General features: G+C 54.9%; 46 protein-coding genes (2 of these 46 cut by a window edge). 28 read left to right on the forward strand and 18 right to left on the reverse strand.

Annotation, left to right across the window (positions count from 1 at the left end):
* On the reverse strand, positions 1-1,529 hold the 5' portion of the coding sequence (locus tag NQZ67_RS11755; protein ID WP_257445652.1) for a histidine kinase N-terminal 7TM domain-containing diguanylate cyclase. Its footprint begins 46 nt before the window's first position; only the first 1,529 of its 1,575 coding nucleotides appear in the window; the start codon lies at positions 1,527-1,529; the stop codon falls past the left edge of the window.
* A gap of 375 nt (positions 1,530-1,904) precedes the next feature.
* On the opposite strand from NQZ67_RS11755, the gene NQZ67_RS11760 reads away from it, so the two are divergent.
* The 4 genes from NQZ67_RS11760 (at position 1,905) to htpG (ending at position 8,278) form a co-directional block, all read left to right on the forward strand.
* The gene (locus NQZ67_RS11760; RefSeq protein WP_257445654.1) at positions 1,905-4,124 is read left to right on the forward strand and encodes a putative bifunctional diguanylate cyclase/phosphodiesterase; all 2,220 of its coding nucleotides are present in this window, start codon (positions 1,905-1,907) and stop codon (positions 4,122-4,124) included.
* Between the two features lie 28 nt (positions 4,125-4,152).
* Positions 4,153-5,796, forward strand: coding sequence for a thiamine pyrophosphate-binding protein (locus NQZ67_RS11765; protein WP_257445656.1), 1,644 nt, complete (start codon positions 4,153-4,155; stop codon positions 5,794-5,796).
* Between the two features lie 25 nt (positions 5,797-5,821).
* A complete protein-coding gene (locus tag NQZ67_RS11770) occupies positions 5,822-6,205 on the forward strand; it encodes a carboxymuconolactone decarboxylase family protein (RefSeq protein ID WP_257445658.1) in 384 nt (127 codons plus the stop codon).
* A 195-nt stretch (positions 6,206-6,400) separates the two neighbouring features.
* Complete coding sequence (gene htpG / locus NQZ67_RS11775) at positions 6,401-8,278, forward strand: molecular chaperone HtpG (protein WP_257445660.1); 1,878 nt, start codon at positions 6,401-6,403, stop codon at positions 8,276-8,278.
* A gap of 71 nt (positions 8,279-8,349) precedes the next feature.
* Here htpG and NQZ67_RS11780 read toward each other — a convergent pair whose 3' ends face one another.
* The 3 genes from NQZ67_RS11780 to clpP all read right to left on the reverse strand — a co-directional run bounded on the left by NQZ67_RS11780 (position 8,350) and on the right by clpP (position 10,130).
* Entirely contained in the window at positions 8,350-8,793 is a 444-nt protein-coding gene (locus NQZ67_RS11780) for a CBS domain-containing protein (RefSeq protein WP_257445662.1), read from the reverse strand.
* Positions 8,794-8,964: 171 nt separating this feature from the next.
* The gene (locus NQZ67_RS11785; protein WP_257445664.1) at positions 8,965-9,435 is read right to left on the reverse strand and encodes a hypothetical protein; all 471 of its coding nucleotides are present in this window, start codon (positions 9,433-9,435) and stop codon (positions 8,965-8,967) included.
* 104 nt (positions 9,436-9,539) lie between these two features.
* On the reverse strand, positions 9,540-10,130 hold the full coding sequence (gene clpP / locus NQZ67_RS11790) for an ATP-dependent Clp endopeptidase proteolytic subunit ClpP (protein ID WP_257445666.1): 591 nt from the start codon (positions 10,128-10,130) through the stop codon (positions 9,540-9,542).
* Positions 10,131-10,307: 177 nt separating this feature from the next.
* Between clpP and NQZ67_RS11795 the strand changes: the two genes are divergently transcribed.
* Positions 10,308-11,021, forward strand: a complete 714-nt coding sequence (locus tag NQZ67_RS11795; protein WP_257445668.1) for an RNA polymerase sigma factor — start codon at positions 10,308-10,310, stop codon at positions 11,019-11,021.
* Positions 11,022-11,153: 132 nt separating this feature from the next.
* Here the strand turns inward: NQZ67_RS11795 and NQZ67_RS11800 are convergent, their stop codons facing one another.
* From NQZ67_RS11800 to NQZ67_RS11810, 3 genes are all read right to left on the reverse strand, one after another.
* A complete protein-coding gene (locus NQZ67_RS11800) occupies positions 11,154-11,816 on the reverse strand; it encodes a YwrJ family protein (RefSeq protein WP_257445670.1) in 663 nt (220 codons plus the stop codon).
* Between the two features lie 40 nt (positions 11,817-11,856).
* The gene (locus NQZ67_RS11805) at positions 11,857-13,203 is read right to left on the reverse strand and encodes an arsenic transporter (RefSeq protein WP_257445672.1); all 1,347 of its coding nucleotides are present in this window, start codon (positions 13,201-13,203) and stop codon (positions 11,857-11,859) included.
* Positions 13,204-13,392: 189 nt separating this feature from the next.
* On the reverse strand, positions 13,393-14,571 hold the full coding sequence (locus NQZ67_RS11810; RefSeq protein ID WP_257445674.1) for a hypothetical protein: 1,179 nt from the start codon (positions 14,569-14,571) through the stop codon (positions 13,393-13,395).
* 298 nt (positions 14,572-14,869) lie between these two features.
* Between NQZ67_RS11810 and NQZ67_RS11815 the strand changes: the two genes are divergently transcribed.
* Both NQZ67_RS11815 and NQZ67_RS11820 read left to right on the forward strand, forming a co-directional pair.
* Complete coding sequence (locus NQZ67_RS11815; protein WP_257445676.1) at positions 14,870-16,132, forward strand: S-adenosylmethionine decarboxylase related protein; 1,263 nt, start codon at positions 14,870-14,872, stop codon at positions 16,130-16,132.
* 154 nt (positions 16,133-16,286) lie between these two features.
* Positions 16,287-17,045, forward strand: a complete 759-nt coding sequence (locus tag NQZ67_RS11820; protein WP_257445678.1) for an HAD family hydrolase — start codon at positions 16,287-16,289, stop codon at positions 17,043-17,045.
* A gap of 87 nt (positions 17,046-17,132) precedes the next feature.
* Here NQZ67_RS11820 and NQZ67_RS11825 read toward each other — a convergent pair whose 3' ends face one another.
* From NQZ67_RS11825 to NQZ67_RS11840, 4 genes are all read right to left on the reverse strand, one after another.
* Positions 17,133-19,736, reverse strand: a complete 2,604-nt coding sequence (locus NQZ67_RS11825) for a winged helix-turn-helix domain-containing protein (protein WP_257445679.1) — start codon at positions 19,734-19,736, stop codon at positions 17,133-17,135.
* Between the two features lie 130 nt (positions 19,737-19,866).
* Complete coding sequence (locus NQZ67_RS11830) at positions 19,867-20,784, reverse strand: helix-turn-helix transcriptional regulator (RefSeq protein ID WP_257445680.1); 918 nt, start codon at positions 20,782-20,784, stop codon at positions 19,867-19,869.
* A gap of 6 nt (positions 20,785-20,790) precedes the next feature.
* Positions 20,791-22,353, reverse strand: coding sequence for a gluconokinase (gene gntK / locus NQZ67_RS11835; protein WP_257445681.1), 1,563 nt, complete (start codon positions 22,351-22,353; stop codon positions 20,791-20,793).
* Positions 22,354-22,365: 12 nt separating this feature from the next.
* Positions 22,366-25,716, reverse strand: coding sequence for a DEAD/DEAH box helicase (locus tag NQZ67_RS11840; protein ID WP_257445682.1), 3,351 nt, complete (start codon positions 25,714-25,716; stop codon positions 22,366-22,368).
* A gap of 178 nt (positions 25,717-25,894) precedes the next feature.
* Here NQZ67_RS11840 and NQZ67_RS11845 point away from each other — a divergent pair, with 178 nt between their 5' ends.
* From NQZ67_RS11845 to NQZ67_RS11860, 4 genes are all read left to right on the forward strand, one after another.
* Entirely contained in the window at positions 25,895-26,659 is a 765-nt protein-coding gene (locus tag NQZ67_RS11845) for an RNA polymerase sigma factor (RefSeq protein WP_257445683.1), read from the forward strand.
* Positions 26,660-26,682: 23 nt separating this feature from the next.
* The gene (locus tag NQZ67_RS11850; RefSeq protein WP_257445685.1) at positions 26,683-27,687 is read left to right on the forward strand and encodes a hypothetical protein; all 1,005 of its coding nucleotides are present in this window, start codon (positions 26,683-26,685) and stop codon (positions 27,685-27,687) included.
* Positions 27,688-27,702: 15 nt separating this feature from the next.
* Positions 27,703-29,124, forward strand: a complete 1,422-nt coding sequence (locus tag NQZ67_RS11855) for a DinB family protein (RefSeq protein ID WP_257445687.1) — start codon at positions 27,703-27,705, stop codon at positions 29,122-29,124.
* A gap of 218 nt (positions 29,125-29,342) precedes the next feature.
* Positions 29,343-30,320, forward strand: coding sequence for an LLM class flavin-dependent oxidoreductase (locus tag NQZ67_RS11860; RefSeq protein WP_257445927.1), 978 nt, complete (start codon positions 29,343-29,345; stop codon positions 30,318-30,320).
* 54 nt (positions 30,321-30,374) lie between these two features.
* Here NQZ67_RS11860 and NQZ67_RS11865 read toward each other — a convergent pair whose 3' ends face one another.
* On the reverse strand, positions 30,375-31,031 hold the full coding sequence (locus NQZ67_RS11865; RefSeq protein ID WP_257445689.1) for a M15 family metallopeptidase: 657 nt from the start codon (positions 31,029-31,031) through the stop codon (positions 30,375-30,377).
* A 122-nt stretch (positions 31,032-31,153) separates the two neighbouring features.
* On the opposite strand from NQZ67_RS11865, the gene NQZ67_RS11870 reads away from it, so the two are divergent.
* Positions 31,154-32,131, forward strand: a complete 978-nt coding sequence (locus NQZ67_RS11870; protein WP_257445691.1) for a ring-cleaving dioxygenase — start codon at positions 31,154-31,156, stop codon at positions 32,129-32,131.
* On the opposite strand, the gene NQZ67_RS11875 is transcribed toward NQZ67_RS11870, so the two are convergent.
* Entirely contained in the window at positions 32,128-32,439 is a 312-nt protein-coding gene (locus tag NQZ67_RS11875) for a thioredoxin family protein (protein WP_257445693.1), read from the reverse strand. The two genes, NQZ67_RS11870 and NQZ67_RS11875, sit on opposite strands and share 4 nt — an antisense overlap.
* 376 nt (positions 32,440-32,815) lie before the next feature.
* Between NQZ67_RS11875 and NQZ67_RS11880 the strand changes: the two genes are divergently transcribed.
* From NQZ67_RS11880 to NQZ67_RS11890, 3 genes are all read left to right on the forward strand, one after another.
* A complete protein-coding gene (locus NQZ67_RS11880; protein WP_257445695.1) occupies positions 32,816-33,628 on the forward strand; it encodes a TerC family protein in 813 nt (270 codons plus the stop codon).
* A 33-nt stretch (positions 33,629-33,661) separates the two neighbouring features.
* Positions 33,662-34,252, forward strand: a complete 591-nt coding sequence (locus NQZ67_RS11885) for a thymidine kinase (protein WP_257445696.1) — start codon at positions 33,662-33,664, stop codon at positions 34,250-34,252.
* Positions 34,253-34,498: 246 nt separating this feature from the next.
* Positions 34,499-36,121 carry a DUF6138 family protein gene (locus tag NQZ67_RS11890; protein WP_257445698.1) on the forward strand — a complete coding sequence of 541 codons (1,623 nt, stop codon included), beginning with the start codon at positions 34,499-34,501 and terminating at the stop codon, positions 36,119-36,121.
* Between the two features lie 90 nt (positions 36,122-36,211).
* On the opposite strand, the gene fabI is transcribed toward NQZ67_RS11890, so the two are convergent.
* A complete protein-coding gene (fabI, locus tag NQZ67_RS11895) occupies positions 36,212-36,988 on the reverse strand; it encodes an enoyl-ACP reductase FabI (RefSeq protein ID WP_257445700.1) in 777 nt (258 codons plus the stop codon).
* A gap of 225 nt (positions 36,989-37,213) precedes the next feature.
* Between fabI and NQZ67_RS11900 the strand changes: the two genes are divergently transcribed.
* The 9 genes from NQZ67_RS11900 to NQZ67_RS11940 all read left to right on the forward strand — a co-directional run bounded on the left by NQZ67_RS11900 (position 37,214) and on the right by NQZ67_RS11940 (position 48,290).
* Entirely contained in the window at positions 37,214-37,831 is a 618-nt protein-coding gene (locus NQZ67_RS11900) for a ribonuclease H-like YkuK family protein (protein ID WP_257445701.1), read from the forward strand.
* A gap of 320 nt (positions 37,832-38,151) precedes the next feature.
* Positions 38,152-39,036 carry an ABC transporter permease gene (locus NQZ67_RS11905; protein WP_257445930.1) on the forward strand — a complete coding sequence of 295 codons (885 nt, stop codon included), beginning with the start codon at positions 38,152-38,154 and terminating at the stop codon, positions 39,034-39,036.
* A gap of 37 nt (positions 39,037-39,073) precedes the next feature.
* Positions 39,074-39,976: a carbohydrate ABC transporter permease gene (locus NQZ67_RS11910; protein ID WP_257445703.1), complete on the forward strand. Its 903-nt coding sequence runs from the start codon at positions 39,074-39,076 to the stop codon at positions 39,974-39,976.
* Between the two features lie 90 nt (positions 39,977-40,066).
* The gene (locus NQZ67_RS11915; protein ID WP_257445704.1) at positions 40,067-41,740 is read left to right on the forward strand and encodes an extracellular solute-binding protein; all 1,674 of its coding nucleotides are present in this window, start codon (positions 40,067-40,069) and stop codon (positions 41,738-41,740) included.
* 107 nt (positions 41,741-41,847) lie between these two features.
* Positions 41,848-43,419 (forward strand): response regulator, encoded by a 1,572-nt coding sequence (locus NQZ67_RS11920; RefSeq protein WP_257445706.1) that lies wholly within the window; start codon positions 41,848-41,850, stop codon positions 43,417-43,419.
* Positions 43,420-43,452: 33 nt separating this feature from the next.
* Positions 43,453-45,210, forward strand: coding sequence for a sensor histidine kinase (locus tag NQZ67_RS30620; protein ID WP_257445707.1), 1,758 nt, complete (start codon positions 43,453-43,455; stop codon positions 45,208-45,210).
* 60 nt (positions 45,211-45,270) lie between these two features.
* The gene (locus NQZ67_RS11930; RefSeq protein ID WP_257445709.1) at positions 45,271-45,750 is read left to right on the forward strand and encodes an MEKHLA domain-containing protein; all 480 of its coding nucleotides are present in this window, start codon (positions 45,271-45,273) and stop codon (positions 45,748-45,750) included.
* A gap of 67 nt (positions 45,751-45,817) precedes the next feature.
* On the forward strand, positions 45,818-46,705 hold the full coding sequence (locus NQZ67_RS11935; protein ID WP_257445711.1) for a DUF72 domain-containing protein: 888 nt from the start codon (positions 45,818-45,820) through the stop codon (positions 46,703-46,705).
* Positions 46,706-47,315: 610 nt separating this feature from the next.
* The gene (locus NQZ67_RS11940; protein ID WP_257445713.1) at positions 47,316-48,290 is read left to right on the forward strand and encodes a transposase; all 975 of its coding nucleotides are present in this window, start codon (positions 47,316-47,318) and stop codon (positions 48,288-48,290) included.
* 637 nt (positions 48,291-48,927) lie between these two features.
* On the opposite strand, the gene NQZ67_RS11945 is transcribed toward NQZ67_RS11940, so the two are convergent.
* The 3 genes from NQZ67_RS11945 to NQZ67_RS11955 are packed head-to-tail and all read right to left on the reverse strand — an operon-like array spanning position 48,928 to position 52,132.
* On the reverse strand, positions 48,928-50,073 hold the full coding sequence (locus NQZ67_RS11945; protein WP_257445715.1) for a DHHW family protein: 1,146 nt from the start codon (positions 50,071-50,073) through the stop codon (positions 48,928-48,930).
* Between the two features lie 18 nt (positions 50,074-50,091).
* The gene (locus NQZ67_RS11950; RefSeq protein ID WP_257445717.1) at positions 50,092-51,480 is read right to left on the reverse strand and encodes an MBOAT family O-acyltransferase; all 1,389 of its coding nucleotides are present in this window, start codon (positions 51,478-51,480) and stop codon (positions 50,092-50,094) included.
* Between the two features lie 13 nt (positions 51,481-51,493).
* Entirely contained in the window at positions 51,494-52,132 is a 639-nt protein-coding gene (locus tag NQZ67_RS11955; protein WP_257445719.1) for a DUF4358 domain-containing protein, read from the reverse strand.
* A gap of 229 nt (positions 52,133-52,361) precedes the next feature.
* Here NQZ67_RS11955 and thrC point away from each other — a divergent pair, with 229 nt between their 5' ends.
* The gene (gene thrC, locus NQZ67_RS11960) at positions 52,362-53,762 is read left to right on the forward strand and encodes a threonine synthase (RefSeq protein WP_257445721.1); all 1,401 of its coding nucleotides are present in this window, start codon (positions 52,362-52,364) and stop codon (positions 53,760-53,762) included.
* A gap of 246 nt (positions 53,763-54,008) precedes the next feature.
* On the opposite strand, the gene NQZ67_RS11965 is transcribed toward thrC, so the two are convergent.
* Positions 54,009-54,884: an AraC family transcriptional regulator gene (locus NQZ67_RS11965; protein ID WP_257445722.1), complete on the reverse strand. Its 876-nt coding sequence runs from the start codon at positions 54,882-54,884 to the stop codon at positions 54,009-54,011.
* A gap of 157 nt (positions 54,885-55,041) precedes the next feature.
* Here NQZ67_RS11965 and NQZ67_RS11970 point away from each other — a divergent pair, with 157 nt between their 5' ends.
* The 3 genes in view from NQZ67_RS11970 to NQZ67_RS11980 are tightly spaced (at most 26 nt apart) and all read left to right on the forward strand, a layout consistent with a single transcriptional unit that may run on beyond the window.
* Positions 55,042-56,100 carry a Gfo/Idh/MocA family protein gene (locus tag NQZ67_RS11970; RefSeq protein ID WP_257445723.1) on the forward strand — a complete coding sequence of 353 codons (1,059 nt, stop codon included), beginning with the start codon at positions 55,042-55,044 and terminating at the stop codon, positions 56,098-56,100.
* On the forward strand, positions 56,097-56,954 hold the full coding sequence (locus tag NQZ67_RS11975; RefSeq protein WP_257445724.1) for a sugar phosphate isomerase/epimerase family protein: 858 nt from the start codon (positions 56,097-56,099) through the stop codon (positions 56,952-56,954). The genes NQZ67_RS11970 and NQZ67_RS11975 overlap by 4 nt, the downstream gene beginning before the upstream one ends.
* Positions 56,955-56,980: 26 nt before the next feature.
* Positions 56,981-57,671 carry the 5' portion of a sugar phosphate isomerase/epimerase family protein gene (locus NQZ67_RS11980; protein ID WP_257445725.1) on the forward strand. It continues 200 nt past the right edge of the window, so only the first 691 of its 891 coding nucleotides appear in the window; the start codon lies at positions 56,981-56,983; the stop codon falls past the right edge of the window.

The following is a 57,671-nucleotide window of genomic DNA, read 5'->3' on the forward strand; positions in this document are numbered from 1 at the left end:
TGGTCGCGTCCGCGCCGCTTCGCTTCGTACAGCCCTTCGTCGGCCTGGCGCAAGAGCTCGTCCAGACTGTCCGCGCCGTCGCGAGAGGCTGTTACGCCGAAGCTGGCGGTGACACTCAAGCTCCCGGCCTTCGATAGGAGCGGCTCCTCCGCGAGCGCGTCTCGCAGCCGGCCGGCGAATTCGCACGCCTCCTCAAGCGTCGCATCCGGCATCGCGATGACGAATTCTTCTCCGCCATACCTTGCGAACAGATGCCCTTCCTCGATGACTTCACGGCAGACGGCGGCGACATGGACGAGCACGGCGTCGCCGGTTTCATGACCGTACGTATCGTTGAACCGTTTGAAATGGTCGATATCGAACAGAATGAGGGAGACGGGCATTCGGCTCGGTGCTTTTTCCTGGAGGAGCGCTCTTGCCTGCATGACGAACCGGGCGCGGTTCAGCGCTCCGGTCAAGGAATCGTAATAGGCCTGCCGCTTCAGCTGTTCTTGCAGCATGCGCTGCTCCGTAAAGTCGATGAGCATAAGCAGACTGCCGAACGTATCCCCCGCGCGTTTCTTGATGAGCGAGGAACGCACCTCGTATTCGGATGTTTTCCCTCCGGATGTCCACCGCAGGTGGCCGTTAATGCCGCCCAGTCCCCTCTCGATCGGGAATTCCGTTCCGGCCATGCGCTTCCATACGGAATCAAGCGTCAGACCGACGAGCGGAGCGCCCAGCTCGGGCAGCATTCTCCCTGCCGCGGGATTGTAATCGATCAGCCTCTCGGACAAATCCAGCACGAGAACGCCTTCGCGCATGCTTTCGAATAAGCTTTCCTTCGCGATGGGGGAGATTCGCAGCATTTGGGTCGACAATAAGGCCCACAAGTACATAGCGGACGTGATGCAGAGCACGAACGGGACGACATCCATGCCGTCGGGCGTAATACCCATCAGATAAAGGAACGAAGCGGTCATCGGAATGAACTGGCCGCAGATTAGCGTGAAGAGCTGCTTTCGGTAGGCTTTGTTCGTTTTCTTCCATTGCAGGATTAACAGAATGCCGCCGGCGAGCAGACAGCCGAACGTATATGCGCCGTGCACGATGTACCACTCTCCCACCACGATGTCAGCCATTGGAGAAGGTGTATTTTCCCTTAAATAGATATCTTTATAAAATAATCCGTGGACGTCGTTAGTCGAGACCAGCGCGATTGTAGTGAGCGGTATGGCGTACATCGCCAATGCCCAGGGCCGCGGAACGGCCTTGCCCATGTAACGAAGGACGAGCATCAGCCCAACGACGGGCGCGAACGCGATCCCCAGATACTCGACGATAATCCAGCGTTTGATTTCCGCCAAGCTGTCGCTGGCAAGCTCGAACGCGAAGCCGAAGATATAGATGGACTGCAGCGCCGTCAGCAGAATAAGATTGCGGGCGTCGGGCACGTCTTTTCTTTTATAAATGGCGTACATGCATAGGAATGCGCTCATCACGCCGGAAGTGACCACAAGCGTGATGTACATCGTTAACCGAGTTTCCATATGTATCAAGCTCCAAAGACTATTTTTTTATCGAATGAATGTCGATATATGTAGCATGGTGTCGATATTCCCATGGTACCATATTCTTCATGCACAGTGTTATGACAATCGAAGGTATATAGATGTACCGAATGTAAGGCAGGACAGGGGATTTTATCCAATTCATCACTTGGTAAAATGATACACGTCAAATATCATCGAAAAATGGCATTTTTTTGTTGAAGGATATTCCGCGCTAGAGTAGACTAGATATAATATGATCATTTTCAGTACTGCATCAGGTGATGGCGATTTTTGAATACTCGAGCGGCAGCGTTTGCTGCATGCGGGACACGTCATACTCATAGAGATCGACAAGTAGAAATGAGGAGCACGATGAATAACCAGGTTTGGATCCATCAGTCGAAGGAAAGATGCGCCCAGCGGGGAATAAGGCCCGAGGACGTTCCAACGTTCACGCAATTCTACAGCGATGTGCAGCTTTCGGATAAGCGCGAGGAATACGAAGAAATTTTATCGGTTATCAATTTCTTTATCCATAAGATGCTGGAACTGATGAAGGGTCTTCCTTTGCTCATCCTTATCACGGACGAGAAAGGCTGCGTTCTGGAGATGGCCGGCGATGAAGCGATCAAGAACATCATAAGTCAGTCGGGCATTAAAGTGGGTCTCGTCTACGACGAAGTTGAAGCCGGAACCAACAGCATCAACCTGGCGCTCGATCATAGGGAACCGTTCCAGCTGATTGGACGGGACCACTACTTCCATTTCCTTGAGCATAGCGCGTGTTATTCCGTGCCGTTCCAGTATACGGACGTGAGCAATCTGCTCGGCACGATCACGATCATGACGTCCATCGATCAGCATAATCCGTTCCTGCTGGCGATGCTTTGCACCGTGGTCGACTCGATCGAGAGGGAGCTGCTGCTCAAAAAGCAGAATCGGAGACTGCATATTCTGAACCAGGTCGTGATCGAGACGACCCGGAACGGAATCATTATTACGGACAAGGACGGCAATATAACGGAATACAACCAGTTCGCGGAGTACATCACGGATTTGAAGCGCCAGGACGTCCTGCACAAATCGATCGCCGAGCTGAAGGTCAGTCAGTATATTAGCGAAGTGCTGCACAAGGGCATCGTCTATGAGGATATGGAGCTCAGCATCAAGCAGGGCAATCACGGCGAGAAGCTCGTATGCTTGTTCGACGCGTTCCCGATTCTCGACGAGAATAAGAGCATCATGGGAGCATTCGCTCAGTTCCGGGACATTACGGAACGGTCGAAGGTCGAGAAGAGAATCAATCATCTCGCCTATCACGACGACCTGACGGGGCTTCCGAACCGGCGCTATTTCGCCCGCCATCTGGACATGCTCCTTGACGGTTCGGGCGGAGATCAACAGCCTTTCGCCCTATTATTCCTGGATCTCGACAGCTTCAAAAAAATTAACGACAATTTAGGACACAACAACGGAGATCTGCTACTAAAGTTGGTGGCCGAACGTCTTACATTATGCGTCCATTCCTCCAAGCATGTCGTTTCGCGCATGGGCGGCGACGAATTCACGATATTGCTGAAGGAAATCAAGAGTCAGACCGAAGCGATCGAAGTCGCCGAGGAGATCATCCGGGCCTTCGATATGCCGTTCGTGCTGGATGAATACGAGTTCTATATAACGGCCAGTATCGGCATCGCGTATTACCCTCAGGACGGAAGAGATGCCGAAACGTTAATGAAGCATGCCGATATCGCGATGTATCAGGCGAAGGATACCGGCAAGAACAACTATTCCATCTTCAGAGCGGCGAAGAGCAGCATTGGAATCGAGCAGCTCACGCTCGAGAGCTCGATTCGGAAGGCGCTGCAAAACAACGAGTTTCTCCTTCATTATCAGCCTCAGATCGACGTGGAGACGGGCAGAATTATAGGTACGGAGGCGCTCATCCGTTGGAATCACCCTACGCTGGGGCTGATCCCTCCGGGCAAATTCATTCCGATCGCGGAAGAGACGGGTCTTATCGTGCCTATCGGGGAGTGGGTGCTAAGAACCGCCTGCAAGCAGAACGTGGAATGGATCGCGAAGGGCATTCCGCCGATGAAGATTTCCGTCAACTTATCGACGCGGCAGTTCCTCAAACGTAATTTGGTAGAGACGGTTCATAACATTTTGCGGGAGACCGGTCACGACCCCAAATATTTGGAGCTCGAAATTACCGAATCGATGACGATGGACGTCAACTTCGCCGTCGAGGTGCTGGGCGAATTCAAGAAGCTCGGCATCCCAATCTGCATTGACGACTTCGGCACGGGCTACAGCAATCTGTATTATATGAAACTGTTCTCTATCGACCGGCTTAAGATCGATCAGTCCTTTATCCGGGATATTATGACGGATTCGATCGACGCCGATATTGTCTCTACCATTATCGCCATGGCTTACAACTTGGGAATCGACGTTATCGCGGAAGGCGTAGAGACGGAGGAACAGCTCAATTACTTGAAGCGGCTGAAATGCCGCGAGGTGCAGGGCTACTATTACTATAAGCCGCTGCCTGCCGAGCAGATCGAGCAGTTGTTACTGAGCCAGTAGGCAATCTATTTTTTTCAAGGAGACAATGATGAAAAAGAAGGTTTATTCCATTATCGTAGATCATTTGAAAAGCTGGGGAGTTTCGCATGTATTCGGAATTCCCGGCAAATCGATTTCTCCTCTCATGCTTGAGCTCGAGCAACAGGAAATCCAATATGTGCTTGGACGTCACGAGACGGGATCCGGCTATGAGGCTTCGGGATTCGCGCTGGGCAGCAAAGGAATCGGCGTCGCGATCGGAACCTCCGGCCCGGGAGGCACGAACCTGATTACGGCTGCGGGAGCGGCGAGAGAGTTCCAGCTCCCCGTATTGTTTATAACCGGACAACCGTCCATGGCGGATACCGGACGCGCGCTAAGCCAGGATTCCAGTCAATTCGGCGCGGACCTCGTCAAGATGTTCGAGCCGGTGACCTTGTTCAGCGCCCGTATCGAGAGAGGCGATTTGCTTCCGCTTTATTTGAGACATGCGATAGAGAAAGCCTATTTGGGCGAGAGAGGCCCCGTCCATCTCTGTATTCCTTTCGACGTGCTGATGGAAGAAGTCGAAGAGTTCCACCTTCCGCTTCCGACCTACGCGTCCAAGGTGGTAGCCCGTGATCTTGACCGTGCGGTGAGCATGCTGAATAACGCGGAACGTCCCGTGTTGTTCCTGGGCAAAGGCGCGATCATGGCGGAAGCCTTCGAAGAAATCCGCACGATCGCGGAGCATTGGCGCATACCGGTTGTGACGGCGCCCGGCGGGAAGGCCGCCATCTCAACAAACCATCCTCTGTACTTGGGCGGATACGGCCTTGGAGGCTCCAAGCACGCGATGGATTACATGCAGTCCGGACCTGATCTGATGGTCGTCATCGGCAGCAAGCTGTGCGACATGTCCTTATCCGGCTTCACCGAGAAGATGATGCCGAAGGAAATGCTGCAATTCGAGCACGAGATTACGTTTGCCGGCAAGACCGTTGCGGTTCCGACGGAAATCGTGCTCGGCGACCTGAAATCCAACCTTAGCCGGCTTATCGAATCGGCGGGAGCGAAGAGGCGCGAATCGGAATACGCTCTTCTTCCGAATAAATCCTTTGAGCCAAGCGATAATAAGGACAAGCTGTTGAAGGCGGGAGAAGCGTTCAAGGCGCTTCGCGCGGCGCTTCCGGACGATGCGTTGTTGTTCGGCGACGCGGGCAGCCACTCGTTCTACGCCGTTCAACACCTGGATCTCCCCGAGCCGGGAACCTTCTTCTTCGACGAGGTGTTTATCGCAATGGGGGCTGCGATCGGTTACTCCATCGGCGCCAAGATCGCCCGCCCGGATCGCGCAGTGGCGTGCATCACGGGGGATGGATGCTTGCTCATGCACGGAACGGAGATCTCGACGGCGGTCAACCACGGAGCCCCGGTTATCTTCTTCGTCCTGAATAACGGACGACTGGATATGGTGGACAAAGGCATGTCCTATAACACCGGACGTTCGGTCGGCGCGGTGTACGAGCAACCGCTGGACGCAAGCGCATTCGGCGCGTCTATGGGGGCGAAGGCCAAGCGCTGCTGGAGCACGGCCGACATCGTGGACGGCGTGACCGAGGCATTGGCATCCAATGTCGCGACGGTGATCGAGGTCATGGTCGATCCGGGTGAGATTCCGCCGATCTTAACGCGGCTTCTTAGCATGGACTAATCGAAGAAGAGGGAAGGGTTAGAAGATGGATTCGAATGCGTATGCTAAAGGCATGGAGATGCTCGGCAAGATGGTCGATCCCGAGATCGTGGAGCAGACCGTGAACAAGGTTGCCAAGTTCAGCCCCGATTTTGCCAAATTGATCGTCGAATTTCCTTACGGCTCGATATATTCCCGTCCAGGTCTGGATATGAAGCAGCGCTCGCTCGTTACGCTGTCGTCACTTATTACCCAAGGCGCGGCCGGGCAGCTAGACTTCCATGTGAATGTTGCGCTCAACTCCGGTTTGACGCCTAACGAGATTATCGAAGCTATAATGAACACTTTGCCGTACGCAGGGTTTCCGAAAGCGATCAGCGCCTTGTTCGTCGTGATGAAAGTGTTCGAGGATCGGAACATTACGGTTTAATGCCCTTATCCATTATTGCCGCAAGCCTTGCCGCACAGCGTATCCGAACGCTGGCGGCAAGGCTTTTCATTTTGCCGGAGGTTGACATGAATTTTGCAGGTATGGTATATAAAGAGAAGGGTTAGCACTCAGTCGCAAGGAGTGCTAACATCATGAGAACACGAACAACTTTCAAGTAGAGGGGAGAGCCTGTTCATGGCTAAGAAGCAATTTCAAGCGGAATCCAAACGGTTGCTGGAGATGATGATCAACTCTATCTATACCCAGAAGGAAATATTCCTGAGGGAGCTCATCTCGAATGCGAGCGACGCGATCGATAAGATTTACTATAAAGCGCTTACGGACGATCAATTGGTGTTCAACAAAGAGGATTATTTCATTAAAATAACGGCGGACAAAACAAACCGGACGCTTACGATCACGGATACGGGAATCGGTATGACCGAGGAAGAGCTGGAGAACAATCTCGGCGTCATCGCGAAGAGCGGCTCGCTGGCCTTCAAGAAAGAGAACGAAGCGAAGGACGGGCATAACATTATCGGACAATTCGGCGTCGGCTTCTATTCCGCGTTTATGGTCGCGGACGAATTGATCGTAACGAGCAAGGCGCTGGGCAGCGACAAAGCCTATCGCTGGATTTCCGCGGGCGCTGACGGATACACGATTACGCCGGCGGAGAAGGACGGCGTCGGCACCGAAATCGTCATGAAGATCAAGGAGAATACGGAGGACGAGCAGTACGACGAATATCTCGAGCCTTACCGCTTGAGAGCGATCATTAAGAAGTATTCGGATTTCATCCGTTATCCGATCAAGATGGATATGACGAGCCAGAAGCCGAAGGAAGGCAGCGAAGAGCTGGAGGAAGTCGTCGAAGAACAGACGATCAACAGCATGGTTCCGATCTGGCGCCGCAACAAGAACGAGCTGACAGAGGAAGATTACACCGCGTTCTACAGCGAGAAGCGCTACGGCTTCGATAAGCCGCTCAAGCATCTGCACGTTAGCGCAGACGGGGCTGTCGTTTACAATGCGATTCTGTATATCCCGGAGAATGCGCCGTTCGATTATTACACGAAGGAATATGCCAAAGGCCTGGAGCTCTACTCCAACGGCGTCCTAATTATGGAGAAATGCGCGGACCTGCTGCCGGACTATTACAGCTTCGTCAAAGGCATGGTCGATTCCGAGGATTTATCCCTGAACATTTCGCGCGAGCTGCTGCAGCATGACCGTCAGCTGAAGCTGATCGCGAAGAACATCAAGAACAAAATTAAAGGCATGCTGCAGGGCATGCTGAAGGACGAGCGCGACAATTACGAGAAGTTCTACAAAGCGTTCGGCCGCCAGCTGAAGTTCGGCGTTTACAACGACTACGGCATGAACAAGGGCGATCTACAGGATCTGCTGCTGTTCACCTCCTCCAAAGAGAAGAAGCTCGTCAGCCTGGATGAATACATCTCCCGCATGCCGGAAGATCAGAAGTACATCTACTACGCGTCCGGCGAGTCGATCGAGCGGATCGAGAAGCTTCCGCAAATCGAGCTCGTGCTGGATAAGGGCTACGAAATCCTGTACTTCACGGACGATATCGACGAGTTCGCGATCAAGATGATCATGAACTACAAGGAGAAGGAGTTCAAATCCGTTTCGAGCGGCGATCTTGGCATCGAGGCGAACGAAGAAGAAAAAGCTTCGGAGGCGGAAGAGAACGACAACAAGCCGTTGTTCGACGCGATGCAGGAGCTTCTGGCCGGCAAAGTGAAATCGGTCAAAGCTTCCAAGCGTCTGAAGAGCCATCCGGTGTGCTTAAGCGCGGAAGGCGAGCTTTCGATCGAGATGGAGAGGATCCTGAAGGCGATGCCGGACAGCGGCGACGTCAAAGCGGATAAAGTGCTCGAGATCAACGTCGGACACGACGTGTTCCAATCGCTGAAGAGAGCGTATGCCGGCGATAAGGAGAAATTCAACCTGTATACGCAGCTGCTCTACAATCAGGCTCTATTGATCGAAGGCTTGACGATTCAGGATCCGGTTGAGTTTACAAACGATATTTGCAAGGTGATGGTTTAACAATAGAAACCCGTCGACCGCTAATGCCTCGACGGGTTTCTTTTTTGGCGCCTGCGCGTGCAGGCATAGCGTTAGTGAACGGTGTTCTGATGCTCGTGCTCGGAGATTTGGCTAAGCGCCTGTCCGGCGTCTCTGCCCGTCGTATTGCCCAGCGCGAGGTCGCCAAGCGAAATAACGCCGACGAGTCGGCCGTTGTCGACTACCGGCAGCCTGCGGATTTGATGGGCAGCCATAATATCCGCCGCTTCCTCGGCATCCGTCGTTGAGGACACCGTCACAAGAGCTTCGCTCATCACTTCGCTGACCGCGCAGGAGCCCGGTTGTTTCTTAGCGTAGCCGCGTACGACCAGGTCGCGGTCCGTGATGGCGCCAATGAGCTTGCCGGAATCGTTGGAATCGACGACAGGCACGAAGCCAACGTCGTTTTGAGCCATAATAACCGCAACCTCGTACACATTATCTTGTAAAGTAACCGTTTTGCAATTCGTGGACATCAGTTCTTTCACTTGTTTCAATTCCGTCAGCACCTTTCCTCATCGAGCTAGCGGGCGTTATCCAAGGATAGCCACACTTCGATAGGATGCTTCCTGATATCGCGCAGTATTCGTCCTTGATGCAAAAAAAGAAGACGGCCAGCATCGCTCAATGGCGGTTGGCAGTCTTCTGATTCGGTTTGCTCGGTTTTATTATTTATGTCCGTAAACCGTTACATCGACCCGATCCGTACCGGCAGCTCCGCGGGCTGCAACGAGCCGAATATCCAAGTATCGCCCAGGTACGACGTAGCTGTTCGTGTACGCCTGTCCCGGAGCTAGAGTAACTCTTTCTAAGCGTCCGACCGGCCGGCTCTCATCGTTGTTTGAAGCCAAGAGCGATACGGCAACGCTCGTGACGGAAGTGGTGCGGTTGAAGGCGTATACCCGGATCGATTCGTATTCGCGCACGTCGATGGCTCCACGAGGATAGCTTCGGCCTTGCGTTTCAACCACGTCTTCAATTACATCTTGCACGCCCTCTTCCGCCAATATTCTCTCCGCTGCCACTCTCTCTGCTGCCAGCTCTTCCAGTAATCGCTCGCGCGTAATGATTCGGGATTGGCCGGGCCTAATCACGTAACCGCCCTCAGGCGTGCTGAACAATAGCTTGTTTTTTGCCATGTGATCACCTCTTTCATGAGAAGTACTACATCTTATGCTTAGTCGGCTCAGACGCTTGTACTTTTGACCGAGGGTGATTGTCCATGGCCCATGAGGCATTGGTGTTATTGTGTTGTGATTACTTTGTCGATGATCCCGTATGCAAGCGCCTCTTCGGCGGACATGAAGAAGTCGCGGTCCATATCCCGTTCCACCTTCTCTAGAGGTTGACCGGTTCTATCGGACGTGATCTGATTGAGCCTCTCGCGGTTCCGCAGAATACGTTTCGCGCTGATGGCGATATCGCTCGCTTGTCCTTGCGCCCCGCCATGGGGCTGGTGGATCATAATTTCGCTGTTGGGCAGGGCGAACCGCTTGCCTTTCTCACCCGCGAGCAGCAGTATCGCTCCGAACGACGCGGCGAAGCCGGTGCAGATCGTCTGAATCTGCGGCTTGACGTACTGCATGGTGTCGTAGATCGCAAGACCGGCCGTGACGGAGCCGCCTGGGCTGTTGATATACATATGAATGTCCTTGTCCGGATCCTCCGCCGCCAGGAACAGAAGCTGGGCAATCACGCTGTTGGCAACCGCGTCGTCGATGGCCGTACCGACGAAGACAATGCGGTCCTTGAGCAGCCTCGAATAAATATCGTACGAGCGCTCCCCGCGGTTCGTTTGCTCCACGACGTAAGGAATGGGAATGTTCCTGTTCATGGGATCTACCTCCGGTTTGGTTGTATTGGCAATCGCAACGTATACGATTGGCCGCGGTTGAAAGATACGGCCGCCCGGCATAAAATAAAAAACAAATAACTGCGTATCTTTTGAAGAGGTTCATTCGTTTACAGGATAAAAGAGCGGGGTGTACCCGCATGCAAGGAGGCGGCGAGAATGAAGACGCAGCAATCGGCTAGAGGCAGCGAACTGGATTGGGAGGCCATGCAGGCGGCTTTGCAGCGATATTGCCTGGCGCTTACGGGATCGAGCTGGGAGGCGCAGGACTTGTCGCAAACCGCATGGACGAAGGCGCTGGAGCGGCTGCGGGGACGCGGGCATGTTAACCCGGAGGCATATCTGCTTCGCATCGCGAAGAATGCCTGGATCGACGTTTGCCGCCGCAAGGCGGCTTACAAGGAATTGCTTGAGGGTTTACTGTTCATCGACCGTGAGGACAAGGAGGACGCCCTTGAGATGGAGGAAGTTTTCCGCGCGCTTATCAAGCATCTTTCTCCTTTGCAGCGGACAGTGTTCGTTCTTAGGGAAGCGCTCGGCTACTCCATAGCCGAGACGGCGGTCGGTTTAGGAACGACGGAAGGAGCGGTCAAAGCCGCTCTGCATCGCGCCCGTCAAGCGATGGGAGAAGTAAGGCAAGAGCTTGGTCGTAACGAAGGTATGTTGGCAGTCGAATTTGTTGAGGAAGATAAACTGCGTACGGCCGTTCGCGCACTGCAAGAAGGTCAGGTACAGGTACTGGTTTCCCTTCTTTACGAACAGGGCAGGTGGCGGAATGACGTTCACGCCATGGGATGGTTTCAGGCGTCGACGCCTCGCGCCGTACAAGGATTGTCTTCTTCAAATGCTATGTATCTCGGCATGACTGCTTAAACGTACAAATTCATATCTTCAGAATAGAGCCCCATCAATAAGACGTATTACGATAAACCCGTCCTATTGATGGGGAGCCAAGAGAAGGTTATAGACTATAGGACCCTGCCCATTATTTGGATGGAACATGCATTAAGCCTGAATGGAGTGAATGGTTTTAATATGATCAGTATGCACAACGATCGTCGAACCCTCTGCTTGAACAAGTTCAATAAGGTTATGTTCTACTCTTTTTAGAAGTCCGGCTCGATGAGGCTTTCCATCCAGATTCAAAATAACAATTTGCTTTTCCAGTTTTCTCAACTGTTGGTCCAGTGTTCGGGATAATGGCATCGAGGCAGGCTGTATCGGGAAATTCTCCAGCCCGAGGGAGAATGGCGTGACGTTTGAGTGATAAGGAACAATATATTTAATATGGTTCACCGACACGTATACCGTGCGCTGCAATGGCGAGTAAAACGTCAAATAATCGTTCATTATGCTAGTTACATATCCATGCAGCGTTTTATCACCGACCGATATTTCACTAAATAAGCCTCTGGCATTCATTAGAATTTTACGATAGGATATATTTTCATGTTCGAATGAAGGGGCGGGAGGCTTCATTTGTTCCTCGTTATCCTTTTGCGCGGCCTTCAAAAATTGAAGATGGTGAATCGGAATATAGGCATAACGATTGTTATCATACAAGACGAGAATATCGTTCCCGACATCAATGATTTCCCCCTGAAGCTCAATACAGCCGGAGAGCATCAGTTCCACGTGTGTTCCTAGCCAAGATTTCAATATTTGCATGGTTTTCCTCCTTCCTTTGAGAAGGGATTACTATTAATACTTAACCAATGAGCGAAGTCCAGAAATATAGAGCCATCAAGCTGATAACGAGGCCTATCGGGATGACGACTATCGTTACCTTCAAATACTGCATCCAAGTAATACGAATATGATGGCTTTTTAATATAAACATCCAAATAAGCGTAGCAAGAGTCCCAATAGGGGTCAGCAGCGCACCGATGTCGCTTCCGATTATATTGGCAAGATACGCCAGGTGAAGCTGGTGCTCGTTAAGCCCTAGATCCGTCACCGCAAAGGTTCCAATCATAACGGATGGGAGATTGTTAACTAAATTGGACAGAAGGGTAAGCAGCAACCCCGACGAGAAGATGAGACTGGCATCTCCCCATTGCGCAATGGGCTTCAAAATATCGATAATAAATTCGGTAAAGCCAGCCCGGTGCAAGCTATCAACAATAACATAGATACTGAAAGCAAACAGGAGGATATGCCATGGCGTCTGCGTGACGACATCTCGCAAGCCTTGCCGCGTTCGATAATATCTAACGCCTAACAAGAGGATGACGCCCGCTACGGCCACGACCTCCAAGGGAATACCTACGAATTCAGCCAAGAAGAATCCGGCGCGAATCAAGACGATGATGCTGATGCAAACCCGGAATAGCCACCAATCCACGTCTTTGTTATATTCTGGAGGCGTTTGAAGCGGGTGATAAACGGATAAAGTCAACTTGAACGGAGGAGTATGGGGCTGAAGGGCCTTCGGAATATCTTTGCGGAAATAAAGGTAAAGCAGTAAAGCAATGCTGAAAATGCCAATCATGGAAGGGACGAACATCAGGATCGTATAATCGTTTAAGCTAAGACCTACCATGTTCAGAGCGATGAGATTCGCTAAGTTGCTTATGCCGATCGGCGCGCTTGAAGCGGTGGCGATCAAGGCACCGGATAGTAAATAGGGAAGCATTTGATTTTTTTTGAAACGCAGCATGGTGCAAATGGTTATGATGATCGGAGTCGTAATTAATATGCTCCCGTCGTTGTTGAAAAAAATGGTCATAAGGAAACATAGAAGATTAGTCAGCCAATACAATCTTGTTCCGGATCCGTTGGCCCTTTCAATGATGTTATAGGCAATCCAACGGAAAAATCCGATACTATCCAAAATAATGGACATGACGATCGTAGAGAGTATGGTAACCGCAGCACCTGAAACGATCCCGAAAATGTTAACGATATTCGAGTAGGTGCTTACCCCTACCAAGATTAAAACCAAGGCGCCCACAGAGGTTGGTATGGCTTCGTTAATTCCCCGAGGACGCCACATTAAAAATATGACGGTTGCGATAAATACCCCAAAAGTTACCCACAGTTGGTAATCTTGCATCCTACTGGGATTCACCTCCTAGGGGGAGATTTCCGGTAGAAAGCTGGAGGACTGCTTCTTCGGAAGCCGTAGACCTCTTCGGAAGCACGATCCAGGCTAGAGGCAGGCCAGTCAATATAATCGTTGCGAATGCTAACATCAGTTTGTCCCCCCCCTCGTCTTGAGCAATATTTCCATTCATTTTATCATCTAGGGCTTCTTCAAAAGGAGTGGTCCATGTTTAGGTCCATGCTTGGGTCCATGTTTCGGTCCATGTTTCGGCCCAGGCTTAGGACCTGGTTTAGGTGCTGGCTTCGGTGCCGTTTTTTTGACTACTTTGCGTTTATTCTTTTTGACTGGTTTGCAACCTGGTTTGCGTTTATTGTTTTTGCGGCGATTGTTGGATCCAGTACGACGCCGGCGCGAGTTTCTTCTTGTTTGGTTTCTGCTTTGATTGCCAGCAGCCTGGTTGTCTGCAGCTTGGTTGCCAGCAGCCTGGTTGTCTGCAGCTTGGTTGCCAGCAGCTTGGTTGCCGCCGCCGTTGTTGCCGCCGTTGCCGCCGCCGTTGCCGCCGCCGTTGCCGCCTGCGTTGCCGCCGCCGTTGTTGCCGCCGTTGTTGCCGCCGTTGTTGCCGCCGCCGTTGCCGCCGCCGTTGCCGCCGCCGTTGCCGCCGCCGTTGCCGCCGCCGTTGCCGCCTGCGTTGCCGCCGCCGTTGCCGCCGCCGTTGCCGCCGCCGTTGCCGCCGCCGTTGCCGCCGCCGTTGCCGCCGCCGTTGCCGCCGCCATTGCCGCCGCCGTTGCCGCCGCCGTTGCCGCCGCCATTGCCGCCGCCGTTGCCGCCGCCGTTGCCGCTACGGTTGCCAGTGCGGTTGCCTCTACGGTTGCCAGTACGGTTGCCGCTCCGGTTGCCGCCACCGTTGCCACTGCCGCCCTTATTATCGTTTTTGCTTCCGCTGTCATTCTTTTCGTCTTTGCCGCTATTTTGCTGGACAGATACGGATTTGACATGAAATAAGGGAATACGGACGATCTCGTCATGTTTCATGGTCATGATTAGTACATCGTCATTGACATCTGCAAGAACGCCTTCGATTTTTTCGGGACCTCCGCGATTGATCTGCACCCGTTCATGGCGAAGCGACTTCAACAATTTCAGGAAAGTGCTTTTGTAAGAGGGGGTCATAGTTCCAACAGGATCGCCTGGACGTCCCGTATCCGTAACGCTCTTCACGTGCGCTTCATTGACATAAACAACCTCGCCTTTACTAAGGACCGCCAGGTAGTCTTTTTTTACCGCCAATAGGGTTCCGTCGACCATATCTGGCCCGCCTCGGTTGATCTTAACCCCCTTACCGACTAATGTTTCCACTCGTAAATCCACAGACGACATAATAAACTCTCCTTTCAAGTATAGAAATCGATAGACTTATGGGGCGGTTGCTGGAATGTTCCACTACAATTGTCATTCAAGTCTATCTGTCTAATATCAATATGTGACAACCTTATGAAAGGAACTAGCCAATCATTTAGATAGGCTTAAAAAACGGCTCGAAACTATTAAAATAGACGGAAGCGGGATGGACTAGCGGAGTTTATAAATGTTGTATGAATCTTCTTGGACAAGCGCCGTCGCAATCTATCGACCTTTTCATAGAATGAATTATTAAGAAGGGGAAGGAGTTGGTAGATTGAAGAACGGTGAATGGAATATCTCGATTTTTGGAAGCGCCGGCGGGGTAGCTAGATCCGTGCTTTCTTTATTGAACAAAAGCATAACGGAGCCTGACGATCCTCTCTATCCTAGGTTAAATTCATGCAAGCTGCACCTTATCGATCTTAACCAGAAAAGTATCGATTACTATGAGCGGATTTGTCCCCATTTGCTTGAGCGGAGTACCCTGTATACATTGGATCTTAAGGATTTGGGAGCGGTTCGCAAGCATGTATCGGACACACGAACAGCGTTGATCATCGACCTTTCATGGGCGGATACGGTGGACATGCTTGTTATTTGCAACGAACTGGGAATAACCTACGTGAATTCGGCTCTGGAAATCGTGGAAGTCGATGAGAATGAGGATCTTGAAGGCTTTACGCTAATGGAACGTTACCTGAGATTCGAAGTAGCAAAAAACAATTTTACCAATATGAAAGGAATCGTTTGCTCCGGCATGAACCCCGGCGTTGTTCAATGGATGGCTCATGAGATGATGGAAGCTTACCCGAATGAGAAGCCTTTGGCTTGTTACATCGTTGAGAAGGACAGCACCTTTTATCAAGAAAAATCGATAATCCGCCCGGATACCTTGTATTCCTCCTGGTCACCCGAATGTTACTTGGATGAAGCTATTGATAATTATCCAGTGTTCGTCAAGCAACACATGCCTCTTCATCTGTATTCCCCCGTTTACTCGCAAGAGTTCAAAGTCACGCTTGGGGATATTCAGTTTTCCGGATGCTTAGTGCCTCATGAAGAGGTTCTTACAATGGGCAAGCTTTATGACATGGAACTGGGATTCATCTATAAGGTCAATGATCATACGACAAAAATGATCCGTGACCATATTCACAGGAAGGATGATTTATGGGATTTGAATTTCAAGGTGTTCGATCCGGCCGAAGCGCAGCTTGTGGGCGAGGACTTAGTCGGAGTGCTCCTGGTGTACAAAGACAAAGAACGGTATATGTATAATGTGATGGACAGCCAGACCACGTATCTGGAATTCGGGACGAACGCGACTTATATGCAGGTTGCTTGCGGCGTGTACGCGGGCGTCTGTTCTCTGATGTTAGATAAGGTTCCGAACGGCGTGTATTATGTGGATGAATTACTGAGGAACCTTCGCGGTATCAATTATGGAAAATATGTCAGTCAGTATATGACGAGATTCGTTAGAGGCGAGAACGAAGGTTCAGAAGGCTTATTACTGGATCGAATTCAGAAAGTTTGAGGGTACGATAGAAACCGGCCTCCGGAAGCACTGCTTCGTGAAGCCGGTATTTTTTTGTCCATATATCCCTTCAAAAGATATAATAGGCATAGTAACAACAGTCTTTTCTCACTAATATGACTTACAGCACCTTAAACAAGCGAGGGAACGAATAATGAGCCATACCGACATGAATTCCAAAGCCATCTTCTTCGACGTGGACGATACGTTGTACGATCACTTGACTCCGTTCCGGCAAGCGGTGTGGAACTGGGTAGGCGAGCAGGATAAATTCCCGTTCGAGGAGGGCTATCAGCGGCTCAGGTATCATAGCGATATGCTGTCGCTGAAGATGGGCGGAGCCGGAACGATGGGGACGGGAGAGCAGGTGGAGTGGATGCGGCGCGAGCGGTTCAAGCTGACGTTAGCGGAATTCGGCATCCCGTTAACCGATGAAGAGGCCGGGCTCGTGCAATCGGCCTACCTGGACTGTCAATTCCGTATCGAGATGTTCCCCGGAGCGAGGGAGCTTCTAACGCGTCTCCAAGAGGAAGGGCATGTCGTCGGCCTTATTACTAACGGCGCCGGGGAGCATCAGCGCAAGAAGATCGAAGCGATGGACCTTCATCGGCTTCTGCCGGAGGAGAGGCTGTTTATATCCGGCGAGGCCGGCTGGGACAAGCCGGATCCCCGGTTGTTCCAGCTCGTGAACGAGAAGACGGGAACATCCCCCGAGGACTCCCTGTATATCGGGGATTCCTGGCGCAATGATGTGGTCGGGGCGCTTGGCGCGGGATGGTCGGTCGTTTGGTTCAATCCTCGCGGGGCAGCTGCCGAGTCGGAGCACCAGCCACATCATGTGGTAAGGGGCTATGATGAATTGTCGAGGCTGCTCATGCCCCCGGTTCCGATGCGAGAACAGGGCAGATCATAGGGGAACGCAACAACGTCAGCATCTAGAGGCCAACAAAAAACACGCCTGACACGGCGTGTTTTTTGTTGGCCTGCTAGCTGCAACGGATTACGTGGCCGAGATAAGGCCTAGCTTCTGAGCGGCGAGCAAAGCCTGTGTCCGCGAGGAGACGCCGAGCTTGCCGTACAGATTGGACAAATACACTTTGACCGTTCCCTCCGACAGATTAAGCTCCTCCGCGATTTGTTTGTTGCTCGCGCCTAACTGCAGCATGCGAACCAGCTCCTGCTCGACACGGGTTAGAGGCTCGGCGAGCTGGGCAGCCGGCGACTTGCGCGGTTTCTTCGGCGCGGGGAACGCGCCGAGCAGCTTATCCAGGTACGCCTCCGCAATCGTTTTCTGCCCGCCGCCCGAACCGCCGGATTGGCGGAACCGCTCGAGCATTTCCTTCATGGGAGCTCCCTCATCCACGAATGTGCGGACATAATCGTTCGCCTCGCCGATCGCCAGCGCTTCATGCAGGAGCGGGAACGCTTCGTCCAAGTGTCCCAATTGGTACAGGAACATCGCCTGCAGCATGCTGTTTTCCGCTAGACTGGACAGGAGACCCTCCCGTTCGGTTTGGGGGCGGAGGCGTTCGAGAATCCGAATCGCGTCATGCTCCTTGCGAAGCTTGCCGAGGAGCCGGACATAAGCCAAGTACCGGTATTCCTTGTTGAACGTAGGCTTGTCCGCCGCGCTCAGTCCAAGCTCCTCCGCGGCCTGCTTGGCCAAGCTCAGCTTCCCGCCCTGCAGGCGAAGCTTGAGCTGGAACGCCAGCAGCCCCTCGCGCCAGACGCTCATAGGCTCGGCATTCGCGATTTCCCAGGCTTCCTCGAGCGCTTGCTCGGCAAGCTGGGGTTTGCCAAGAGCGAGATGCACGCGGGCTTCCGCCAAGCGGTGGGGGATGAGCAGCCCCGGCAGTCCGCGCTTGAACACCGCGCTTTCGATGCCGCGAAGCAGCTTCCTGCAGTCGTCGAGCCGGTTCCATTCGTAATAGCCTTCGGCCAGCGACAGCTTCACGTATAAGTTGATCAGCGCTTCTTCCCAGCCATGAGAATCGAGAACGCTGGTGAAGAGCATGGCCATTCTCTCGGTTTCCTTGGAAAGTACGCCGTTCATCCCCATGGCCGTCCTCCGAACATGAGGCTCGCTAATATTATAGTTAAACGTATAGAAGGCGGAGTTCTCCGGGGCCAGACGGTGGAGAATGCCTTCCGAGAAAGCGAACCATCCCTCGACGTTGCCGGAAGCGAAAACAAGATTGGAGCGAACAAACAGGATGCCGCTTTGCAGCTCGCTGCATCGCGTCTCGGCCGTCTTGTCCCGTTCCATGTCCGAATGGATGCGCTCCAGCTTCTTCAGCATCGCTTCGGCGCGATCAAGCCGGCCGGTAAGCACGAGCACGAACGCATGGAACAAGAGCAGCTCGGGCGCGACCTCGCGGCAATCGGGGAAGCTGTCGAACCACCGGAGCAAGGAAGAAATTTCGCCGTTCTTCATCGATTCGGGAATTTGGAGCTGCAGCAGGCGCTCCAGCTGCGCGTATTCCTCGGCCGATATGGCATGCTCGATCGCTTCCGTGACGAACCCGCGGGAAGCCATGGCCTCGCTAGCCCTCGCGTGCATTGCTTTCCATTGCTGCAAGCTGCTTTTCTTTAGCCGGTCCGATATATATTCGGCGAACAACGGATGGTAACGGAACCAGCCGTTCTGATCGTCGATAGCAACCAGGAACAGATTGGAACGATGCAGCGATTCCAGGAGCAGGGCGCTGCCTTCGTTCTGCGTTAAGGCGTCGCACAGCTCCGCGTCCATTCGCGCCAGAACGGCCGTGGCCAGCAGAAATTCCCGCAGCTCTCCCGGGAGCTGCTCGACCACTTCGTGGAACAAATAATCGGCGATTGCGCGATGGTCTCCCTTGAAGCTGGCGATCAGATCGTCGAACGCGCTCCCCGAACGGAGGGAAGCCGCCGCGAGCTGCAGGCCGGTAATCCAGCCCTCCGTTCGATGCTGCAAGCGGGCGATTTGTTCGTTCGAGAGCTTCAGGGAAGTCAGCTCCCTTATGTAGCAAGACGTTTCCTCCAGCGTGAACGAAAGCTCGTACGCGAAAGAGTCCGACGGGAGCTGGGGCCCCGTACGTTTCCGGGCCGAGAACGGAAGCGCCATTCGGCTGGCAAGCACAAGATGAAGCTGCTCCGGCATGTAATCGACGAAGTAGGCGACATGCTCGTGAATACGCTCGTTCGCGATATGATGGAAGTCGTCGAAGATCAGGGCCGCATGCCGCTTCAAACCGGCGAGCTCGTTCAGCAGCGCGTCCAGAAACGTAAGGATGGAGATCGTGGGCATCGCGCCGGATAGCTGCGCGATGCGTTCCTCCGCTTCGGCGTCCAGAAGCTTGCCGGCCGCGCGGGCCGCGTATCGCCAGAAGCGAATTTCGTCGTTGTCCATCGCATCGATCGCGAACCATCCGCAAGGATGGCCCGCCTGCTGGGCCCACATGGCGAGCGATACGGTTTTGCCATAGCCGGCCGGAGCGCATAGAGGCGTCACGCGGTTGTGCAGGGAGGACTCCAAAGCCCGGTGCAAGCGCGGCCGGTCGATGAGCCCGGATGGGAGGAGCGGTATCGTTATTTTCGCATTCGAGATAATGGGAGCGGTCAGCGTCATTCGCGCATCCCCCTTCGACTTAATGAGACATACGTTGTCTACTATTGTCTATTATACGGGAATAGAGTCGAATATTCAGCAAGATCCAAGGATTGCCGCTCCTTCCATAAAAAAAAGATGACGCGGCGCGTCATCTCTTCGAATAAACAGCGAGCATGCTCGTCAGCTTGGCAGTCAAATGCTCGCGGAGCGCGGGAGGCTCCAAGACTTCGGCATCCTCGCCGAGACTAAGAATGATGGCGGGAAGCCAATTCGTGAGCGACCGTTCATCGACTTCGAATCGAAGCGTCGCCCTTCCGTCCTCATGGAATTGCTTCTCGGCAATGTGCAGCTGATCCAGCGCGCGGGCCAAGGAGGAGGCGGAGATGCGAAGCACAACCGTTATGGTCTTCCTATCCGGCATGGCCTCGGGGCGCGGAAGCTCCTCGCGCGTCTTGTGATTCGCGGTGAAATGAAGTCCCAGCGCCTTCAGGTCGGTCATGCGGGAAAGCCGAAACTCGCGATAATCCTCCCTCTCGCGGCAATAGCCGAACAGGTACCAGGCGTCGTATCTGTACAGCAGCTGAACGGGCTCTACCTCGCGTTCCAATCGTTCGTTCTTGGCGTTGACGTATAGAAAGCGAATCACTTTACGTTCGTTGATCGCATCCCGCAGCAGCTGTAGCGACTTGCGGTAGAACGGCCGGCTTCCGATATCCATGTTCAGGGAAGAGCTTTTCTGGCCGCCTTGGATCGTCTGCAGCCTGCGGATCGTCTCCGATGCGCGTTCGTCTTGGAAGACGGACGACATCGATTGCAGCAGCGTGACAAGGGAGCCGACATCGTAGCTTCCGAGCAGGCTCCTGTCCATTTTATATTCTTCCATAATGCCGTACCCGCCGTTCGCCCCCTGATAGGAAACGACGGGAATGCCGGCCGCGCAGATCGTCTCGATGTCCCGATAGATCGTGCGCTGGGATACGCCGTATTTGTCCGCAAGCTCGGAAGCGGATAAGATTTCGTTGTTCAGCAGCATGTAAACCATGGATATGAGACGTTCAAGCTTCACGGAATGCTACACCTGCTCCCGCTGGAAGGCGGAGATGGCTTCGTATTCGTCCTCCAGCAGCCGCGGCAGGCGAATGAAAATACGCAGCAGCTTGCGGTAGGCTTCCGTTGCCTCCCGGTTCGGCCGATGGGCGTGAATGCCGCCAACCATCTTCTTCACTTCGCTCAAGGAGGAGATTTCGCCTTGGCCATACATGCCGAGCACGACGGCGCCGAGACAGGAGCTCTCGAAGCTCTCCGGCACGGTCACCTCCTGATCGAAGACGTCGGCGAGCATCTGGCGCCACAGCTCGGATCGGGCGAAGCCGCCGGTTGCCTGCACGCTGGCCGGCTTCCCGATCAGCTCCTGCAGGGCGAGCATGACGGTATACAGATTCATGATGACGCCTTCGAGCACGGCCCGGATCATATGCTCTTTCTTATGATGCATGCCGAGGCCGAAGAACGAGCCGCGGGCGTCCGCATTCCAGAGCGGGGCGCGTTCGCCGGCCAGATAAGGATGGAAGAGCAGCCCCCTCGAGCCTGGAGGAACGAGCGCGGCGATATCGGTGAGCACCTCGTAAGGGTCCTTGCCTAGCCGTTTGGCTGTCTCCACCTCCGAGCTCGCAAGCTCGTCCCGCACCCAGCGGAAGATCATGCCGCCGTTATTGACGGGGCCGCCGATGACATAATGGTTCTCGGTAAGGACGTAGCAGAAGATACGCCCCTTCGGATCGGTCGCCGGCTTGTCCGTGACGGTGCGGATGGCGCCGCTCGTTCCGATCGTTACCGCGACGACGCCAGGATCGATCGCGTTCACGCCGAGGTTGGACAACACGCCGTCGTTCGCGCCCACGATAAACAATACATCCTCCGGCAACCCCGTAGAGGCGGCGAATTCCGGCTTCATGCCGCGAATGCCGTGTGTTGTACGGACGAGCGTCGAGAGCTGTCCGGGCGTGACGCCGGCAAGCGCTAGCGCCTCTTCGTCCCAGTCGAGACGCTCCAGGTTCAGCAGGCCGGTCGCGGAGGCGATGGAGTGATCGACGATAAATTCGCCGAAGAGACGGTGGAACACGTATTCCTTGATCGAGATGAACTTATGCTCCGGCTGGAACAGCTCGGGCCGCTCCTTCCCAAGCCATACGAGCTTGACGAGCGGGGACATCGGATGGATCGGCGTGCCCGTGCGTCTGTAGATGTCGTGACCGTTATGATTATTTTTAATATCCGCGGCGTACGGGGCGCTTCGATTGTCTGCCCACGTGATGGACGGAGTAAGAGGCCGTCCGCCGCCGTCCACGACGATCAGGCTGTGCATGGCCGCGCTGAACGCCGCGAACGCCACCTCCTCGCCGGATACGCCGGCTCCCTCCAGGCAGCCTCTGATCGCGACGAGAACCGATTGGAAAATATGCTCCGGATCCTGCTCCGCCGAATCGGGAACGGGCGTAAGCAGCGGATATTCAACGCCATGGCGGCTTAAGGCCCGGCCTTGCAGATCGAACAGTACGGCTTTCGTGCTGGTTGTTCCGATGTCGACGCCGATGCGGTAAGGTTTCAAGGTTTTGACCTCCATCTGTTTTTCCATATTATACAACGCCTAGAGCGTCTCAAGCGAAAGGATTTCCCGGATATCGTTCTCCGTGAGGGAGGAAATCGCTTCGCTGCCGGGCTCGATCACATCGTCGATGAGACTTTTTTTACGCTGCTGCAGCTCGTACATTTTGTCCTCGACCGTTCCTTCGGCCACTAGCCGAATAATTTGCACGACATTCTTCTGGCCGATCCGGTGGGCGCGGTCCGCAGCTTGCTGCTCGACGGCGGGATTCCACCACAGATCGTACAGGATGACAGTATCCGCGCCTGTCAGATTAAGACCGGTGCCTCCCGCTTTCAGCGAAAGCAGGAACAAGTCCCGCTCGCCCGCGTTGAAGCGGCCGCACAGCTCGACCCGCTCGGCCGGAGGCGTGCTGCCGTCCAGATAGAAGAAGGTCATGCCGCGATAGGCAAGCTCCCGCTTGATAAGCTCCAGCATCTCGGTGAATTGAGAGAAAATAAGGGCCCGCTTGCCCGAACTTCTGCATTCCTCCACCAGCTCCAGCAGCTGCTCGAATTTCGCGGAGCTGCCCTGGTAGCCTTCAACGAACAGCGAGGGGTGGCAGCACAACTGGCGCAGCCTCGTGATGCCCGCCAAAATGCGAATCCGGGCACGCCCGAAGTCGTCGCTGTCCAGATGCTTCAAGGAATCCTGGCGCAGCTTCGCGAGGTAGGCCGCGTAAAGCTTCTTCTGCTCCGGCAGCAGCTCCGAGGCATGCGTCGTTTCGATCTTCTCGGGCAGCTCCTTCAGCACGTCCGACTTCAGCCGGCGCAGCAGGAAGGGACGGCACCGCTTCGCCACGGATTCCCGCGTCAGATCGCCGAACTCCTTCTTGCCCGGCAGCAGCTCGGGGAACACGGCGCGGAAGATCGACCACAGCTCCTCGAGCCTGTTCTCGATCGGCGTGCCGGTCAAAGCGAACTTATAATCCGCCCGCAGCTGCCTCACCGCGCCGGCGGTTTGGGTCGTATCGTTTTTGAACGCCTGCGCCTCGTCGAGGATAAGCGTATGGAACTTCCTCTCTGCATAGTGCTCGCGGTCCCGCCGCAGGAGCGGGTAGGAGGTGATGAGGACATCCGCGCTCTCCTCGCCGGCTCCCACCGCCAGTACGCGCTCGCGCTTGCTTCCGTCCGCGATCATAACGGTCAGCTCGGGCGCGAACCGCGCCAGCTCGTTGCGCCAGTTGTACACGAGAGAGGCCGGCGCGACGATGAGCGCGGGCTGGCCGCTCTCCCGGATCGCGTCCTTCGCCGACACAAGATAAGCGATGCTTTGCACCGTTTTGCCGAGACCCATCTCGTCCGCGAGAATGCCGCCGAACCGGTATTGCGCGAGCGTCTTCATCCATTGGTAGCCGTACTTCTGGTAATCGCGCAGAACGGGCGCGAGCCGTTCCGGCACCGGGAATTCCAGCTGATCGGGATGTCGCAGGTTGTCGAGCAGCTCGCGGAGCGACCTTCCCAGCTTGACGGCTCCGTTCTCAAGCGGTTCGTCCAGCAAGGCGAACGCGCGGCCGATCGGGACGGGGATGGAGAAGCTGTCGTCGAACAGCAGCGGCTGATGAAGGCCGACGCCGTTCATGACCCGGAGCAGGGCCTGGAACCCCTCGGTATCCAGAGGCAGCAGGGCGCCGCTCGCCAGCTTGTAATATTGGCGCTTCTCCTCCACGGAGCGGACGATCGCCTTGATCTCCTTCTCCGTGATGCCGTCCATCTTGAACTGGAAATGGAGCCAGTCCGTACGCTCTTCCCAGGCGATATGAAGCTTCAGAGGAGGCACATCGGATGCGACCCGCAATTTGACCGCGGACGTCGCGTAGATCGTCAAATGCCTCTCGAGAAGCGGCACGACATGGTGGAGAAAATGAAACTCGGCGTCGTCTCCTTCCATGATGTAGCCGCCTTCCGTCCGTCCGAACTGCTCGTCTTCCATCAGCGCCAGGATGTCCTGCTCCTTCTCTGGCTCGCGCATCAGGATCCGGTCGGCGCCGCGGGGCTTGTCCGACGGGTCCAGCGGATTGATCACGATGTCGCCGTATTGGAATTCGAGCCCCGCCAGCAGCCGGCCGCGAAGCCGGTCCAAATACATGCGGGCCTGAAGCGGCTTATAGACGATCCGGTTCGCGATCGCTTCGGATACTTGCACCTGCCCAAGCTTCGCGAGTCCGGGAATGGCCCGTTCCATCAGCAATTCGATCTGCTCCGGCGCGATGGCGATTCGTTCGGCGTCCTCCGAATCGCGCGTAGAGGAGGTCAGGAGACCCTTCATCTGCCCGAGCCGCTCCAGCTCGTCCATATCCATCGGATAGAAACGGCCGTCCAAGAACGTCATTCCGTATCCGTCGAGCACGACGACGCGGCTCATGCCGTCGGCCGTCAGCACGTAGCCTTCATCCTCCGCGTCCCGGTCCAGGGCAAAACGGAGCGGAAGCTTCTCCCCGGCATCGGCTAATCGGACACCCGTATACGTGGCGGAAGGCTGCGCATGCTTACGGTAAATCCCTTCATAGAGCTCGATCTTCGCCTGGCGCACGCCGGTCAATGCGCGTAGCAGCTCCTCCGACAGGTAAGGGACGATCAGCAGAATGCGGTCGTTCGGCGAAGCCGACGTCGGAAGATAGCCGCTGCGGTACAAGGCGTGCTTGTTCTGCTCTTCCTCCCGGATGAGCTGCGCCAGCAATTGCAGGACGCGGTCATCCTCCGGAGTGAACGTATGGCGCTTCGGATCGTAGGCGAACAGCTTCGTGAACGAGTGACTGGTTCCTCGCGCGATCGAATCCACAAAGCCGCGAATGTTCTGCACGACGTACAGGCGGTCGGGCCCTGCCTTGAGCTCGATGCCGAACCGGTGCCTGCCGTTCCCGATCGGCAGCAGCTGAACCGCGAATTCGACGGAGAGCCGCTCTCTGCCGTCCCGCAGCATTCGGGCTCCGGAGCGTGTGCCGGACGGTTGCTCGCGGAACAGCCGGAGCAAGCCTTCCGCTACCTTGTGATCGGATTCGCTGCTCAGATATACTTTGCCCCGCGCGTCGTTCCTGACAGCGGACGCAGTCGATTCGCCGCCATTCTCCATGCTCCAGATCAGAGCCGCTGCGGCATGCTTGCAATAATGATCGTCGGCGTAGAAGGCGAGGCACGTACATTCCGCGACGATGCTGCCTCCCCGGTCGAACCGGGCGATGACCTGGTAGCTTCGTCCGCCGCTCTCAACGGCCATCCGGAACATCCCATTCGACAGATCGCCATCCTTATCGATTAACGACACCTTGCCGTCCCGCGCAAGCTGAGCGCCTCGGTCGTAATGGTCCGGGCCGCATAACTGCTCGATTTTGCTTATCATCAATTGAACGTTCATCGGTACTCCTCTCTTGCGGAGCAAATCATTACCTTATAATAGAATGGAAAATGTTTGAAATGCTTCCTGTGCCGAAGTAAAATACAATCAGCTTTCATTATAAAACATTTTTAAAAACTTTTTCGAATCGCGATAGATTTGGCCGGCTGCCGGCATCAATGGATTAGGGGGGATGAACATGGAGATCGTTGCCGAGACGGCAGCGCCGCTGCTGCGCGGGAATGAAGGGGCCGCCGATCGGGAGCGGGAATGGGTGGAGCGCGCCCGTGCCGGCGATCACGAGGCGTTCGGCGAGCTCGTGCGCATGCACCGGGCCAAGGCGCTCGGACTGGCCGGCGCGATGACCAAGGACGCTTATCTGGCGGAGGATATCGTGCAGGAAGCTTTGATCCGGGCGTTCCTTCATCTCGGCACGCTGACGGATAACGGACGCTTCGCGGCTTGGCTGCAGCGGATCGTGCGCAATCAGGCCTACATGAAGCTGAGGAGAGGCGGACCGTACGGCAACGAGCGTCCGTTCGAAAGCTTCAAGCCGGCCGCGCAGGAGCAAGGCGGCGGAGCCGCGGACCCGCAAAGCGTGGATTGGTTCGATATCGACAGCATCCTGTTCCATCTGGCGGGCCAGGCGCAGGAGGCTTCGAGGAACAGCGTCAATCCGGAGCAATGCCTGATCCGCAAGGAGACGCTGCAGGGCATCCATATGCTGATCCGCTGCCTGAGCAAGAAGGAGCGGGACATCTTCGAAGCCCGGTTCTTCGGCGAGCTGCCGCCTCAGGAGATCGCTTCCTTGTTCGGCACGACGACCGCGGGCGTCTATAATTCGTTATCCCGTTCCCGCGCCAAGCTGCAGAAGGAGCGACTCCGCATATCGATCGGCTTGTATGTGGAACGAAGAGCGGCCCTCGGGCTGCCGCGCAAGAAGATTCTCGCCCCGCCCCCTTAACTATCGAAATGGAGGCTTCTAACATGGCATTTGCACCCGAAAAGGATTGGAGCAAAACCTGGACGTCCGCGGCCTGGGCCGTACACGGCGCCGTCTCGTACACGGACAAAAAGCATCTGTCGCTGGTCGACGTGATGGGCTTCACGGGCCATGCGTTCCGCATGAACGTCGATCCCGAAATCATGCATATCGCGGCTCCGACGATGTTTCCCGGCGGTTATATTCTACGTCGCAATCTCTGCAACCTGGGCTTTACGAGCAATCTGGCGGACCCGATGTCCCCAATCCCGCCGGAGAAGCTGGACAAGGTGATGGCGCTCGTGCACGACTCCATTGACCGGGGCATCCCGGCGATCGCCTTCGATCTATTTATACCCGAATTCGGACTCATCTACGGTTATGACGACGAGAAGCAATTGTTCCACGGCAAAGACGTCTCGAAGGACGGAACGTTCCCGTATTCGAAATTCGCCGATCCGAAGATCGACCTGCTGTTCGTGACGACCATCGGCGAAAGCCTGCCCCATTCGAAATACGAGATGCTCCGCATGGCGCTATCCACGATCGTCGATCATGCCCGAGGCAAGGAATGGATGCATGTCTTCGAAGGGAAGTTCGTCCAAGGGCTGGCGGGCTACGAGGCGTGGGCCGGGGTCATGGAGGCGCGGCGCGCGGACGAGACGGGCAACGCGTTCAACGTCGCCGTATTCGCGGACGCCAGGGAATTCGCCGCGCGGTTCCTAAGCGAGCTGGCTTTCCGCTGGGACGGCGGCAACGTGGTGGAACGGACGGTTCGTTACCGGGCGGAGGAAGCGGCCAAGCATTACGAGGAGGTTGCGGCTTGCCTCAGCGAGCTTCGGGAGATGTTCCCGTTCCCGCAGGGAGGAACGCCGAAGGATCCCGAGACGGCGGATCGGGCGGTAAAGCTGATTCGCAATGCTCACGCGGCGGAAACCAAAGGCGTCGAACAGCTCGAGGCGCTGTTCCATTTCATGAAAGAATATTATTCCGAGACATGGATTAATTAGAGGAGGAGACGGAGAATGGCGTTGACGGACAAGAAAGTATTCGACGAGAAAGGCGGGTTCGAGCTGACGGACCTGCGGGGAGAGAAGCTTCATATGGTTTCGATTCGGGGGGCGGAGCTGCATGGCGTAGACGCCAGGGACACGTCGCTCGTTCATGTGAATTTCGTCGGCTCGAAGTGGAACCACATTTATTTCTCGAACGTTCATATTAACGAAACGCAGCTGGGCGGCACGGTGTTCGAGAACATACGGCGGCCGGATGCGGCGGAGAGCCGGTTCGAGGAGGAAGCGGGGACGGACGGCTGGGTGAACGTGGAGCCGGTTACGTTCCGGACGAGCGATCTCAGCAAGGCGGTCTTCGAGGAGTGCGATCTGAGCGATGCCGACTTCCGGGACTGCAAGGTGGACACGATGCGCATTAACGGAGTTCCGGTAAGCGAGCTTATGAAAATATACGAGGAGCACCGCGCGCTGCCGCAATCGGTGAAGGACTTCCGCCAATTGAGGGAGGAGACGATTAGCTTCGCCGAGAGCGTGCCCGCGGACAAGCTGGATCTGATTCCCGAAGGCTATAGCAACAGCATCCGCTGGAATCTCGGCCATCTCCTGGCCGCGTGGGATCACGGGATATTCCCGAAGCTTGGAGGCAGCTGGCGCATTCCAACGGTCTATCATTCCATGTTCCCGAATGGTACGAGTCCGCGCGACTGGCGGAGCGCCCCGCCGTCTCTGAAGGAAATCGTCAGGCAGCTTAGGGATCAGAAGGAGCAGATTACGCTCGAGCTGCCCTCCCATCTGGACTACCCGCTCGCCGAGCCGTTTCTGAATATGTCGACGATGGCGGAGATGCTGGAATTTCTGCTGAACGAGGAGCAGCATCATCAGAGGACGATGCGGGCGATCGCCGAAGCGCTGGAGAACGGGGCTGCTTTCGAACCGACGCCTGCCGTCCCTGCAGCCGTCAAGCTTCCGCCGTTTGCCGTCGTCGGCGTGTCCTTCGAGGCGAATCTGAAGGAGATCAACGAGCAGGAGCTGGGCCGCAAAGCATTCGAAGAGGTCATGGCCCGCCGGGACGAAATCGAAGGAAGGCTGTCCGAGGACGTCTACCTGGTGCAGATCTATCCTCAGAAAATGAACTTCAACCCGCATGTCGACCCGTTCACCCAACTGATCGGCTACAAGGTGGAGCACGGCTCCGCTGCGGGCGCGCCGGACGGCCTCGCCAAACGTGAATTCGAGGAGAAGGAATACGTGTCCTACACGCATCGCGGGCCGGAGTCGGAGCTGGGCCGGACTTACGACTTGCTGTATGGGCGATGGATGGGAGAGAATGACCGCCGTCCTTGCGGCTACGACTTCGAAATATGGGGCAGCCGCTACAAGCCGGATCAGCCGGACAACGAAATCGACCTGTATATCGCGCTAGCGCCGAAATAAGTTTTGAAAGACTTGCATCGTCTCGTTTGACTTCGGGAACTGTATGAAATAAGATTACAGTATTACTGTATGAAAAATGATTACAGTATTTCGTGAGGGAGGGCGAGAAGGTGTCGCAGGAAGAGGAGCAAAGCAAGCAACAAGAGAATAGCGGGCATCAAGAGGAGCTCGTTCAGACGCAAGGGCCATCCTCCGGGAAGGCAGGTCCGTCGTTCGGCATCCCGCTGTCCGTGCTGGACGTATCCCCGATCATCCAAGGCGGGACGGTAGCGGAATCGCTGCGGAACACGCTGGATTTGGCAAGGCACGCCGAGAGGCTGCAATATAACCGCTACTGGCTGGCGGAGCATCATAATTCCCCGAGCATCGCCAGCTCGGCGACCTCGGTCGTCATCGGCCATGTCGCGGCCGGCACGTCCACTATACGAGTCGGCGCGGGCGGCATCATGCTGCCGAATCACGCGCCGCTCGTCATCGCGGAGCAATTCGGCACGCTCGACGCGCTGTTCCCGGGCCGTATCGATCTCGGGCTTGGCCGCGCGCCGGGCACGGATCAGCTGACGGCTTCGGCGCTTCGCGGCGTCCGGGGCTCGAACGGCGGCAACTTCCCGGAGCAGCTGGAGCAGCTCCGCGCCTACATGGATCCGTCGAGCGCCGAAGTCGCGATGGCGGTCCGGGCGATCCCGGGCGAAGGCGCCCAGGTGCCGATCTGGCTGCTCGGCTCTAGCGATTTCAGCGCGATGCTGGCCGCGCAGCTCGGCTTGCCGTTCGCGTTCGCGGGCCATTTCTCGCCGACCTATACGGTGCCGGCGATGCGGCTGTACCGGAACAACTTCCAGCCGGGCGTGCTCGACAAGCCGTACGGCATGGTGGCCGTGAACGTCGTGGCCGCGGATACGGACGAAGAAGCGGCTTATCTCGCCACTTCGATGCAGCAGCTGTTCCTCAGCTTCATCCGGAACCGTCCGGGTCCGCTGCCGCCGCCGGTGCGCGATATGGACGGTATATGGACCGAGCAGGAGAAATACGCGCTGCAGCAGCAGCTCGGCTCCTCCATCGCGGGCGGTCCCGAGACGGTCAAGGCGAAGCTCGAAGCCTACATCGAAGCAACGGGCGCTGACGAGATCATGGTGGCGGCTCATATTTACGATCATCAGGCGCGACTGCGATCCTACGAAATTATCGCCGGGCTGTAACGAAAAGGCTATCGCTTGCTCTTAGCAAAAGAGCGGGCGATAGCCTCTTCGCGTTCAACCGTCTGCGGCTTCCGCAGCGTCCGGCGGGTGCGGATAATGTCCCCGCATCAGCTGGCGGATCGAATAGCCGAAATCCATCTGCAGATGCGGATAGTCTTTGAAGCCGTCCCAGTCCCCGCCCCAGCTGAAGCCGAGACGCTTGGCGATGGCGACGACCTCGTGCCAGTCGGCTTTCCCGTTATCGTTGCCGTCGTATTCGAGATCCCAGATCGCTTTGCCTTTCGGCGTGAGCAGGGCGAAATCGACGGCGAGTCCGTAATTGTGGTAGGAGGCGCCGCCGCGCACGTGAGTGACGATGGGGCCAGTCGTCGTTCTTCCTTTGGCGTATAACGCATTCTGCTCTTCGTGGCTGCGGAAGCCGTCCGTCACGAGCACCGAGATGCCGATTCGTTCGGCTTCCGCGACCAGCTCCTTCGACTTGGCCTCCACGACCGGGTGGAGGGCGACGATGGGCGGCGCTTCTTGCTCCACAAACGGGATGGAACGCGCGATATGTTCATACCGGTATACGAGCAGGGAAGCGGCGACGAGGAATAAGAACAAGACGAGCAGCCCGTTGCGCAGCCTCCTGCTTCTGCCTGGCGTACCCTTCTGAGGCGGAAGCGGGGGCGAAGCAAGCCCGGGGCGGAGGTTCGGTTCGAATGGCGGCATGTATAATCTCCTTGCAAGGATATAAACTGGGTATGATAGCCTGTACAGCTATAGTATAAGACGGGCATGCGGAATGCAACGAGACGCAGGTCTAAGTTATTTCACATAGAGGAGGCGCGGCCATGCAGCTCAAAGGCATTCACCACGTATCCGCCATCACGGCGAACGGGCCTGACAATTATGCATTTTATTCGAAGGTGCTTGGGTTAAGACTAGTCAAAAAAACGGTAAACCAAGACGACCCTTCCATGTATCACTTGTTCTATGGGGATGAATACGGCAGTCCGGGCACGGAGCTGACCTTCTTCGAAATTCCGATGGCGGGGAGAAACCGCGAAGGCGTCAGCAGCATCTCCTGCTTGTCGCTTAGGGTGCCGAACCGCGCTTCGCTCATTTATTGGAAGAATCGGTTCGCCGAGCTTGAGGTCGATCACGATGATATCGTGCTGCGCGCGGGCCGCGAGACGCTCGCGTTCCGGGACGGAGAAGGACAGCGGTTCGTTCTGGTGTCCGACGAGGGGAACAGCGGCGTAGCGGGAGGCAAGCCGTGGGACAGGAGTCCGGTGCCTGCGGAGCATGCGATTCTGGGCCTCGGTCCGGTGCAGCTGACCGTAGACGATCCGATGCCGACGGCGCGCATTCTGACCGGCTTGCTGGGCTTCCGCGAGAAAGGACGGTTCCCTTCCATTCTGGACGGACAGCCGGACGTTATCGTGTACGAGACGGGCGAAGGCGGCACGGGCGCGGAGGTTATTCTCGAGGAGCGGCACGATATGCCGCGGGAGAGGCAGGGGCGCGGCGGCGTCCATCACGTCGCGTTCCGGGTCGAGGACGACGAGGAGCTCCGCGAATGGATCGCGCATATAAGCGGCAGCCAGGTGCCGAATTCCGGCTTCGTCGACCGCTACTATTTCCGCTCGCTTTATTTCCGCGAGCCGAACGGCATTCTGTTCGAGCTGGCGACGGACGGACCGGGCTTCGATTCGGACGAGGAGCTGGCGCATTTGGGCGAATCGCTTGCGCTGCCTCCGTTCCTCGAGCCGCACCGCATGGAGATCGAGGCGCGCCTGCAGCCGATCGATACCGCGAGAGAGGACTAGTCCTTGAGCAGGCTGTACAAATAATCGACGGAACGCATCGCGTATTCCTGCCGGACCAGCTGTCCGTTCTTCAGCACGACGAGGCACGGAACGCTGGCGATCCGCCACCTCTCCCGCAGGCGCGGGGCGAAGTTGATGTTGATCTTGCTGAGCGGATAATCGACGCCGGCGGCCTCCGCGACCTCCAGCATGCGCTCCGCGACTTTGCAGGTTCCGCACATGGGAGTGGAGAAGAGTACGGCAGCCCTCCCGATGTCGGCTTCGCTTATTTGGATGAGTTCGGGTTCTTGAAGCTCGCGCAGCGGCATGGTTTTTCGGGCCCCTTTCCGGTTATGCTACGGCATAGTGATGCCGTTTTTCCATCATAGCACAATTCGTTTCGGGCGCCCCGCGATTGCCGCGAAAAAAACTTTTCGAGACGCGAAAAAAAAGTGGAACCATTCGAACCGATGCGCCGTATCACTCTTTTGTACAACGCAAAACCAAATACGCGGGTATGCTCCAAAGGGGAGTAGCTGGCACAATAAGGTCGTCATTACGAGAATGACATTCTCCGGCCTTGTTGGCAACGTGCTTACGTTGTTTGCGAGACCTTTGTCTGGTGTTACATACATCAGGCAAAGGTCTTTTTTGCGTGCTTGGTGACGGCGAGAGTGGAAGGAATCAATTGAGGGGGAATGGGAAATGGATTTTGGATTGCTGCTTGAGTATGGCTGGGTATTGCTCGTGCTGGTAGCCCTGGAGGGTTTGCTGGCGGCCGACAACGCGCTGGTGCTCGCGATTATGGTGAAGCATCTGCCGGAGAAGGAAAGGAAACAGGCTTTGTTCTACGGCCTCGCGGGAGCGTTCGTCTTCCGGTTCGCGTCGCTCTTCATCATCTCGTTCTTGGTGGACGTATGGCAAGTGCAGGCGATCGGCGCTTTGTACCTCCTGTTTATCGCGCTTAACCATATTTTCCGCAAGGTCATCGTCAAGAAGGGCGAGGAATCGGCCGACAAGAAGGCGGGCAAGGAGCCGAAGAAAAGCGGTTTTTGGATGACGGTGTTCAAGGTCGAGGTGGCGGACATCGCGTTCGCGATTGACTCGATTCTGGCGGCGGTGGCGCTCGCGGTGGCGCTGCCGACGACGAGCCTGCCGAACATCGGCGGCATGGACGGCGGTCATTTTATCGTCATCTTCTTGGGCGGACTCATCGGACTGATCATTATGCGTTTCGCCGCCACGTTGTTCGTGAAGCTGCTGGAGAGCAGGCCGGGTCTCGAGATCGCCGCGTTCTGCATCGTCGGCTGGGTCGGCGTCAAGCTGGCGGTTCATACGCTGGCGCATCCTTCGCTGCATGTCATCCCGCATGATTTTGCGGAGTCGACGGGCTGGAAGCTGACGTTCTACGCCGTGCTTGTCGGTATCGCGGCAGCGGGCTGGTTCCTGTCGGGCAAGAAGACCGATGCGGCTCACGTCCAAGACGGTGAAGACAAGAGACGGGCAGAAACGGTATAATGAATCCACTGAATGTTGTGGAGGAGATACCTGTTGGCACAGCTTTACTACAAATACGGCACCATGAACAGCGGCAAGTCTTTCGAAATCATTAAGGTCGCGCATAATTACGAAGAGCAAGGCAAGGCGGTGCTCATCTATTCCCCGGCGGTCAGCGCCAGAGGCGGCGCGGACCGGGTCGGATCCCGCGTCGGCTTCGAGCGGGAGGCGATCCCGGTTAACGAGGAGACGAACCTGTTCGAGAACGTGAAGGAGCAGGTGGCCGCTTCCGGCCGGATCTACTGCGTATTGATCGACGAGGCGCAGTTCCTGAAGCGTCATCATATATTGGAGCTGACCCGCGTCGTGGACGAACTGAACATACCGGTTATGGCGTTCGGACTGAAGAACGATTTCCAGAACCAGCTCTTCGAGGGAAGCTACAATCTGCTTGTTCAAGCGGATAAGATCGAAGAGATCAAGACGATCTGCTGGTATTGCGACCGCAAGGCGACGATGGTCATCCGCTTCCGTGACGGGCAGCCCGTCAACTCGGGCGAGCAGATCCAGATCGGCGGCAACGAGGATTACAAGCCGGTCTGCCGCAGATGTTACAACCGGGCTTTCCAAGAGTCGACCGTATAAAAGCGTTAAAGCCGCCGCAAAGGGTAGAACCTTTGCGGCGGCGTTTTTATTGTGCCTAATGCGGCATGCGATGAAGGGGCTAAGGTCTTGGACGCCCCGTAAGAAGCACATCCTTTGTATCGAATGCTGGTAGTTCCAGAGCGCTAATTCCGTGCTGCCGCCAAGGTATATGCTGGAATTTACTGCAACTGTAAATTATACTAGCAAGTGTATGCTGGGCGAGAGAATAGATAGGAGGAGGAGACGATGAACGAGGCGGCCGAAAGGATTTTGAATGAGCTCTGGAATCTATTAATAGAGATATATAAGAAAGAAAAAGAGAGAATCGACAGCTTAAAGGGGCTGAGCCGGCTGCACCCGGGGATGATGGATTACGTAAAGGTAAGCTTCCTGAAAAGCGATACCCGCTCGGTACCGGATCAGATGGCCCTCGACGTTTACGAGCCCCTTTCCTTTAGCGACGACTCCTATAAAATAGAGGCAGGTCCTGACTTTTATGAGTTAAGCGAAGACATCGTGCTGAGCGAGTTTTTCCCGGCATGGCGTTCGCGTATGGAACAAATCTTCCTATCCGGAAATTACGGGGAGCATTTTTTCGGGTATAGGCTGCAGCTGGTGCTGGAGGTTCGGAATGGGTCCTCGAAACGGCTCCACCGGGAATATCTTTATAACGAATCAAAGCGGCATCAGTTGAAGGAGCAGTTGAATCAATTTATTGAAACCAAGGTGTGGAAGGAGCTGCCGGTTCTTCCCTCGGATAAGGACGAGTTCTTTTTTGCCAGGCATCTGATGAATCCGGACTTCATGGAGCAGCATCCGGACATTGTCGAGCCGCTCATTCAACGCTTGAACGAAAAGCTGGTCGCGAACCCTAAACGTAGGGAAAAGTGGCAGTATACATACGTGTCCGCATTCAAAGAATGGGCCGAGGAGAGGTTTCTGGACCGATTCTGCGAGCCTGCCGGGGATTTCGATGTCGTTCGAAATCTGCTGAACGTTGACAAACGTCCGGCCGTTCATGTGAGTGAAATGGATTTTTTCCTTTATGCCGCATTGCATATCGGAAGGAAGGAGCCCGAAACCCGCAAGCGTTATCTAGAGCTTGCCGTGCAGCTCGGTTCCGAGCAAGCCTCCGGCTATTTGACGAAGGGCAGCGGCCGGTTTGCAGCCCGTTATGACGGAAGCCTGATGTCTGGGACATGCAATGACATTATGCAGACCATCGACATACGTATTCATTCCGAGGAAGAAGGGGCGTACCGGGAAGCTCTTGATTATATTTGCAATCTTCTGCGGGAGGGGTTCCCTCGGACGTATCAGATGAAGCTGAAGAGCGCGGAGAAGCGGTGGCTTCCGATTGCAAGCCTGGCCAAATCCAAGCTGCATCAGTTTTTTGCGAACGCGCTGCGTTATGAAGCGTTGTTCCCGCTGATATCGGAATATGCGGAGCTGGCGATGGAGGAATTTGCCTGGTACGGAGATGTTGAAAGCGGCATTAAGGCCGTCATGCCCGGAACGTATGCCGTTTTCGGACTGGGCTTGCTGAGCGATGCTTACTTCCCGCTCGTCCGCCGCTATATGGAGATGGTCGACAACGAACATCAGTCCGCGCAGGATGCGTTCGCGGCGGCTTTCGTGGCGCAGCATGGCGTGAACGTCCACGCGATGCCTACCCTCGTCTCCATCCTTTTTGCGGGCAGCGATATGGCGAAGCCGGTTAAGGGCATCACGATCGATACCCCTGAATTAGTGCATGCCTTGAACTCGGCGCTTGCAGACAAGTCGGTCCCCCAGCGGGAATTCGTCTTATACCGGATGTTTGGCAGCGAGAAGAAGGGTTTGGCGGTACTGAATCGAAAGCAAGCGTAAGAGAGCAGCCGAGCAGCAAAAAATCAGCCCCGATCCGCCTTCGTTTTCCGAAGGGAGGAGGTCGGGGCTTTTTATGTTTTTTACAGAAAGTTACATCCCCATGATGTGATAGCCGGCATCGACGTGCAGCACTTCGCCCGTGACGCCTCTTGATAGATGGCTGAGAAGGAAGAGCGTGGCGTCGCCGACTTCGTCCTGATCAATATTGCGCCGCAAAGGGGCTTTCTCCTCGATCGTGGCCATGATGTCGTTGAAGCCCGAGACGCCTTTGGCCGCCAGCGTGCGGATCGGTCCCGCCGAGATCGTGTTGACGCGGATGCCGTATTTGCCGAGGTCCTCGGCGAGATAACGGACGCTCGCTTCCAATGCGGCTTTGGCGACGCCCATGACATTGTAGTTTTTGACCACCCGTTCCGCGCCGATATACGACTGGGTCACGATGCTGCCGCCTTCCGTCATAAGCTTGCGGGCTTCCCTCGCGACGGCAACCAGCGAATAAGCGCTCGATTGCTGGGCCAGCAAATAACCTTCGCGGTCCGTATCCGCGTATTCGCCCTTCAGATTTTCTTTGTCGGCGAAAGCGATGGAATGGACCAGCCCGTGGATCACGCCTGCCTGCTTGCCGATTTCTCCGAACGCGGCTTCGATGCTCGCATCGTCGGACGCGTCGCACGAGACGCAAAGCAGCGGCTCGACTCCCTCCGCCTGCAGCAGCTGCTGCAGCTTCTGGTAGGAGCGCTCCTTCCTATAGGTGAAGATGAGCTTTGCACCCTCGCGATGGAGCGCCTTCGCTATGCCCCACGCTATGCTTCTTTCGTTCGCGACACCCATCACCACAACCGTTTTATGAGTCATTAATCCGTTCATACGGCACCTCCGAGAGTAACTAGCCTGTTGTTGGTATCTGATATTAGTATCAGGTTCTAAACATTTCTTTTCATTTTATGATGGCGGAAGAGCCAATGTCAATTTTAATGCGCGTTTAACGTCTATTGCCGGAGCGCGGCAAGTACATTTTCAATATGGCGTGGGCGAGAGCAGGTACGACAGGACGGGTATAGGAATAGGATGAAAGAGGGATAGGTGAGACTTATGAAAAGACGACAGATTCCTCTGCTTCATGAGCACGTGTTCCGTAATATAAGCGACCGGGATATGGAGCTGGATGAAGTATTCCGGCGCATTCAGCAATTCATGCGGACGGATCCATGCGCTTCGTATCAGCTGGTGATTGGCTCTGACGCGCAGGTGCACGGAGGCCATACCAAATTCGTGACGGCTATTGTCATCGTCAGGCAAGGACGAGGCGCCTGGTTCTGCTACCGACAGGTCATCCTGCCAAGGGAAGTCAAGTCCATTCAGGAGAAGCTGAGTCTGGAGACGTCGTTTAGCCAAGAGATCGCCATGTACTTCGATGCCGCTAAGCGAGCGCAGCTCGAGGATATTATCATGCCCCATGTGTATACGGGAGCAGAGTTTCATATGTATATCGATATTGATGCCGGAATCGATAGCAGGCGCAACGCAACTGCTCCGTTCGTGCCGGACATGGTTGGCCGCATCGAAGCGATGGGAATGTCGGCGCGCGTTAAGCCCGAGGCTATTGTAGCGTCCGCGGTGTCCGACCGGTTCACGAAATTGCCATACAGGAGCAAAAAAAAGCTGACCGCCGAGCAGCGGCAGCCAAGCTGCGGCGCGGGAGGGTATTAATGGCATACTTCCCTCTTTCCTAAGCTGCCCTATACATACTTAACAATTAAGCCGCTTCCTTGTGGGGGCGCCTTTTTTTTGTGCTCGTTTTTCTTTCATTGTTTGTTCCAAAAGTGCGATTTTGCGCGTTGATCAACCTCATTGATTTTCGATACATATCGTTGAAACCGTGAGTAGAATCGCTTGCCGGCCCGTTCTACAATAGCAATATCACAAACGAGAGCGGGAGGAATTACGGTATGGAGAGGGAGACTTCGGCTGCTGCGCCGACCATCGTCAGGATCTCCCATAAGGAGAAGCCGCTGTGGAAACGGTTCATCATGCAATGGCAAGTGCAAGTCATGATTCTACCAGCTTTAGCATTAATTCTCATTTTTAATTATTTGCCGATGTACGGCGTTCTGATGTCCTTCCAGGACTACAACATCTTTAAAGGCTTCTTTGACAGCGAATGGGTAGGGACCAAGCATTTCGAAGCGTTTTTTAATTCGCCTGACTTCTTCCGGGTGCTGCGCAACACGGTCGTCATCAGCTTGTTGAAGCTGTGTATCGGCTTCCCGGCCCCGATCCTGCTGGCGCTTATGCTGAACGAAGTGAAAAATATGATGTTCAAGCGGGTCATTCAGACGATCAGCTACCTGCCTCACTTCTTGTCCTGGGTAATCGTATCGGGCTTCGTGGTATCGCTGCTGTCCGTTGACAACGGAAGCGTGAACATCCTGCTCGAGAAGCTGAACCTGATCGAGAAGCCAATCAACTTCTTGTCTCTGCCGGAATATTTCTGGGGCATTATCGTCACGACGAACGTGTGGAAGGAAGTCGGCTTCGCCACCATTGTTTATCTCGCGGCCATCGCGGGCGTCGATCAGAGCATGTACGAAGCGGCGTCCATCGACGGGGCAAGCAAGTTCAAGCAAATTTTCCTAATTACGTTGCCATCCATTATGCCGGTCGTCATTATTTTCCTGATTCTGAACATCGGCAGCCTGCTGAACGCCGGCTTCGACGATCTGCTCCTGCTCGGGAACAGCGCGATGCTGCGGGATGTGGCGGACGTCATCGATACGTACTCTTACAGGACCGGCATCATTAACAAACGGTACTCGTATGCGGCGGCGGTCGGATTGTTCAAGGCGATTATAAGCGTGGGCCTGCTGACGATGGCGAACTATATCGCGAGAAGAGCGGGGACGAGCTTATGGTAGAACAATCGATTAACCTTTCGGAAAGCGGTGAGACCTTATGAAGCTTAGCAGAGGCGACCGAACGCTGCACGTAGTCATTTATATTCTTCTGACGATTCTAGGGTTTTTAACCTTATACCCGTTCTGGAACTCGGCGGTCATATCGTTCAATCTCGGGCTCGACACGGCGAAGGGCGGCATCACGTTCTGGCCGAGGGAATTCACGCTTGATAATTACAAGATCGTGCTGGAAGACGACCGGATTGTCAAAGCGTTCGGCATATCGGTTCTGCGGACGATCGCGGGGACGTTCCTGTCCATCCTGTTCACGGCGCTGTTCGCATACGGCATGTCCATCAAAGGCGTCGTATTCAAAAAGTTCTACATGGTGTTCGCGATCATCACGATGTACTTCAGCGGCGGGCTTATCCCATCCTTCCTCGTGAACGTGGAGCTCGGATTGATGGATACGTTCTGGGTGCTCGTCATTCCGACGATCATCAGCGTGTACAACATGATCATCTTCCGCACGTTTTTCCAGGGCTTGCCTGCAGGCCTCGAGGAATCGGCTCGCATCGACGGAGCCAGCACCTTCGGCGTCTTCTTCCGGATCGTGCTTCCGTTGTCCGGCCCGGTCATCGCGACCTTGTCGCTGTTCACGGCCGTCTACCATTGGAATGACTGGTTTACCGCTACCATCTATATCTCGGACAACAACTTGTTCCCGATCCAGACGATGCTGCAGCAAGCCATGAACTCGAACTTAATGACGGAGCAGCTGTCAATGGCGACGCAAGGGAATGCGGCCGCGGCGGATGCGATGAGCCGCATGCAGAGCGTAACGACGAAGTCGCTGACCATGGCGACGATGATGGTGGCGACGATCCCGATCATTCTGGTGTATCCGTTCGTTCAGCGATTTTTCGTCAAAGGCGTGCTGGTCGGCTCGCTCAAGGAATAGCAGGATCGTTACAACCGATATTCGCTCCCTTCTTGCCAAGGCGGCGGGGATGAATATATATTGAATGACTATAGGGGAGGCTTCTACGGAATGAAAAAGACAAAAAAGCTATTATCCGGCGTGTTCACGCTTGCTCTAGCCGGGGCCGTCGCTCTCAGCGGCTGCTCGAGCAGCAATAACGGCGGCAATACAGGCAGTAACGGGGGAACGAACACAGGCGGCAACTCCGGCGGCAATGCCGGCACGGAGACGGCGGCCGAGGGCTTCAAATTCGGCGAATCTCCGGTTACGTTCACCTACTATGTCAACTACGACTGGTGGACAACGGAGCCTTGGGGCGCCAGCCCGAACAGCAAGTGGGTGCAGGACAACCTGAAAATTACGGTTGAGCCGATCCAATCCGGGGGCGCGGCTGCTCAGAAGCTGAGCACGATGATCGCTTCCAAAGAGCTGCCCGACGCGATGATGATGGACCGCGGACCGGATGTCGAGCGTCTTCGCCAAGCCGGCGCGCTTGTTGCGCTGGACGAATATATCGAGAAGTATCCGAACCTGAAGAAATGGGCCGGCGAAGAAACGCTGAACATGCTCAGATCGTCCGACGGCAAAATCTATCAGTTCCCGAACTGGTATACGGCGGCTCCAACGGGCAACGACGGCTGGTTCATTAACAAAAAGATTTACGAGGAGCTCGGCAAGCCGAAGCTCGAGACGTTCGACGATCTGTACGCTTACCTGAAGCTCGTGCAGGAGAAGAAGCCGGATCTGGTGCCGCTCGAAGTCGGTCGCGGCGGTCAAGGCGTAGAAGTCATGTTCGCTGGCTTCGCCAACGACAACCCGAGCCAATACAGCTACATGAAAGCATTCCCGCAAGGCGATAAACTTGCTACAATCTATGATAGCCCAGCTTACAAAGAAACGATGACGTTCGCAAGCAAGCTGTTCCGTGAAGGACTTATTACGCAGGATGCTCTTACGCAGAAGGAAGACCAGGTCAAAGAAAAGCTGGCTACCGGCCGCGTGGCGGTATTCGTGGGCGGCAACGCGACGAACCTCGGCCGCGAAGGCCACAATGCGCTGAAAGCAGCCGATCCTACGGCGGGCTACGAATTCATCTGGCCGGTGATCAAGCCGGGCGTAGACAAAAACAAAGTGTACCCGAACGGCTACAACGCGCTGGGATGGAACGTTAACGTCATTACGACAAGCGCGGAAAATCCGGAAGCGATCTTCGCTTACTTGGACTGGATGACGGGCGAAGAAGGTCAACGCATCATGTTCTTCGGTCCGCAAGGCTTGTATTGGGACGAAGTGGACGCCGATGGCGCGCCGATCCCGAACGACAAGTGGTTCTCCACTCCGCAAGAGGAGAAGGACAAGCAGAAGCTGGAAGCTTACGTTTGGGCAGGCAATGCGACTTACGTCGATACGACCAAAGGCAAGATCGAAGCGAACCTGCCGGAGGAGCAGCGCAACTGGGGCGCTGTTGCCCAGCTGAACGTATCGTGGAAGACGTCGCATAACAATACGCAGTTCAACAATATCGACCCGGCTCCGGAAACGGATGAGGGAATCATTCTTCAGCAGGTGAACGACCTCGCGACGGAGTACTTCGGCAAGATGCTGTTCGCGAAGAGCGACGAGGAAGTTGCCAGCCTGATTCAAGAAGCGAAAGAGCAGACAAATGCTCTTGGATACGATCGAGTGCTTGAGTTCAGAACGAAAGCATGGCAAGACAATCTAGCGAAGATGAGCGGTCAATAATTTGCCGCTCGGCCATAGCGAGAGGATATACGGCGACGTATATCCTCTTCTTGGGCTTTTCAGGGGAATGACCCTTGCACAACATATCAACTTAGGCGGTGAAAGGCATGTATAGAGTCGTGCTGGTCGATGATGAAGAGCTGGAGCTCCTGGGAATCCAGAAGCTGGTGCCTTGGGCGGAGCTGGGTATGGAGGTCGTGGCCGCTTGCCCGGACGGCTTCTCCGCGCTGGAATATTTGGAGCGGAACGAAGCGGACTTGCTCGTCTCCGATATTCGGATGCCGATTATGTCGGGCTTGGAGCTGGCGAGCAAGGCGCAGAAAATCCATCCGGGGCTAAAGCTGCTGTTCGTCAGCGGCTATGAGGATTTCCAATACGCGAAGCAGGCCCTGTCCATGCAGGCGAGCGGCTATATTTTGAAGCCGGTGAACGACAACGAACTGGTCGGGGCGCTCCAGACGGTGCGCACCGCTCTGGATAACGAGAGAGGCCAGCAGCAGCTGGAGCAGTCGTTCCAGCAATCGATGGTGTACCTCAAGAACGAGCTGCTCGAGCGCTGTCTCGAAGGGACATCGGACCGCGATACGGTCATTAAGCTGATCGAGCAATTTCAATTGGGCGCTTATACGGGCAAGCTTCGGGTGGCGGTGATCGAATTGGAGGAACGCGACTGGCGAAGTGTTGAGCACGGAGGCTACGACCATTCGGACGAATCGTCGGTTCCTCTGTTCAATACGATAACCGAATGGTGCCAGAATGCTGGCATTTCTATGTTTTGCAAGCTTTCGCCCCGCCGGTTGGCGATCGTCTTGGAGGAGTCGCGAGGAACGGAGCCGCTGGGCCGCATCATGGACTTGCTTGCCGAGAAGCATGGCGCGACGCTGACGATCGGGCTAGGACGGGACACGGATAGCCTGGACGACTTGAACCGGTCCTACGAAGAGGCTTGCAAGGCGCTCTCTACCAAAATGTTTCGTGGGAAAGGAAAGCTTCTCGCGTTTTCGGAAGTCAGGGAGGAAGCGCAGTCCAGCGCCTTGAATATCGAAGCGATCGTCGACTCTTTGCTCGGGGCGATGGCGGATTACGATTTGGTCGGAATCGTGGACCATATGGAGGACCTGTTCCAGCAGGTGAAGAACATCGAGAATCCGTCTGCCGTTCGAAACTATTCGCTGTACGTTGTCAGCCGGCTGGACACGTACCTCATCGGCCTGAATGAGAGCTTATTCGCGCTCACCCACAAGGAAGGGCATTCGTTGGATCGGCTATTCCAGTTCGAGACGATCGACGACATTCACTCCTGGCTCCGGCGCAAAATGTTCGAAATCTCGGAGCATCTCCATAATAAAAAGCAGCGCAAAAACGTCAAGCTGATCGGCCAAATCCAGCAGTATATCGACGAACGGCTTGGCAGCAGCATTTCGCTGAAGGAAGTGGCCCAGGCTTTCTCCTTCTCTCCCAATTATTTGGGCCAGCTGTTCAAGGAAGAGACCGGCGAGCTGTTCAGCGACTACACGACGCGCAAGCGAATGGAGCTGGCCAAACGCCTGCTGAGCGATCCCTCCATCAAAGTATACGAGGTCGCCGATCGCGTTGGCTGCAGCACGCTCGCTTATTTCAGCAAGCAATTCAAGGATTATACGGGAATGACGCCCGGAGAATACCGCAAGCACACTTAACGAGAAGGCATACGAGAAGGAGAGACGCCGCCCGTGAAGAAACGTCCGATGCTGCCTTTCGGCTATAAACTAATGGCCTCTTACCTGCTGATGGCGCTTATTCCCGTAATGATTATCGGCTATTACGCTTATACGACATCGGTCCAATCCATCAGGGAGCAAGCGGCCTCCTCGATCGAGGGGACGCTCCAGCAAACCAAAGAAAACGTCATGTACCGGCTGCAGCTGCTTAGCCGCACAACCGATCAATTGTATTGGGACTATGCGCTTCAGAGGGATTTGCGGCTGAGAAACAACGGCTGGGCCATCTACAACGCGACGATCAAGAGCGTGGAGCCCAAGCTGCTGAACGCCGTCAATCTGACGCCGCACCGCGCCTTGCTCCGGCTCTATATTACGAACGAGCAGTATCCGGAGATGTACGCGCTCCAACCGGAAGGCACGGATCCGCTTACTCGGATGGAGACGTACGAGCTTCTCCACCTCAGCCGGATCGAGGATAAATATTGGTACAAAGAGCTTCCTGAAGTGAGGGCGGACGAAGTCGACGAGCGTCTCTATTGGACGCAGATCGAGGAAGACCGTAATGTCGGCAACCTATCCATTCTGCGCAAAATGTACGATTTGCAATTCCGCGAACAGATCGGCGTCATGCGCGTCGTGACCAAAATCGACCAGCTACTGGACGGCGTGCATTACGAAAAATTCGGCGATAGCAGCTCCGTCCTCGTGCTCGACAACGCGAATGAGGTCATCCATGCCTCCTCGCCGATGACGGATGCATTTCCCCGCTTGAAGCCGTTTCAGTCCGAATGGGAGGAAGGCAATCTGGTCGTCAAAGCGGAGCTGCCTAATGTCGGCTGGACGCTGGTCGGCCTTGTGCCGAACGAACAGCTGGAGAAGCAGATCGGCAAAGTGAAGATGATGACGATCCTTATCTGTATCGGCAGCTTCATTATGCTGGCCGTCATCAGCTTGATCGTCGCGCGGTTCCTGACCGTGCGCATTACGAAGATTATTCATTCGCTGAATTCCTTCCGCGAAGGAAGGTTCAACAAGCGAATTCAATATAGCGGGAACGACGAATTTCTGCAGATCGCGGAGGCGTTCAACGAAATGGGCGGCTACATCAATACGCTGATCAAGGAGGTGTACGTCGTCCAGATGGAGAAGAAGGGGGCGGAGCTGAAGGCGCTGCAGGCGCAGATCAATCCTCATTTTCTCTATAATACGTTGTCCTCAATCAGCAGGCTGGGCAAGCTTGGCGAGATCGAGAAGCTGGACCAGATGGTGATGGGGCTGGCGAAGTTTTACCGGCTCACGCTCAACAACGGCAAGATGATCATTCCGGCTCAGCTCGAGATCGAGCAAGTGCAGGCGTATATGGCGATTCAGAAAATCAAATACGGAAGCCGCTTAGAGGTCTTTTACGATATCGGAGCAGAGGTATACGGCTATAACACCGTCAAATTAATTTTGCAGCCATTCATCGAGAACGTGCTGGAGCACGCGCTTTATCAGCTTCGAATCCAGATCAAGGTGAGCGCCCATGTGAGGAATGGCATGCTTGATTTCCGGATCGTGGACGACGGCATCGGCATGAAGCGGGAGACGCTGCGGCAAATCTGGTCGAATGACCAGACCCGAATCGGCTACGGCATCCGCAACGTGGACGAGAGGATCAAGCTCCATTACGGGACGGATTATGGAGTCGTCATTGGGAGCATCTACGGAGGCGGAACGACGGTCAATATTACGGTCCCGCTGAATATGAAGGAAGAGTCGGCTTGAAATGAAGGCAGGCTTCGTGCATGATGGGAAGAAGATCAATGCTGCGGAGGAAGGATAACCATGCACGAATCGAAGCAAGCGGAAGCCGTTCGGGGAAGCGGCACGAAGGAAGAGCACGCGAAGCTGCTGCTTGGAAGCTACGCGTGTTTTACGGGGAAGACGCTCGTCGAACCGCGGCCGGGACAATCTCTGGCGGAAGCCGTTCACGAAGCGCGGATCGTCGTTTTGTCGCACGGGACGGAAGCCGATCCTATTCTTAATTACGGCAACCGCATGGCAATGCGGCTGTGGGAGATGGACGAGGCAACGTTCACGACGACGCCCTCGAGGTTGACCGCGGAGCCGATGGAGCGGGAAGCGAGGGCGCGGTTTATGGCGCGTGTCTCGGCGCGAGGGTATGTGGACGATTACACGGGCATCCGCGTCTCGACCACCGGAAGGCGTTTTGCCATTGTGGACGCTACCGTATGGAATCTCGTCGACGAATATGGGACATACAAGGGACAAGCCGCAACATTCGCCGAGTACCGGTACGTATGATGTTTTATTGTTTTGTTCACCTGTCTTTCCAAGTCCTATCATCTTCCAGGGGGAAGGAGGTCATGCAATGGGGATATCCATTGGTTTAGCGGGTTGGGGCGACCACGACTCGCTGTACCCGGCAGGAACGAAGCCTAGTGATCGCTTGAACGTATACGGAAGCCACTTCCCCGTCGTGGAAGTCGACAGCACGTTCTACGCCATTCAACCCCCGGAACGGTTCGCAGCGTGGGTAAAAGGCTCGCCTACGAGCCTGAAATTTGTCGTCAAAGCTTACCAAGGTATGACGGGTCATCAGCGGGGACCGGCGGCTGCGGCGAACGATCCGGACGCGATGGCGGAAGCATTCCGCCTCATGCTGGAGCCGGCTCTGGAAAGCGGCAGACTAACGGCGGCGCTGTTCCAGTACCCGCCTTGGTTCGATTGCACGAGCCAGAACGTAAAGTTGCTGAGGGAGACGAAGCGCCGGATGGAAGGCTTCCCATGCGCCCTGGAATTCCGCCATCAAAGCTGGTTCGACGGGGGCATGAGGGACAAGACGCTCGCCTTCATGAGGGAGGAGGGCTGGATCCACAGCGTCTGCGATGAACCGCAGGCGGGCATCGGCAGCATCCCGGAGGTCCTGGAGGTGACGGACGAATCCGCGACGATCGTCCGGTTCCATGGAAGGAACGCCGCAAACTGGAATAACGGCGGCGGGCCGAATTGGCGCGAGGTGCGATATCTGTACCAGTACTCTGACGAAGAGCTACAGGAGTGGAAGCCGAAGCTGGAGTCACTGGCGGAGCGGAGCCGGGAAATCGCCGTCATCTTCAACAACAATTCGGGCGGCCATGCCGCCGGCAACGCCAAGACGTTGATGACGATGCTGGGGCAGCGGAAGCCGGACGGCGGAGATCCGCTTGCTCCTCTCCCGACCCCACCGAAGCCACCCGAGCAGCTGGAGCTCTTTTAGCTCCGGCTGCTTTATTTACTATTCTTTTTTTTTGCTTCAGTTCACTCTCCCCTTGGCTCAGTCCGTGTTCGCCTCATAGCAGTTGTCGTATGATTCACTCTCCCCTTGGCTCAGTCCGTGTTCGCCTCATACAGCTGGGGTGCTGCTTATTTCTATCGCTGCTTTTTGCCGCATGTTTCACTCTCCCCACAGCTCAGTTTGGTCCTCCTCTTGCAACAGAGCTGCGTAGTCACTTTTTTATTGCCCCACGATTCACTCTCCCCACAGCTCAGTCTGTGCTGGCCACTTGAGCAGAGTGCTGAGTAGTTGTTTTTTTAGCCCCACGATTCACTCTCCCCACAGCTCAGTCTATGTTCTCCTCTTCGAGCAGGAGTGCTGCTTGTCGCTATCGCTACTTTTTGCCTCACGATTCACTCTCCCCTCAGCTCAGTTCTATTTTAGCGGCTATTAAGTGACTGTTTAGAATTGGATAAATATTGTCAGGATTAAGATGAATCGAATCGAATTTTGTGGTTAGGCAAGATAATTTCAACACCCCTTGCGAAAAAATAGAGACAGTGATAAGATTAAATGAGAACAAATGTTCTTATTTTGGAGGGGGCATATGATTATGGAAGCTGTAGAGAGGTTCTATGAAGCATACCCTGACGAACACTCCTGCAACGAGACGGTTGAGGGCGCAAGGTGGCATGGCGGATTTCTTTGCCCAAAATGTGGGGGGAAGTCTGCAATTCGCATAGCGACGAGGCGGATTCCGTTGTATGAATGCAGATCCTGCGGCGTCCAAGTTTCGTTAACCTCCGGTACGATAATGCATAAGAGTCGAACTCCTCTCCGGAAGTGGCTGCTGGCCATTTATCTGGTTTCCTGTCATGCGGAAAGCGTAAACGCCGTTCAATTGAGCGAACTGATTCAAGTTACCTATAAGACGGCGTGGAGAATGCTGCATGCTATTCGCTTTTCAATCTCTCTTGCTGACCAGAATAGGCTGCTCTCCGGGCATGTGGATGCCAAGCTCGAGCTTTTTAGAAAGCAAGATATATTAACGGACACAAGATTGAAGAAAGAGCAATCTGTCATTATTGCCTGCGAAAGAGAGAGCTTGGGGGCTGATTATTATAAAATTAAATGCATTCATCGTCAAAGAGGAGCACGAACGAGGCTATCCGATTCTGAAGAGCTTTCATTTGTATCGAACCATTGTCTGCCAAATCAAATGATGATGCAGATGAATCCTCGTTTTCAGCCGTATAGAAAGCCGGAGTACGTTTCTTCGGTCTGCCCGGAAGGGAACAAAATTTGGACCCATATTCCATTTGAAGATGCAGATGCACGGTATCCATTGACAAAAATCGCGGCGGGCGTCTTTCGATGGATAAATAATACGTTTCATGGAATTGGTATGAAGTATGCTCAACACTACTTGGACGAAGGATGTTTTCGGCTCAACTTCCAGACAGGCAAACCCGAAGACGCATTCAAACGTTTGTTATCATTCGCATTGGAGCCGCTCTCAACGGAAGGAACTGCTGTTTCCATGCAGGCAACTTCACCCTATGATGACCAGTTAAAGATAGCAAGTTAGCTGGATCCTTTTTGGAATGATCTATATGGACTCCGTCTAGGTAGATCAAACTGGTGTGATTCGGGGCATTGTGCGCTTAGTCTTGATAGACCGGACTTGGTGAATGCACATCAGGCGCTGTTAGAGGGGGGAAGTGAAGGTGAATGATAAATTAAATGTGCTTGGTCGATGAGCTGCTTTTTGATTTAACTCGTAAAGATTCAGGGGTCTAGCATTCTTAAAACTGAGCTGATGGGATAGTCAGCTTAAGATGTTTAGAGGATATAAATCTGGGCGAAGCAGTATAGCGCACCAAAAGAGAAGTAAATCCGTCGCCGGAGCCAAAGTGAACCAAAAGTAGTAATAGAAGCTGTAAGCGTGAAAGAAAAACACTAGTGTAGAGCTGTTAACTGAGCCGATGGGATAGTTAGCTTAGACTGCTTGAGAGGATGTAGATCCTGTAACAAGGGGCAACACGAACCAGAAGAGGATGCAGAAATTGTGAGTAGGTGTTAAACGTGTGTGAAGAAGATGTAGAACTTGAGGATGATGCTCACGCAAAAAAGACTAAATGGCAATCACTCTCGGCCGCGTTATCAAAAGCTCATGCGATAATAAAAAAAGCCGCCCGGAAAGGCAGCTTTGATTGCTTCGATTGTTAATATTTCAGTTTTAGCAGTCCTCTCTCTTCCACGAATGTGGAAGTGTTGAAGAGAAGCAGCACGTCGTCGATGCCATTCTGTTCCATATAGTCGCCGATGCCGCCGTTGTAATAGCGGATGTCGATCATATGGATTTCTTCGACGTGGGAGGTGAGGAAGGGGAGGAAGCTGTGGGCGTACGAGTCTTTGACGATCAGCAGCTTATCGAGGTCGGCAGTGCCTGGCGTTAAGCTGTTATTAATCGTGACCAGTGCGTGTACGCCGCCCTGGAACACCGAATATTTGTCTTTTTTGCTGAGGTAGCTCTCATCGTAAAGGCTGTTCACTGTTGTGCCTGTATCCGCGATATACATTTCGGATGCGACCAGATTCTTCGGCTCGTAGATTTGGATGGAATCCGGCCGGGTTCCGCCGAATTGGCCTTTTGTCTGATAGCTGCCTAAGAACGAGTCCGTGACGGTCCGGATGTTGAACTGCTCCTCGGACAAGGGCTCCCAGCCCATGCTTTCCGCATAAGCACGGTAGGCAAGATAAGCGCCGTATGTTGTCCAATGATGGTCGGTGCGGTAGAACAAAGGTTTATCGCCACCGGATCTTAGGAAGTCGAAGCCGTTCAAGAAGCGGACCTCCTCCGGTAGTCTATCGCCGATAAAATCGTTAACTTCGCTTTGCGGGTAGGCGGCCGCCAGCCAAGGCAGCAATTCCGGGTAAAGTCCGACAGAATTCGGAGACAGCAGGAACGAGATATTCGTTTCTGGATGATGACCCGCGAATTGTCCAATCGCGTCCGCATAGCTGCCAATCTCCTCGAAATCCGGCTCACCGAACTTCTCGAGCAAGTAACCCTCTTTGCCATTATAGATCCCGTTGTTCTCTTGCTGCAGCCTTAACTGCTCGATATAGGACTTGGCCAGCACCCAGTCAGTGCGGTACGGGAAGTGGTCAGTGACGAACAGCTCGGCTTCGTCCGCAAACTCCTTCGACCAGAGTCGATCCCATGTCAGCTTCGGCACATCCTGAAGGCTGCGGTTTTCCGTCTCGGAGAACGCCTCTTTGGGCAGGGTGAAAAACAAGATCGACATGATGCCGAGCACGGAAACGAATCCCCAAGTATAAATACGATCGGTCCATTTGGTCGTCATTTCATGAACTCCTTTAATTTAAAAACGGAAATACAGGAACGGATTGAAGGTGGCGTCCACCAAATAAGCAACGGACATGAAAAACAAGATGCCGTGCCAGCTAATCACGATAGCCGGATGAAGCGCCAACGCGCGCGAGCCGAGCGGTTTCCGCATGGAAGCAAGCACGAGCAAAACAAGCAGCACGGCGTTCGTATAGAGCAGGTAGAGCGATTGCTGATTCCAAAACGGCGCCCCGTTCAATCCGAACATGGCTTCGAAATATGCCCAGACATTCGAAAGCTCTTCGAAGGCAAAGAAAACCCAGCCTATCATAATGAGCAGCAGCGCGTAGCTGTGTCGCAGCCATTTCGGTAGCCGATCCAGCAGGCGCAGCGCGAACCATTTCTCCGCGATCAGGATGACGCCGAAATATACGCCCCAGAGGAGGAAGTTCCAGCTGGCTCCGTGCCAAATGCCGGTCAGCATCCAGACGATCAGGATGTTGCGCAGCTGGATGAGCAGACCTCGTCTGTTGCCGCCAAGGGGGATGTAGACATAATCCCTGAACCAGGCACCGAGCGAAATATGCCACCGCCGCCAGAAGTCCGTAATGCTCTCCGCCGTATATGGCTTGTTGAAGTTTTCGCCGAACCGGAAGCCGAACATCAGGCCGAGACCAATGGCCATGTCGGAATAACCGCTGAAGTCAAAATAAATTTGGAACGCGAACGCTATAATTCCGACCCAGGCAGTAAGTGCCGGCATCGACCCGGCGTAGCTTGCCGACACCTCGTTCCAGATCAGGCCGATATTGTTGGCAAGCAGCACTTTCTTCGCAAGACCGATCGTGAATCGCCGTACTCCTTCGGCGAACATGGCGTTGTTCACGATACGGTGGCGGAGCTGCTCCGCGATGGAGTTATACGTAATGATCGGCCCGGCGACAAGCTGCGGGAACAAGGCCACGAATGCTGCGAAGTCGATCCAGTTGCGCTGCGCCTTCGCGGTCCGCCTATAGACGTCGATAACGTACGACATCGATTGGAACGTATAGAACGAGATGCCGATCGGAAGCGGGAGGTCTGTCGGCGGAATATCAGTTCCCAGCAAAGCATTGACGTTGGCGATCAGGAAGTCGGCATATTTGAAAAAGCCGAGAACGGCTAAATTGACAATGATGGACGCAGCCAATAGGAGCTTGCGGACGCGTTCCGCCGTGCCCTGTCTGTCGAGCAGCAGGCCGAAAACATAATCGGTAACGGTGGATAGAAGCATCAGAACGATATAGACCGGTTCCCCCCAGGCGTAGAAGACGAGACTTGTCAGGAACAAGATCAGGTTTTTCAGCCGCCAAGGCGAGACGTAATAGAGCAGAAGGACGGCCGGCAAAAAGATAAAAAGGAATAAGAGACTACTGAATACCATGACTATCCTGCAGTTACGGCACTAGCGCTTCAAATTCGTCTATGATTTGATCCGCGCTTTCCGAAATGACGAACAGCACGTAGCTGCCTTTGGTCACGAGCTTGTAGTTTTTGGCGTTTTCGTATTGATCCTGCAAATACGTTTCGAACATCTTCTGCACGTCGGCCGCGCGCTGCTTGACGCCTTCCTCCACGACCGGGATATCCTTGACATCCTTCACTTTCAGGACGGCGATTTCATTCGTCTTCACGTTCATGAGCGGTGTCATGATTGTATATTGCTCGAGCAGCGTTGGGTCGAAATGGTACATGTCCTTGACCATGTCACCTTCGACCGGCATAAAGGACGGCTGCTCAACCTTGGACAATATCGCTTCGACGATCGCTTCGGTAGAACCGGCTTCCGCACCGCCTCCGCCATTGTCCGTTTCGGCAGGGTCTTTCCCTCCGGCATTGGTATTCGAGCCTGTATCCGGCTCGTCCGTAGGCGAAGGTTCATTCCCGCCGTTGCCCGTATCCGTCTGTCCGCCGGAAGAGGAATTCTGGTTGGCGCCGGTATCCGTACCCGGTTTCTCGTTGTCCGCGCCGCAAGCGGCAAGCGCGATTCCCATCGCGGCGATCAACAGGGCGTGCAATACTCTTTTCTTCATCATGATCCATCTCCTTCGTATACGGAATCGTATGTTTTAATTTCAAGTACATGGCTACAAACGAGAGGGAAAGTCGGAATGTTGCAGTATTTTTGCGTGTGGAAAATACTGTATGGGGGTAAAAAATCGGCCGATTTGCAAATACATATTCGATTTTCGGAGCGAACGGTGATAAAATGCATAAAAGAGCTAATCCACGCACGGGTGCGGTGGCAATCAGGAGGAACGAAGGATGGAGTACATCAGTACGAGAGGCAAGGTTGGCAAAATCGGGTTTATCGACGCGTTTATGATGGGGCTTGCGGATGACGGAGGACTGCTGGTTCCAAGCGAAATACCGCAAATTTCGGCGGATAATTTGAAGAAGTGGCAGGATCTCAGCTATCAAGAGCTGGTCTTGGAAATCTTCTCTTACTATACCAACAACGAAATCCCGCAAGAGGATTTGAAGGCGATGGTAGAGGCGAGCTATTCGACCTTCCGCGATCCCGAGGTGACGCCGGTGCGCCGCTTCGGCGACGACCTGTACCTGCTGGAGCTTTTCCACGGACCGACCTTCGCGTTTAAGGACATCGCCTTGCAGTTCATTGGTAATTTCTATTCGTATGTAGCGGAGAAGCAAGGCAAGAAGATCCATATTCTCGGAGCGACATCCGGCGATACGGGCGCATCCGCGATTCAAGGCGTCAAAGGTAAAGAAGGCATTAAAATTTGCATCCTGTTCCCGACCGGCAAAGTGAGCAAGGTGCAGGAGCTTCAGATGACGACCGTGCAGGACGATAACGTGCTGAATCTGTCGGTAGACGGCAATTTCGACGATTGCCAAGGCATGATCAAAGAGCTGTTCGCGGATCTCGATTTCAAATCGGCGAACCATTTGGCCGCTATTAATTCGATCAATTTCGTGCGCATTCTGGCGCAGACGGTCTATTATTTCTATTCTTACTTCCAAGTCTCCAAAGCAAACGGAGGCAACCTAGGCAAAGTCAATTTCAGCGTTCCTACAGGCAATTTCGGCGATATTTTCGCCGGATATTTGGCGAAGCGCATGGGGCTGCCCGTTGGCAAGCTGATTCTGGCGACGAACGAAAACAATATTTTGGAGCGGTTCATCGAGGAAGGCGTCTACATGCCGGGCGACTTCCGCATCACTTACAGCCCGTCCATGGACATTCAAGTGGCGAGCAACTTCGAGCGTTATCTGTATTACGTGCTCGGCGAGGATGCGGAGGAGGTAAGCCGCTTGATGGCGCAGTTCAAATCGGAAGGCGAAATTTCGATCTCGCCGGACGCGCTTAAGCTTGTTCAATCGGAATTTGCGGCGCACGGCGTCGACGGGCAAGAATGCCTCGACACGATCTCGAAATTCAAGACGGAGCATGACTACCTGCTTGATCCGCATTCGGCATGCGGCGTCGCGGCGGTGTACGAATGCGCCGAAGAAGGCGAAATCAGCATTTCGCTGGCTACCGCCCATCCCGCGAAGTTCGACGAAGCGATTCGCTTGACCGGCATCGAGCAGTCGTTCCCGCCGGAAATAGCCGCTCTCTTCGAAAAGCCGCAGCGTCAAGTGCTCGTCGACGGCAAGCTTGAAGATGTGGTTGCTCAATTGGAGAAATTCTATAACGCGTAACTTTCGAGACCCCTGTCGCTTTACTGAAGCGGCGGGGGTTTTTGCATGGGGAAGGGGCTACGAGGGGGGAATGCATGCCGTAAAGGTTCGCATGTTGCGAAGGGGCATGCGGTGGAGAGTTGCATGCGGCGGGGTTCGCATGCGGCGGAGGTTCGCACGCGGGGGCTCGCATGAGGAGGGGGACTTGCATGCTTCGAGAGCTCATACAAAGGCGGCGCATGAGGATGAGTCGTTCTGTTCACCCGCCTAAGTCGCCCTTACCCGCGATGGCGAAACCAGCTTGTGCTTCTTGAACGTCCGGCTGAAATAATAGATGTCATTGAAGCCGGTTTCGGCTGCGATCTCCGAGACGGTGAGCTTCGTGGTGCGGAGCAGGTGATCGGCTTTGTCCAGTCGCATGGCCGTGACGTATTCCGTCACGGTCCTTCCCGTAAGCTCTTTAAACAAGCGGCTGAAGTGGTACCGGCTGAGACCCGAGATGCCGGACAGCAGCTCGACGGATAGCTCTTCCATATAGCGTTCGGCAATGCAACGGAAGACAGGCTCGAACCGTTCGACGTTTTTCATTCGCTCCGCGTATTCGTCTTTGGTCAGGACGGTTGCGACATGGCCTCGCAGGAGATATGTCATAAGGCGGTACAGCTCGGACTTGATGGCCAGCTCGTATCCGAACTCCCGGTTTTGCAGCTCGCCGATCAAGGCGCGCATGCAGGCGTTCGTTGCTTCGTCGCCGCGAATCAGGTTGCGGAACAGCAGGCGATTCTGAGAAATCGGAGCGATGAACTTTGTTTCGGCGGCGTCAACGGAGCCGCTATGAAGAAGAGAGATATCCGAGATCATGCAGTAATAGACGACTTCGGAGGTGAGGCTGAAGCCGTAATGCAGCTCGTTGCTGTTAACGACGATCAGATCGCCGGGCTGAGCGTGAATCGGCGTCGAGCCGCATTCGATGATCGCCTCGCCGGACTCGATGAACAGAAACTCCAGATGCTCGTGCCAATGATGGGGGAACATGACGATGCCGGATTGGTCGAAGCGGGTACGGTGCGCCTTGATCGGAAAGTGGGGATTCGGCATGCTCATCGTTTCTCGGAGCGAATCGTAATTGACGGGCATGGTCATTTTTGTCAGGCCTCCTTCTCACAGCACATTTGTACAAACAAACCGCACACCTCTGCATGGCGCTGGATGTTGAATCCATTATAATACGAAAGTGTAAGGATGCATACAAAAGAGCAAGCGGATCAAACATTTTCGAAGCGACAAGGAGAGGTTGGCAATGGCAGCGGTCCAAATCGGAGTAATCGGCAACGGCTCGATCTCGGCTTCCCATCTGAATGCTTACAAAAACAACAAAAATGCAAACATTTATGCCGTTTGCGATCTGAACGAAGAGCGCGCCCGCTCGGCGGCGGAGAAATACGGGGCGGAAAAAGTATATACGGATTACCGCGAGCTTCTGGCAGATCCGGCGATCGACGCGGTCAGCATCTGCACTTGGAACAATACCCATGCGGAGATCAGCATTGCGGCGGTAAACGCCGGCAAGCACGTGCTGGTCGAGAAGCCGCTTTGCCGTACCGTCGAGGAGGCGCTGGAGGTCCAGAAAGCGGTTGAAGCGTCCGGTAAAGTACTCCAGGTCGGCTTCGTGCGCCGATACGACGCGAACGCCCAGCTCCTAAAGTCATTGGCCGATCAAGGAGAGTTCGGCGACATCTATTATGCCAAAGCGACGGCATTCCGCCGGCTGGGCAATCCGGGCGGCTGGTTCTCCGATATCGAGCGCTCGGGCGGCGGGCCGCTCATCGACATCGGCGTACACGTCATCGACTTGTGCTGGTACATGATGGGACGGCCGAAGCCGGTTGCGGTCAGCGCGAATACATACCGCAAGCTGGGCAACCGTTCGAACATCCAGAACCTGTCCTTCTACAAAGCGGCGGATTACGACGCGTCCAAAAACACGATCGAGGATATGGCGAACGCGCTTATCCGTTTCGAGAACGGCGCCTCGCTGATGGTCGACGTGAGCTTCACGCTTCATGCGAAGAAGGACGAGATGTCCGTTCGACTGTACGGCGACAAAGGCGGCATGGAGATCGATCCGGAGGCGGTGATCGTCTCGGAGAAGAACAATACGATCGTTAACATCCATCCGCAGACCGATCATAAAGGCTTCCACTTCGAAAGCGGCTTCCAGAACGAGATCGACCATTTCATCGGGAATGTATTGAACGGCACGCAGCCGATCAGTCCGGTGCAGGACGGCGTCGAGATTATGAAAATTCTTTGCGGCATCTACGAGTCTGCGGAGAAGGGCCATGAGGTGAAGCTATGAAGCTGGGCATCAGCACATACAGCCTGCACAAGGCTTTCTCCTCGGGAGAGCTGACGATCACCGAAGTGATCGATTACATCGCGAGCATCGGCGCGGAGCATGCCGAAATCGTGCCGCTCGGGTTCTCGCTGACGGAGAACCCGCAGCTGATCGAGGAAATCAAGGAAGCGGCGCGGCGTGGCGGCATCGAGCTGTCCAACTACGCGATCGGCGCGAATTTCGCGGGACTAACTGGCGAAGCGTACGAGAACGAAATCGCCCGCGTGAAACGGGAGGTAGACGCATGCGCCTCGCTGGGCATTAAGCTTATGCGTCATGATGTCGCGTCCTCGAAGGACTTGTCTATCGGCAATTTTCTAACGGAGCTGCCGCGTCTGGCGGAGGCCTGCCAAGAAATCGCCGATTACGCGAAGAAGTACGGCATCACGACCAGCGTGGAGAATCACGGCTATTTCATCCAGCACAGCGATCGCGTGCAGGCGCTCGTTCAAGCGGTTGGCCGAGACAACTTCCGCACGACGCTGGACGTGGGCAATTTCCTGTGCGCGGACGAGAATCCGGTTGCGGCCGTTCGCAATAACATTACGTACGCCTCGATGGTGCACGTAAAGGACTTCTACACCCGTCCATCCTACCGGTATCCGGGCGAAGGCTGGTTCAAGTCCTCCGGCGGCAACTATCTGCGCGGGGCGATCGTCGGCCAAGGCGACATCGACATGCCGGAAGTGCTGCGCATTGTCAAAGAAAGCGGCTACGACGGCTACATCTCTATCGAGTTCGAAGGAATGGAAGAGTGCAAGGCCGGTACGAAGATGGGCTTTAACTACGTCCAGAAGCTATGGGCTGAACTATAAAACCGTTTCCGAGGGAGGAACATCCAATGGCAGCTCCTATTATGACGAACAAAATCGGCGTTATCGTCGATAGCTTCCAAGTCGGCCTGAAGGAAGGCTTGTTGAAAGCGAAGCAGGTCGGCGCGGACGGCGTGCAAATCTACGCGGTGAGGGGCGAGATGGATCCCGCGAACCTGACGCCTGCGGCCCGTAAGGAGCTCAAAGCGTATATCGAATCGCTGGGCTTGCAAATCTCCGCGCTCGTCGGCGATTTGGGCGGCCACGGCTTCCAGGATCCATCCCAAAACCGCGAAAAAATCGAAAAGTCGAAGCGTATTATGGAGCTGGGCATGGAGCTGGGCACGAATATCGTAACGACTCATATTGGCATCGTACCGGATGACCGGAACAGCCAAGTTTACGAGACGATGCATGCGGCATGCTCGGAGCTGAGCAGCTTCGCGAACGGAATGGGCGCTTATTTCGCCATCGAGACGGGGCCGGAGACATCGGCGCATCTGAAGTCCTTCTTGGACAGTCTCGGCTCGAAGGGCGTCTCCGTCAACTTCGACCCGGCGAACATGGTCATGGTGACGGGCGACGATCCCGTGCAGGGCGTTCATACGCTGAAGGACTATATCGTGCATACGCATGCCAAAGACGGAGTGAAGCTGGGATCGATCGACCCGCGCGACGTATACGGCTTTTACGGCTACGAGGCGGAGCTTGATCACGAGA

The organism is Paenibacillus soyae (genome assembly GCF_024623455.1).
GTDB lineage: Bacteria > Bacillota > Bacilli > Paenibacillales > Paenibacillaceae > Pristimantibacillus > Pristimantibacillus soyae.

Excerpts from the sequence above, each read along its gene's own strand:
- NQZ67_RS11820 (WP_257445678.1), top strand. The coding sequence starts at position 16,287 with ATGAGCCATACCGACATGAATTCCAAAGCCATCTTCTTCGACGTGGAC.
- NQZ67_RS11965 (WP_257445722.1), bottom strand. The coding sequence starts at position 54,884 with ATGACCATGCCCGTCAATTACGATTCGCTCCGAGAAACGATGAGCATG.
- NQZ67_RS11800 (WP_257445670.1), bottom strand. The coding sequence starts at position 11,816 with ATGCAAATATTGAAATCTTGGCTAGGAACACACGTGGAACTGATGCTC.
- clpP (WP_257445666.1), bottom strand. The coding sequence starts at position 10,130 with ATGAACAGGAACATTCCCATTCCTTACGTCGTGGAGCAAACGAACCGC.
- NQZ67_RS11975 (WP_257445724.1), top strand. The coding sequence starts at position 56,097 with ATGAAGCTGGGCATCAGCACATACAGCCTGCACAAGGCTTTCTCCTCG.
- NQZ67_RS11785 (WP_257445664.1), bottom strand. The coding sequence starts at position 9,435 with ATGGCAAAAAACAAGCTATTGTTCAGCACGCCTGAGGGCGGTTACGTG.
- NQZ67_RS11920 (WP_257445706.1), top strand. The coding sequence starts at position 41,848 with ATGTATAGAGTCGTGCTGGTCGATGATGAAGAGCTGGAGCTCCTGGGA.
- NQZ67_RS11880 (WP_257445695.1), top strand. The coding sequence starts at position 32,816 with ATGGATTTTGGATTGCTGCTTGAGTATGGCTGGGTATTGCTCGTGCTG.
- NQZ67_RS11910 (WP_257445703.1), top strand. The coding sequence starts at position 39,074 with ATGAAGCTTAGCAGAGGCGACCGAACGCTGCACGTAGTCATTTATATT.
- thrC (WP_257445721.1), top strand. The coding sequence starts at position 52,362 with ATGGAGTACATCAGTACGAGAGGCAAGGTTGGCAAAATCGGGTTTATC.
- NQZ67_RS11845 (WP_257445683.1), top strand. The coding sequence starts at position 25,895 with ATGGAGATCGTTGCCGAGACGGCAGCGCCGCTGCTGCGCGGGAATGAA.
- NQZ67_RS11760 (WP_257445654.1), top strand. The coding sequence starts at position 1,905 with ATGAATAACCAGGTTTGGATCCATCAGTCGAAGGAAAGATGCGCCCAG.
- NQZ67_RS11870 (WP_257445691.1), top strand. The coding sequence starts at position 31,154 with ATGCAGCTCAAAGGCATTCACCACGTATCCGCCATCACGGCGAACGGG.
- NQZ67_RS11905 (WP_257445930.1), top strand. The coding sequence starts at position 38,152 with ATGCAATGGCAAGTGCAAGTCATGATTCTACCAGCTTTAGCATTAATT.
- htpG (WP_257445660.1), top strand. The coding sequence starts at position 6,401 with ATGGCTAAGAAGCAATTTCAAGCGGAATCCAAACGGTTGCTGGAGATG.
- NQZ67_RS11955 (WP_257445719.1), bottom strand. The coding sequence starts at position 52,132 with ATGATGAAGAAAAGAGTATTGCACGCCCTGTTGATCGCCGCGATGGGA.
- NQZ67_RS11875 (WP_257445693.1), bottom strand. The coding sequence starts at position 32,439 with ATGCCGCTGCGCGAGCTTCAAGAACCCGAACTCATCCAAATAAGCGAA.
- NQZ67_RS11930 (WP_257445709.1), top strand. The coding sequence starts at position 45,271 with ATGCACGAATCGAAGCAAGCGGAAGCCGTTCGGGGAAGCGGCACGAAG.
- NQZ67_RS11840 (WP_257445682.1), bottom strand. The coding sequence starts at position 25,716 with ATGAACGTTCAATTGATGATAAGCAAAATCGAGCAGTTATGCGGCCCG.
- NQZ67_RS11940 (WP_257445713.1), top strand. The coding sequence starts at position 47,316 with ATGGAAGCTGTAGAGAGGTTCTATGAAGCATACCCTGACGAACACTCC.
- NQZ67_RS11795 (WP_257445668.1), top strand. The coding sequence starts at position 10,308 with ATGAAGACGCAGCAATCGGCTAGAGGCAGCGAACTGGATTGGGAGGCC.
- NQZ67_RS11810 (WP_257445674.1), bottom strand. The coding sequence starts at position 14,571 with ATGTCGTCTGTGGATTTACGAGTGGAAACATTAGTCGGTAAGGGGGTT.
- NQZ67_RS11950 (WP_257445717.1), bottom strand. The coding sequence starts at position 51,480 with ATGGTATTCAGTAGTCTCTTATTCCTTTTTATCTTTTTGCCGGCCGTC.
- NQZ67_RS11850 (WP_257445685.1), top strand. The coding sequence starts at position 26,683 with ATGGCATTTGCACCCGAAAAGGATTGGAGCAAAACCTGGACGTCCGCG.
- NQZ67_RS11770 (WP_257445658.1), top strand. The coding sequence starts at position 5,822 with ATGGATTCGAATGCGTATGCTAAAGGCATGGAGATGCTCGGCAAGATG.
- fabI (WP_257445700.1), bottom strand. The coding sequence starts at position 36,988 with ATGAACGGATTAATGACTCATAAAACGGTTGTGGTGATGGGTGTCGCG.
- NQZ67_RS11970 (WP_257445723.1), top strand. The coding sequence starts at position 55,042 with ATGGCAGCGGTCCAAATCGGAGTAATCGGCAACGGCTCGATCTCGGCT.
- gntK (WP_257445681.1), bottom strand. The coding sequence starts at position 22,353 with ATGGAAAAACAGATGGAGGTCAAAACCTTGAAACCTTACCGCATCGGC.
- NQZ67_RS11890 (WP_257445698.1), top strand. The coding sequence starts at position 34,499 with ATGAACGAGGCGGCCGAAAGGATTTTGAATGAGCTCTGGAATCTATTA.
- NQZ67_RS11765 (WP_257445656.1), top strand. The coding sequence starts at position 4,153 with ATGAAAAAGAAGGTTTATTCCATTATCGTAGATCATTTGAAAAGCTGG.
- NQZ67_RS11865 (WP_257445689.1), bottom strand. The coding sequence starts at position 31,031 with ATGCCGCCATTCGAACCGAACCTCCGCCCCGGGCTTGCTTCGCCCCCG.
- NQZ67_RS11900 (WP_257445701.1), top strand. The coding sequence starts at position 37,214 with ATGAAAAGACGACAGATTCCTCTGCTTCATGAGCACGTGTTCCGTAAT.
- NQZ67_RS11805 (WP_257445672.1), bottom strand. The coding sequence starts at position 13,203 with ATGCAAGATTACCAACTGTGGGTAACTTTTGGGGTATTTATCGCAACC.
- NQZ67_RS11945 (WP_257445715.1), bottom strand. The coding sequence starts at position 50,073 with ATGACGACCAAATGGACCGATCGTATTTATACTTGGGGATTCGTTTCC.
- NQZ67_RS11935 (WP_257445711.1), top strand. The coding sequence starts at position 45,818 with ATGGGGATATCCATTGGTTTAGCGGGTTGGGGCGACCACGACTCGCTG.
- NQZ67_RS11855 (WP_257445687.1), top strand. The coding sequence starts at position 27,703 with ATGGCGTTGACGGACAAGAAAGTATTCGACGAGAAAGGCGGGTTCGAG.
- NQZ67_RS11915 (WP_257445704.1), top strand. The coding sequence starts at position 40,067 with ATGAAAAAGACAAAAAAGCTATTATCCGGCGTGTTCACGCTTGCTCTA.
- NQZ67_RS11825 (WP_257445679.1), bottom strand. The coding sequence starts at position 19,736 with ATGACGCTGACCGCTCCCATTATCTCGAATGCGAAAATAACGATACCG.